This window comes from Sphingomonas sp. 10B4 (assembly GCF_035019905.1).
Classification (GTDB): domain Bacteria; phylum Pseudomonadota; class Alphaproteobacteria; order Sphingomonadales; family Sphingomonadaceae; genus Sphingomonas; species Sphingomonas glacialis.
Genome location: NZ_JASJVC010000021.1, coordinates 1 through 56243, shown reverse-complemented (window position 1 = coordinate 56243; position 56243 = coordinate 1). Strand labels below are relative to the sequence as shown.

General features: G+C 67.1%; 57 protein-coding genes. 36 read left to right on the top strand and 21 right to left on the bottom strand.

Annotated features, from left to right (window positions below; all coding sequences use genetic code 11):
- Positions 1-123 precede the first annotated feature (123 nt).
- Positions 124-849 (top strand): Crp/Fnr family transcriptional regulator, encoded by a 726-nt coding sequence (locus QN347_RS08735; RefSeq protein WP_322163520.1) that lies wholly within the window; start codon positions 124-126, stop codon positions 847-849.
- A gap of 14 nt (positions 850-863) precedes the next feature.
- Here QN347_RS08735 and QN347_RS08730 read toward each other — a convergent pair whose 3' ends face one another.
- From QN347_RS08730 to QN347_RS08700, 7 genes are all read right to left on the bottom strand, one after another.
- Positions 864-1112 (bottom strand): DUF6894 family protein, encoded by a 249-nt coding sequence (locus tag QN347_RS08730; protein WP_322163518.1) that lies wholly within the window; start codon positions 1110-1112, stop codon positions 864-866.
- A 44-nt stretch (positions 1113-1156) separates the two neighbouring features.
- The gene (gene nadA / locus QN347_RS08725) at positions 1157-2167 is read right to left on the bottom strand and encodes a quinolinate synthase NadA (protein WP_322163516.1); all 1011 of its coding nucleotides are present in this window, start codon (positions 2165-2167) and stop codon (positions 1157-1159) included.
- A 51-nt stretch (positions 2168-2218) separates the two neighbouring features.
- A complete protein-coding gene (locus QN347_RS08720) occupies positions 2219-2992 on the bottom strand; it encodes a hypothetical protein (RefSeq protein ID WP_322163514.1) in 774 nt (257 codons plus the stop codon).
- A gap of 104 nt (positions 2993-3096) precedes the next feature.
- Complete coding sequence (locus QN347_RS08715) at positions 3097-3780, bottom strand: DUF4230 domain-containing protein (RefSeq protein WP_322163512.1); 684 nt, start codon at positions 3778-3780, stop codon at positions 3097-3099.
- Positions 3777-4646: an MBL fold metallo-hydrolase gene (locus QN347_RS08710; protein ID WP_322163510.1), complete on the bottom strand. Its 870-nt coding sequence runs from the start codon at positions 4644-4646 to the stop codon at positions 3777-3779. The genes QN347_RS08715 and QN347_RS08710 overlap by 4 nt, the downstream gene beginning before the upstream one ends.
- Before the next feature lie 80 nt (positions 4647-4726).
- A complete protein-coding gene (locus tag QN347_RS08705; RefSeq protein WP_322163508.1) occupies positions 4727-6451 on the bottom strand; it encodes a M56 family metallopeptidase in 1725 nt (574 codons plus the stop codon).
- On the bottom strand, positions 6448-6816 hold the full coding sequence (locus tag QN347_RS08700) for a BlaI/MecI/CopY family transcriptional regulator (protein WP_133188676.1): 369 nt from the start codon (positions 6814-6816) through the stop codon (positions 6448-6450). The genes QN347_RS08705 and QN347_RS08700 overlap by 4 nt, the downstream gene beginning before the upstream one ends.
- Positions 6817-6932: 116 nt before the next feature.
- On the opposite strand from QN347_RS08700, the gene QN347_RS08695 reads away from it, so the two are divergent.
- The 11 genes from QN347_RS08695 to QN347_RS08645 all read left to right on the top strand — a co-directional run bounded on the left by QN347_RS08695 (position 6933) and on the right by QN347_RS08645 (position 16263).
- On the top strand, positions 6933-7847 hold the full coding sequence (locus tag QN347_RS08695) for an SMP-30/gluconolactonase/LRE family protein (RefSeq protein ID WP_189674903.1): 915 nt from the start codon (positions 6933-6935) through the stop codon (positions 7845-7847).
- A 65-nt stretch (positions 7848-7912) separates the two neighbouring features.
- Positions 7913-8614: a CoA transferase subunit A gene (locus tag QN347_RS08690; protein ID WP_322163506.1), complete on the top strand. Its 702-nt coding sequence runs from the start codon at positions 7913-7915 to the stop codon at positions 8612-8614.
- A 143-nt stretch (positions 8615-8757) separates the two neighbouring features.
- Entirely contained in the window at positions 8758-9615 is an 858-nt protein-coding gene (locus QN347_RS08685; protein ID WP_416350862.1) for a 5'-nucleotidase, lipoprotein e(P4) family, read from the top strand.
- Positions 9615-10250, top strand: a complete 636-nt coding sequence (locus QN347_RS08680; RefSeq protein ID WP_133188684.1) for a 3-oxoacid CoA-transferase subunit B — start codon at positions 9615-9617, stop codon at positions 10248-10250. The genes QN347_RS08685 and QN347_RS08680 overlap by 1 nt, the downstream gene beginning before the upstream one ends.
- 4 nt (positions 10251-10254) lie before the next feature.
- Positions 10255-10938: a glutathione S-transferase family protein gene (locus tag QN347_RS08675; protein WP_322163501.1), complete on the top strand. Its 684-nt coding sequence runs from the start codon at positions 10255-10257 to the stop codon at positions 10936-10938.
- Positions 10935-11822, top strand: a complete 888-nt coding sequence (locus tag QN347_RS08670; RefSeq protein ID WP_322163499.1) for an alpha/beta hydrolase — start codon at positions 10935-10937, stop codon at positions 11820-11822. Before QN347_RS08675 ends, QN347_RS08670 begins: the two co-directional genes overlap by 4 nt.
- Positions 11823-12055: 233 nt before the next feature.
- A complete protein-coding gene (locus QN347_RS08665; protein WP_133188688.1) occupies positions 12056-12457 on the top strand; it encodes a hypothetical protein in 402 nt (133 codons plus the stop codon).
- 57 nt (positions 12458-12514) lie between these two features.
- Positions 12515-12991 (top strand): AidA/PixA family protein, encoded by a 477-nt coding sequence (locus QN347_RS08660; protein ID WP_322163497.1) that lies wholly within the window; start codon positions 12515-12517, stop codon positions 12989-12991.
- Between the two features lie 114 nt (positions 12992-13105).
- Positions 13106-14542: a 3-isopropylmalate dehydratase large subunit gene (leuC, locus tag QN347_RS08655; protein WP_322163495.1), complete on the top strand. Its 1437-nt coding sequence runs from the start codon at positions 13106-13108 to the stop codon at positions 14540-14542.
- Positions 14543-14669: 127 nt separating this feature from the next.
- Positions 14670-15299: a 3-isopropylmalate dehydratase small subunit gene (leuD, locus tag QN347_RS08650; RefSeq protein WP_322163494.1), complete on the top strand. Its 630-nt coding sequence runs from the start codon at positions 14670-14672 to the stop codon at positions 15297-15299.
- Positions 15262-16263 carry an NADPH:quinone oxidoreductase family protein gene (locus QN347_RS08645; RefSeq protein WP_322163492.1) on the top strand — a complete coding sequence of 334 codons (1002 nt, stop codon included), beginning with the start codon at positions 15262-15264 and terminating at the stop codon, positions 16261-16263. The genes leuD and QN347_RS08645 overlap by 38 nt, the downstream gene beginning before the upstream one ends.
- A gap of 292 nt (positions 16264-16555) precedes the next feature.
- Here the strand turns inward: QN347_RS08645 and QN347_RS08640 are convergent, their stop codons facing one another.
- A complete protein-coding gene (locus QN347_RS08640) occupies positions 16556-17980 on the bottom strand; it encodes an Nramp family divalent metal transporter (protein ID WP_322163490.1) in 1425 nt (474 codons plus the stop codon).
- A gap of 200 nt (positions 17981-18180) precedes the next feature.
- Here QN347_RS08640 and QN347_RS08635 point away from each other — a divergent pair, with 200 nt between their 5' ends.
- The 4 genes from QN347_RS08635 (at position 18181) to QN347_RS08620 (ending at position 21135) form a co-directional block, all read left to right on the top strand.
- On the top strand, positions 18181-18504 hold the full coding sequence (locus QN347_RS08635) for a DUF1476 domain-containing protein (RefSeq protein ID WP_189674911.1): 324 nt from the start codon (positions 18181-18183) through the stop codon (positions 18502-18504).
- Positions 18504-18743 carry a BolA/IbaG family iron-sulfur metabolism protein gene (locus tag QN347_RS08630; protein ID WP_133188702.1) on the top strand — a complete coding sequence of 80 codons (240 nt, stop codon included), beginning with the start codon at positions 18504-18506 and terminating at the stop codon, positions 18741-18743. The genes QN347_RS08635 and QN347_RS08630 overlap by 1 nt, the downstream gene beginning before the upstream one ends.
- A gap of 4 nt (positions 18744-18747) precedes the next feature.
- Positions 18748-19083 (top strand): Grx4 family monothiol glutaredoxin, encoded by a 336-nt coding sequence (gene grxD / locus QN347_RS08625; RefSeq protein ID WP_133188704.1) that lies wholly within the window; start codon positions 18748-18750, stop codon positions 19081-19083.
- Positions 19084-19461: 378 nt separating this feature from the next.
- Positions 19462-21135, top strand: coding sequence for a thiamine pyrophosphate-binding protein (locus tag QN347_RS08620; protein ID WP_322164195.1), 1674 nt, complete (start codon positions 19462-19464; stop codon positions 21133-21135).
- A gap of 43 nt (positions 21136-21178) precedes the next feature.
- Here QN347_RS08620 and QN347_RS08615 read toward each other — a convergent pair whose 3' ends face one another.
- Complete coding sequence (locus tag QN347_RS08615; RefSeq protein ID WP_133188708.1) at positions 21179-21349, bottom strand: CsbD family protein; 171 nt, start codon at positions 21347-21349, stop codon at positions 21179-21181.
- Between the two features lie 116 nt (positions 21350-21465).
- A complete protein-coding gene (gene thiS / locus QN347_RS08610; protein ID WP_322163486.1) occupies positions 21466-22473 on the bottom strand; it encodes a sulfur carrier protein ThiS in 1008 nt (335 codons plus the stop codon).
- Between the two features lie 156 nt (positions 22474-22629).
- On the opposite strand from thiS, the gene aroQ reads away from it, so the two are divergent.
- From aroQ to QN347_RS08590, 4 genes are all read left to right on the top strand, one after another.
- On the top strand, positions 22630-23064 hold the full coding sequence (aroQ, locus tag QN347_RS08605) for a type II 3-dehydroquinate dehydratase (RefSeq protein ID WP_133188712.1): 435 nt from the start codon (positions 22630-22632) through the stop codon (positions 23062-23064).
- A 34-nt stretch (positions 23065-23098) separates the two neighbouring features.
- The gene (gene accB / locus QN347_RS08600) at positions 23099-23575 is read left to right on the top strand and encodes an acetyl-CoA carboxylase biotin carboxyl carrier protein (protein ID WP_133188714.1); all 477 of its coding nucleotides are present in this window, start codon (positions 23099-23101) and stop codon (positions 23573-23575) included.
- A 4-nt stretch (positions 23576-23579) separates the two neighbouring features.
- The gene (gene accC, locus QN347_RS08595) at positions 23580-24932 is read left to right on the top strand and encodes an acetyl-CoA carboxylase biotin carboxylase subunit (RefSeq protein WP_322163484.1); all 1353 of its coding nucleotides are present in this window, start codon (positions 23580-23582) and stop codon (positions 24930-24932) included.
- Between the two features lie 89 nt (positions 24933-25021).
- Entirely contained in the window at positions 25022-25981 is a 960-nt protein-coding gene (locus QN347_RS08590; protein ID WP_322163483.1) for an alpha/beta hydrolase, read from the top strand.
- A 225-nt stretch (positions 25982-26206) separates the two neighbouring features.
- Here QN347_RS08590 and QN347_RS08585 read toward each other — a convergent pair whose 3' ends face one another.
- The gene (locus QN347_RS08585) at positions 26207-26515 is read right to left on the bottom strand and encodes a hypothetical protein (RefSeq protein ID WP_322163481.1); all 309 of its coding nucleotides are present in this window, start codon (positions 26513-26515) and stop codon (positions 26207-26209) included.
- 112 nt (positions 26516-26627) lie between these two features.
- On the opposite strand from QN347_RS08585, the gene QN347_RS08580 reads away from it, so the two are divergent.
- From QN347_RS08580 to QN347_RS08540, 9 genes are all read left to right on the top strand, one after another.
- Entirely contained in the window at positions 26628-27854 is a 1227-nt protein-coding gene (locus QN347_RS08580) for an MFS transporter (RefSeq protein ID WP_322163479.1), read from the top strand.
- 410 nt (positions 27855-28264) lie between these two features.
- Positions 28265-30505, top strand: a complete 2241-nt coding sequence (gene purL / locus QN347_RS08575) for a phosphoribosylformylglycinamidine synthase subunit PurL (RefSeq protein ID WP_322163477.1) — start codon at positions 28265-28267, stop codon at positions 30503-30505.
- A gap of 108 nt (positions 30506-30613) precedes the next feature.
- Positions 30614-31600 carry an aldo/keto reductase gene (locus QN347_RS08570; protein WP_322163475.1) on the top strand — a complete coding sequence of 329 codons (987 nt, stop codon included), beginning with the start codon at positions 30614-30616 and terminating at the stop codon, positions 31598-31600.
- Entirely contained in the window at positions 31597-32430 is an 834-nt protein-coding gene (locus QN347_RS08565; protein ID WP_322163473.1) for an SDR family NAD(P)-dependent oxidoreductase, read from the top strand. The genes QN347_RS08570 and QN347_RS08565 overlap by 4 nt, the downstream gene beginning before the upstream one ends.
- 96 nt (positions 32431-32526) lie before the next feature.
- Positions 32527-34647 carry a S9 family peptidase gene (locus QN347_RS08560; protein ID WP_322163471.1) on the top strand — a complete coding sequence of 707 codons (2121 nt, stop codon included), beginning with the start codon at positions 32527-32529 and terminating at the stop codon, positions 34645-34647.
- 30 nt (positions 34648-34677) lie between these two features.
- Entirely contained in the window at positions 34678-35748 is a 1071-nt protein-coding gene (locus tag QN347_RS08555; protein WP_322163470.1) for a lactonase family protein, read from the top strand.
- Positions 35749-35819: 71 nt separating this feature from the next.
- On the top strand, positions 35820-36539 hold the full coding sequence (locus QN347_RS08550) for a cell wall hydrolase (RefSeq protein WP_322163469.1): 720 nt from the start codon (positions 35820-35822) through the stop codon (positions 36537-36539).
- A 58-nt stretch (positions 36540-36597) separates the two neighbouring features.
- On the top strand, positions 36598-37605 hold the full coding sequence (locus QN347_RS08545) for an NAD(P)-dependent alcohol dehydrogenase (protein WP_322163468.1): 1008 nt from the start codon (positions 36598-36600) through the stop codon (positions 37603-37605).
- Complete coding sequence (locus QN347_RS08540; RefSeq protein ID WP_322163467.1) at positions 37599-38324, top strand: RibD family protein; 726 nt, start codon at positions 37599-37601, stop codon at positions 38322-38324. The genes QN347_RS08545 and QN347_RS08540 overlap by 7 nt, the downstream gene beginning before the upstream one ends.
- Here the strand turns inward: QN347_RS08540 and QN347_RS08535 are convergent.
- The 6 genes from QN347_RS08535 to QN347_RS08510 all read right to left on the bottom strand — a co-directional run bounded on the left by QN347_RS08535 (position 38303) and on the right by QN347_RS08510 (position 44346).
- Positions 38303-39658, bottom strand: a complete 1356-nt coding sequence (locus QN347_RS08535) for a PepSY domain-containing protein (RefSeq protein ID WP_322163465.1) — start codon at positions 39656-39658, stop codon at positions 38303-38305. The genes QN347_RS08540 and QN347_RS08535 overlap by 22 nt on opposite strands.
- A complete protein-coding gene (locus QN347_RS08530) occupies positions 39658-41964 on the bottom strand; it encodes a TonB-dependent receptor (protein WP_322163464.1) in 2307 nt (768 codons plus the stop codon). Before QN347_RS08530 ends, QN347_RS08535 begins: the two co-directional genes overlap by 1 nt.
- A gap of 291 nt (positions 41965-42255) precedes the next feature.
- A complete protein-coding gene (locus tag QN347_RS08525) occupies positions 42256-42663 on the bottom strand; it encodes a DUF2946 family protein (protein WP_322163463.1) in 408 nt (135 codons plus the stop codon).
- Between the two features lie 79 nt (positions 42664-42742).
- Positions 42743-43066, bottom strand: coding sequence for a Rap1a/Tai family immunity protein (locus QN347_RS08520; RefSeq protein ID WP_189674927.1), 324 nt, complete (start codon positions 43064-43066; stop codon positions 42743-42745).
- Positions 43067-43115: 49 nt separating this feature from the next.
- A complete protein-coding gene (locus tag QN347_RS08515) occupies positions 43116-43940 on the bottom strand; it encodes a hypothetical protein (protein ID WP_322163461.1) in 825 nt (274 codons plus the stop codon).
- Positions 43941-44034: 94 nt separating this feature from the next.
- Positions 44035-44346, bottom strand: coding sequence for a hypothetical protein (locus tag QN347_RS08510; RefSeq protein ID WP_322163460.1), 312 nt, complete (start codon positions 44344-44346; stop codon positions 44035-44037).
- A gap of 251 nt (positions 44347-44597) precedes the next feature.
- Between QN347_RS08510 and QN347_RS08505 the strand changes: the two genes are divergently transcribed.
- From QN347_RS08505 to QN347_RS08495, 3 genes are all read left to right on the top strand, one after another.
- The gene (locus QN347_RS08505; protein WP_322163459.1) at positions 44598-45665 is read left to right on the top strand and encodes a catalase family protein; all 1068 of its coding nucleotides are present in this window, start codon (positions 44598-44600) and stop codon (positions 45663-45665) included.
- A gap of 91 nt (positions 45666-45756) precedes the next feature.
- Complete coding sequence (locus QN347_RS08500; RefSeq protein ID WP_133188746.1) at positions 45757-46743, top strand: aspartate carbamoyltransferase catalytic subunit; 987 nt, start codon at positions 45757-45759, stop codon at positions 46741-46743.
- A complete protein-coding gene (locus tag QN347_RS08495) occupies positions 46740-47975 on the top strand; it encodes a dihydroorotase (protein WP_322163456.1) in 1236 nt (411 codons plus the stop codon). The genes QN347_RS08500 and QN347_RS08495 overlap by 4 nt, the downstream gene beginning before the upstream one ends.
- A gap of 7 nt (positions 47976-47982) precedes the next feature.
- On the opposite strand, the gene QN347_RS08490 is transcribed toward QN347_RS08495, so the two are convergent.
- Genes QN347_RS08490 through QN347_RS08480 form a run of 3 tightly spaced genes read right to left on the bottom strand, consistent with a single transcriptional unit; the run spans position 47983 to position 50694 of the window.
- Positions 47983-49365 (bottom strand): tetratricopeptide repeat protein, encoded by a 1383-nt coding sequence (locus QN347_RS08490; protein ID WP_322163455.1) that lies wholly within the window; start codon positions 49363-49365, stop codon positions 47983-47985.
- A gap of 20 nt (positions 49366-49385) precedes the next feature.
- Positions 49386-49973, bottom strand: coding sequence for a hypothetical protein (locus tag QN347_RS08485; RefSeq protein WP_133188752.1), 588 nt, complete (start codon positions 49971-49973; stop codon positions 49386-49388).
- Position 49974: 1 nt separating this feature from the next.
- The gene (locus QN347_RS08480) at positions 49975-50694 is read right to left on the bottom strand and encodes a ParA family protein (RefSeq protein WP_133188754.1); all 720 of its coding nucleotides are present in this window, start codon (positions 50692-50694) and stop codon (positions 49975-49977) included.
- Between the two features lie 174 nt (positions 50695-50868).
- Here QN347_RS08480 and QN347_RS08475 point away from each other — a divergent pair, with 174 nt between their 5' ends.
- Positions 50869-51876, top strand: a complete 1008-nt coding sequence (locus tag QN347_RS08475; RefSeq protein ID WP_322163451.1) for an SPOR domain-containing protein — start codon at positions 50869-50871, stop codon at positions 51874-51876.
- Positions 51877-51895: 19 nt separating this feature from the next.
- Here QN347_RS08475 and serB read toward each other — a convergent pair whose 3' ends face one another.
- Entirely contained in the window at positions 51896-52777 is an 882-nt protein-coding gene (gene serB, locus QN347_RS08470; protein WP_322163449.1) for a phosphoserine phosphatase SerB, read from the bottom strand.
- Here serB and miaA point away from each other — a divergent pair.
- The 3 genes from miaA (at position 52770) to ilvN (ending at position 56156) form a co-directional block, all read left to right on the top strand.
- Positions 52770-53699: a tRNA (adenosine(37)-N6)-dimethylallyltransferase MiaA gene (miaA, locus tag QN347_RS08465; RefSeq protein ID WP_322163448.1), complete on the top strand. Its 930-nt coding sequence runs from the start codon at positions 52770-52772 to the stop codon at positions 53697-53699. The genes serB and miaA overlap by 8 nt on opposite strands.
- 80 nt (positions 53700-53779) lie before the next feature.
- Positions 53780-55525 carry an acetolactate synthase 3 large subunit gene (locus tag QN347_RS08460; protein WP_322163446.1) on the top strand — a complete coding sequence of 582 codons (1746 nt, stop codon included), beginning with the start codon at positions 53780-53782 and terminating at the stop codon, positions 55523-55525.
- Between the two features lie 115 nt (positions 55526-55640).
- On the top strand, positions 55641-56156 hold the full coding sequence (gene ilvN / locus QN347_RS08455; protein WP_133188762.1) for an acetolactate synthase small subunit: 516 nt from the start codon (positions 55641-55643) through the stop codon (positions 56154-56156).
- The last annotated feature ends 87 nt before the right edge of the window (positions 56157-56243 follow it).

Genomic DNA, 56243 nt, shown 5'->3' with positions numbered 1-56243 from the left:
CTGCCGCCCGCCGCGGTCGTCAAACCGCAAAGCCGGGTCGGCAAAGCCCTGGTACGAAGACTCATGAATAATCCGGGCTAGGCGACTGTGAGATGCTTACGCTCCCGCCCCGGCGGAGGGCCAATGCATTTCGATCCTGTTCTCGAGACGATCGTCACCCGACTCGAATCGCGCGCGACCCTGACCGATGACGACCGTAGCGCGATGCGCGCCCTGGCGTACACGCGACGCGAGGTCGAAACCTCGAGCTATCTCGTGCGCGAGGGCGCGCCGACCCCGCGCTGCACATTCCTGCTGTCGGGTTTCTGCTATCGCCAGAAATTGACGACCGAGGGTGCCCGCCAAATCGTGTCGATCGAGATACCAGGGCATTTCATAGATTTGCAGCATCTCTTCCTCAGCGAGTCTGATCATAACGTCCAGGCTCTGACACGCGGCAGCGTTGCCGAGATCGACTCGGCCGCGCTGCGCAAGCTCGCGCTGACGCGTCCGGCGATCGGCACGGCCTTGTGGACCGAAGCATTGATCAGCGCGTCGATCTCTCGCGAATGGATCGTCAATGTCGGGCGGCGTGACGCGCACAGTCGAGTCGGGCATTTGCTGTGCGAACTGGCGGTCAGGCTCCACATCACCACCGGCGCGAACGAGCGACACTACGATTTGCCGATGACCCAGGAGCAGCTCGGCGACGCCGTCGGCCTCACCCCGGTGCACGTCAATCGCGTGCTGCGCGCGCTGACGCAGCGCGGCCTCATTTCGCGCGACCGGCGCCAGATCAAGATCCTGAACTGGGACGCACTGCGCGATGCGAGCGATTTCAACCCGCGCTATCTGCACCTCTCGTCATAACCGAAGCCGGCGCGTCAGTGCGGCGGCGCTCCAGCCTCGACGGTCGCGACGATGTGGACCGTCAGGAAGCGCGCGCCTTCGTCATCCTCGACGTGCACGTCGAAGACGATGTCGGTCTTTCCCTCGCGCAGTTCCGAGGTCAGGATTTCCCCCGCCGCGTCTGACGCCCGCGCGCGCGCAAGCGTGAGCGACGCCAGCTCGGCACCGACCTCGTCGCGAACGTACGAGGTCTGGTTCAGGACATGAAAGAAATAGCGCTGCATCCCGATGGTTTCGCATAGCATCGGGGGTGCTTCCATAAACTCAATCAGTCGCCGGACACACGTAATGGGCCAAGATCGCCCATCCCCACCGTCCCGCTCGCCATCGCCAGCATCGCGTTGAGGCTCTTCTTGGCGCGCAGCCGGAGCCCTTCCTCGATCTCGACGCGTGGCGTCAGGTCGCGCAGCGCGACGTAGAGCTTTTCCAGCGTGTTGAGCGCCATGTACGGGCAGATGTTGCAGTTGCAATTGCCGTCGGCGCCGGGCGCGCCGATGAAATTCTTGAGCGGCGCGGCCTTCTGCATCTGGTGGATGATGTGCGGCTCGGTCGCGACGATCAGCGTGTCGCCGGGCATCGTGTCGGCGAAGGCGAGGATCCCGCTGGTCGACCCGACATAATCGGCATGATCGAGGATGTACGGCGGGCATTCGGGATGCGCGGCTACCGGCGCGCCGGGATATTGCAGCTGGAGCTTGAGCAGCTCGGTCTCGCTGAACGCCTCGTGGACGATGCACACGCCCGGCCACAGCAGCATCTCGCGCCCCGTCTTGCGCGCGAGATAGCCGCCGAGATTCTTGTCGGGGCCAAAGATGATCTTCTGGTCGAGCGGGATTTGGCTGAGGATCTTCTCGGCCGACGAGCTCGTCACGATGACGTCGCTGAGCGCCTTCACCTCGGTCGAGCAGTTGATATAGGTCAGCGCGATGTGATCGGGATGCGCCGCACGGAACGCCGCGAATTTGTCGGGCGGGCACGAATCCTCGAGGCTGCAGCCCGCGTTCATGTCGGGCAGCACGACGATCTTGTCGGGGCTGAGGATCTTGGCGGTCTCGGCCATGAAGCGCACGCCGCAAAAGGCGATGACATCGGCGTCGGTCGCCGCGGCCTTTTTCGAAAGATCGAGGCTGTCGCCGACGAAATCGGCGAGGTCCTGAATCTCGGGCTTCTGGTAATAATGCGCGAGGATGACGGCGTTGCGCTCGGTCCGCAGCCGGTCGATCTCGGCGCGCAGATCCAATCCCGTCAGGCTCCCGCCGATCCCGTTGCGCGCGTCCATAGTCATTTCCTCGTCGTGGAGGTCGTCAAATGGACGCACGCGCGCGCGGGATCAAGGCATTCCCGGGAATGGCGGGAAAGCATAGCCCGAGACCGCCGCGCCGGGCGTTCCAGCGACGACCGCCGCGTAGAACGCCGCGCCGAGCGGGCTGAAGGTGATCAGCTCGACCAGCACCGTCGACCCAATGATCGCCCCGAGCCCCCACCACCACGCCGGATGGACGCTGCCCGAGCGGCGGATGTCGGCGGCGATGCCGATCAGCGGGAAGATCAGGACCGCGAGGAAATCGACCTCATAGGCATACGGAATGAGCAACGGCAGCGGCAGCAGGCGGCCGAACGCGGGCCCGAGCAGCAGCGCCATCCCGCAATAATGCAGCCGGCGATGCCACTGCGTCGATCGCCGCAGCACGATCGCCGCGGCGGTCAGCCCGGCGAAGGTCAGGATCAGCACCGGATCGAACACGAGGAACTGCGCCGGCAGGAAAACGGGCGGCACGCGCCCGAGCTGCACCAGCCGCGTCGTGACGAGCGTTCCGAGCACCACCATCGCGACGACCCAACCCGCGCCGATCCAGCCCAGCCCCCGATGCAGCGCAATCGCGCCGCTCGACACCAAACTGTTCTGCGCGACGTACAACACCACCCAACCCATGAAGACGAGCGCATGGGCATGGACGATCGGCGGCGAGGCGAAGCTCGACCGACCGCTCGCCAGCGCAAAGGAAAAGCCCGCAAAGACGACCAACGCCATGAGGTAGGACGTAACGAGAAAGAAACGATCGTCGCTTCGCACGATCGTATCCGGCGCTGCGATAGTTGCCATGCCCACCCCCCGATGAAACCGACTCGTGGGCGCGTCTTACCACAGTCGAGCGGCCAAGACACGTCGCACCAGCGGGTGTATCGGGCCTAAGGCACCAACATCCATCAGGAGCGGTTGGCGAGAACCTCGGCGATCGACTTGGTCGTATCCCACACTTCGCTGTCGTCCTTGGCTTCGTCGGCGAAGCGCACCTTGACGCTCGCATCGAGCCCCGCGGCGCGCAGCGGCAGCGCGAAGCTGCGCTCGACCGCACGGCGCGTGGCGTCGCGCGCGAGCCGGATCGGCACCGCGCCGTTGGCCTGGCGCACCAGCTCGCGCTGCCCCGCGGCACGGTTGGCCTTTTCGAGCCGCGCGTCGGCATCGGTAATCGTCGCAAGGATGCCGCCCTCGCCATATTCGCGGATCTGCGTCAGGTCGATCTGCGGCGCCGATGCCTCGACCGGCGGCAGCACGACGCCGAGCGTCCGCGTCTTGGCGTCCCACGTCACGTCGCGCTTGCTGAGGCGGCCCATGTCGACATGATATTCGACGAGTCCGGGCATGATCAGCGTCTTCTTCGCCTGCAGCCCGAATTGCGATTGCGTCGAGGTCGACACCGCGACGAAGCGCGCGGCGAAGGCCGAAAGCCGGTTCTGTTCGCGTAAGCCCTCGAGCGAGCCGCTCGCGATCGTCACCGGGTCGGGGCCGGCGAGCTTGTGCTCGACCAGCGCGCCGATGCCCCACACCAGCCCGAGGATGAACAGCGCAATCAGCGCGAGCGCCGCGGCGAATTTGCCGATGAAGGTCATGACGTTAGGCTCCAGATCCCGCCCTGCTCGGCGACGCGGTCGCGGTCGCGCAAGTCGATCAGATGCGCGAGCACCGATCGCTCGGCGGCGGGGAACAGCCGCGGATCGATCCCGACATACATGCGCGCGACCATCTCGCCGATCGCGGCGGGCGCGTCGCGCAAGCTGCGCAGGATCTGCCCCTCGCGTTGTTTGCGGTGCCCCAACATCCCGCGAACGAGGCGCTGGGGGTTCTCGATCGGGTCGCCGTGCGCGGGATAATAGCGACGCTCGGTGCGCGGGAGCAGCTTCTCAAGACTCGCCATATACGCGGTCATGTTGCCGTCGGGGGGCGAGACGATGCTGGTCGACCAGCCCATCACATGATCGCCGCTGAACAGCGCCCCCGCGCCGTCCTGCGCCTCGGGCAGGACATAGGCGAGATGGTTCGAAGTGTGCCCCGGCGTCGCAAGCGCGGTCAGCGTCCACCCCTCCCCGCATACGCTGTCCCCCTCGGCGAGCACGCGGTCGGGCGCATAGCCGCGGTCGAACGCCGCATCGGCGCGGATCCCTGCGTCATCAAGCGCGAGCGGCGCACAGCCGACGATCGGCGCGCCGATCGCGGCGGCAAGCGGGCGCGAGCCCGGGCTGTGGTCGCGGTGCGTGTGCGTGATGACGATCGCGCGGACCGGCCGCCCGGCGATCGCACGGACGATCGCGTCGATATGCGTTGGGTCGTCGGGTCCCGGGTCGATCACCGCGAGATCGGTCGTCCCGACCAGATGCACTTGCGTGCCGGTGTGCGTGAAAGGCGACGGATTGGGCGCGAGCAGGCGGGCGACGAGAGGCTCGAGCTGCTCGGGCACGCCGGGGATTTGCTCGCTCATCGCATCGAAATGGCGGGTCGCGCCGGCGAAGGCAAGGGCGCGACCCGTCGGAGCTCATGCCCAGCCATTCCCGCCAGGTCTTATCGGGCGTGCGCGAGATCCGCTTCGAGTTCGGCGATCGCGGTATCGATACCGGCGAGCGCTTCCTTGCGCTGCGCGGCAGTCATTGCCGCTGACGCCATGACGTGCGCGCGCGAGCGGTTAAGCCCGTCGAGCGCATGGCTGTACGCGTTGCGCTCCATGTCCTTGCTGTTCGCAGCCATCGCAGCGCCCTTGGCGGCCGCGGCAGCAATCCAATCGGTGCAGATGATGATGCGCTGCCGGATCGCGCTGCGCTCCTTGATCACCATCGTTCCGTCCTTGCCGCGCGGACCGCAATTCCGCGAGGAGACTTGCGGCATCGGCGGGATGGGCGGCATCGATCCGATCGCAGGCCTCGCAAGCATCGCAGGGATCGGCGGCATCGCCCCGATCTCCCCGACCAGCGTCGCGCTGCCATCACGGTTGAGCTTTACGTAGCGGCCATAGCGGACGACCCGTTTGCCGTCCTTGGTCACCGTGACCATCGTCGTCGTCATGCCCGGGCCGGACTTGCCGGTCGCGGGCATCGGCGGTGCAGGCGGCGCGGGCGGAACCGCATCGGCGACGTCCGACGGCGGGAGTGGCGGCTCGGGCGCGGGAGGAAGGCCCGGGCCGGGCATGTCCGAGGCCTCGACGTGTTCGCGCATTCGCGGTGCCGGGCGTGGCGCGGCCGGGACAGACGGGGCCGCAGGGACGGCGGCGGCCGGCGGCGGGGCGGCCACCGCTTGGTCGAGGCTCGCGAGATCGACCCCCGTGGCTGCCTCGACGGTGCTGCGCACCTTGGCGGCGGCGGCGGTGCCCGAGGCGGTGAGGCCAAGCCCACCCGCGGCGAGCAACGTCAGCATCCCGGCGCCCGCCAGCAGCCGGGTGCGCGACGTCCTGGTCGTGGTCAACATCTTCAACCTTCCTTTCAGATCGTCGATCGTGTGCAGATGGCAGGTCGCCGACACCGTGCCGCCGAGGAAGCTCGGATGCGCCGCCTTGAGGATCGCGCAGGCATAAGTGTGGCGGCGCATCGGGTTCATGCCGGCGAGCACACGCGCGTCGTTGGCGATTTCCTGGTCGGCGCGGAACGCGCGGAAGGCACGCCAGGCGATCGGATTGAACCAGTGAAGCCCGAGCACGACCAGCGCGACCCAATTGGCGATCAGATCGCCCCGCGCATGATGGCCAAGCTCGTGCGCGAGCGCGAGATCGCGCTCCTCGGCTTCGAAGCGCTCGGCGAAATCGTGCGGGAAGGCGACGTAGCGGCGCCACACCCCGAAGGCGAGCGGACCGCTCGCGGCGCCGGTTTCGATCACGTACACGCCGCCATGCTCTTCGCTGCTCGCGGCCTGGTCGAGCATCCGCCGGCAGAAGCGGTGATGCGCCAGCGCATGCCACGCGACGAACGCCCCCGCCCCCGCGATCCACAGTGAGGCGAGCACGGGTACGAGCCATTCCTGCGCCGGCGCCGACGCCGCGGTCGCGGCGGCGACGGGCTCGGCGAACAGCACGCTCATCTGCTCGGTGGCGTGCAGCACCGGCGCGACCGCCGCGTCATGCCACGCGCTCGGCAGCGGCGGCAGCGCCAACCGCAGCACCGGGAGCAGCCACAGCGCATAGGCGACATCGGCGCCGAACGCCTTGCGCACCGGGCGCCGCAACAGCAACACCGCGACCATCAATACGCTCGATCCGATCAGCGCTTCGATCAGCCAGCTTGGCGAGATCCAGTCGGTCATGCCTTGAGCTCCTTGAGCAGTGCTTCGATCTCGGCGATATCCTGTGCGGTGAGCGCATCGCGATCGGCGAGGTGCGCGACGAGCGGGCTCAGTCTGCCACCGAACAGCCGATCCATCAACTTGCGAGATTCGCCCGCGACATAGTCTTCCCGCTTCACGAGCGGACGATACAGATAGCGTCGGCCATCCTGTTCATGCGCGATGATGCTCTTGGCGAGCAGACGCCCGAGCAAGGTCTTGACGGTGTTGGCACTCCACTCGCGCGTATCGGGAATGCGCTCGGCCACGTCTTGTGCGGTCAGCGGACTCTCGTCCCACAACACTTCCATCACTGCATGTTCGGCATCGCTGATGCGTTCGGCCACGAGTCGCTCTCCGTAATGACTACGGATGTAATCGTATCGATTACGTCTGTAGTCAAGTGCCTGCTTGCTCGCCCCGGCAGGAGGGATAGGCTGCCCCAAAAAACAGGAGCGGAGCGATGACTTTCACCACCCTGGCGACCGGCCTGCGCTTTCCCGAGGGGCCCGTGGCGATGCCCGACGGCAGCGTCATCCTCGTCGAGATCGAAGCCGGCCGCATCACGCGCGTGCATCCCGACGGCACCAAGACGACCGTGGCCGAACCCGGCGGCGGCCCCAATGGCCTGGCGCTGGGGCCCGACGGCAAGCTCTATTGCTGCAACAATGGCGGCTTCCACTATGTCGAAACCCCGAGCGGGCTGCTCGTCCCGCACGGCCAGCCCGAAGACTATTCGGGCGGGCGGATCGAGCGGATCGACATCGAGACCGGCGAGGTCGAGGTGCTCTACAAGGACGGCGACTTCCACTGCAGCCTGCGCGGCCCCAACGACATCGTGTTCGACGATGCCGGCGGCTTCTGGTTCACCGACCACGGCAAGACGCGCGAGCGGGAGCGTGACGTCACCGGCATCTTCTATTCGCACGCCGACGGCCGCCATCTCGCCGAGGTCATCTTCCCGAGCGAGAACCCCAACGGCATCGGCCTCTCGCCCGACGGCAAGCGGCTCTACGCCGCCGAGACCTATACCTGCCGGCTGATGGCGTTCGACATCACCGCGCCGGGCGAGGTCGATCTCACCGCCGGCCTCGGCGGCCCCGGCATCCCGCTCTATCGCCCCGCAGGCTACAAATTCTTCGATTCGCTCGGGGTCGAGGAATGCGGCAATATCTGCGTCGCGACGATCGGCGAGAGCGGAATTTCGGTCATCTCGCCTGCGGGCGAACTCGTCGATTTCGTCGCCACGCCCGATCCGTTCACCACCAACATCTGCTGGGGCGGACCCGATATGCGCACCGCCTACATCACGCTGTCGGGCACCGGGCAACTCGTGAGCATGGAATGGCCGCGGCCGGGGTTGCGCCTGGCATATTGATCCCCCCTTATTGATCGATGCCGCGGCCCCGCCTATCGCGCTCCAAAACAAGGAGTCGATGCATCATGAAGAAACTCTATCCCGATGCGGCAGCAGCGCTCGACGGGTTGCTCCATGATGGCATGACGATCTGCGCCGGCGGGTTCGGGCTGTGCGGGATCCCCGATCGGCTGATCGACGCGATCCGCGACGCGGGCACCAAGGACCTGACGATCGCCAGCAACAATGCCGGGATCGACGGCGAAGGCCTCGGCAAGCTGCTCCGCACGCGCCAGGTCAAGAAGATGATCAGTTCTTACGTCGGCGAGAACAAGGAATTCGAGCGGCAGTATCTCTCGGGCGAGCTCGAGGTCGAATTCTGCCCGCAGGGCACGCTCGCCGAGCGCTGCCGCGCGGGTGGTGCTGGCATCCCCGGCTTCTACACCAAGACCGGCGTCGGCACGCTCGTCGCCGAGGGCAAGGAAGTGAAGGTGTTCGACGGGGAAGAGTTCATCCTCGAACGCGGCATCCGCGCCGATCTGTCGATCATCAAGGGCTGGAAAGCCGACGAGAGCGGCAACCTCATCTTCCGCAAGACCGCGCGCAACTTCAATGCGCCGATGGCGACCGCGGGCAAGATCTGCGTCGCCGAGGTCGAGGAGATCGTCCCGGTGGGGTCGTTTGATCCCGACTGCATCCATCTGCCGGGAATCTATGTGAAGCGGATGATCATCGGCAGCCCATACGACAAGCGCATCGAATTCCGCACCGTCCGCGAGGCGGCGTGAACCACCTCGCTTCTTCTTCCCCCCTCCCGCTTGCGGGAGGGGCTGGGGGAGGGCCTGTCTCGGGCGTCGCCCAAGCTTCCAGGTCATTCCCTCCCCTAACCCCTCCCGCAAGCGGGAGGGGGATAGCGGCAGCGCTCGCGTTGATGCTGTCCGCGTGTACGACCGTGCCACAGGCACCCGTCGCGCCTGTATCAGCCGCCCCCACCATCCCCCCCGGCATGCAATTCCTCTACGGCTCGGGCGAAGCCGCCGCGCTCGACCACCAGGCCTACAACGTCCTGGTCGACGCCGTCCGCCGCCGCATCGCGAGCGAGAAGGCCGATCCCAAGGCGATGACCGACCGCACCTCGGCGGTCCTCCAGCCCGGCGCCACGCTCGACCAGCCTGCTACCATCCCCTGCGGCGACCGCCCCCGCGCGGTCGTGTTCGACGTCGACGAGACGCTGCTGCTCAACCTCGGCTTCGAATATGACGACGCGCGGCACCCCGGGCGCCCCTACGACGCAGCGCTGTGGCAGCAATGGGAGCAAGCCGGCGTCGACCGCGTCGAGGCCGTCCCCGGCGCGATCGGCGCGGTCACCGAACTCCGCCGCATGGGCGTGACGGTCGTCTTCAACACCAACCGCTCCGCCGCGACCGCCAGCTTCACCGAGCAGGCGATCGCCCACGCCGGCCTCGGCACCGCCAAACACGGCGACACGCTGTGGCTGAAGGGCGATCTCGGCAGCGGCTCGGGCAAGGACACCCGCCGCCAGGCGATTGCCGCGCGTTATTGCGTCGTGGCGATGGGCGGCGACCAGCTCGGCGACTTCTCCGACCTGTTCACCGGCACCCCGCAGCAGCGGCGCGCGGTGGCATCGTCGCCCGCCATCCACGGCATGTGGGGCCGCTTCTGGTTCGTCCTGCCCAACCCCGTTTACGGCACCGCGTTGAAAGGGGGGATCGACGACGTCTTCCCCGCCGACAAGCGCTGGTCGCCCCCTGCATCTGGAGAGAAATAATGGCCTGGACTCGTGACGAAATGGCAGCCCGCGCCGCGCGCGAATTGCAGGACGGCTTCTACGTCAACCTCGGCATCGGCATCCCGACGCTCGTCGCCAACCATATCCCCGCGGGCGTCACCGTCACGCTCCAGTCGGAGAATGGCATGCTCGGCATCGGCCCCTTCCCGCTCGCGGGCGAGGAAGACGCCGACCTGATCAACGCCGGCAAGCAAACGATCAGCGAGCTGCCGCAATCGGCCTATTTCGGCTCGGACCAGAGCTTCGCGATGATCCGCGGCGGGCATATCGACTTGACCGTGCTCGGCGCGATGGAAGTCGCCGAGAATGGCGACATCGCCAACTGGATGATCCCGGGCAAGATGATCAAGGGCATGGGCGGCGCGATGGATCTCGTCGCCGGCGTCAAGAAGATCATCGTCGTGATGGAGCACAGCTCGAAGAACGGCGACCCCAAGTTCATCCCGGCCTGCACGCTGCCGCTGACCGGCAAGAACGTCGTCGACATGGTCATCACCGATCTCGCGGTGTTCCAGCGGCCCGACCACCAGTCGCCGTTCAAGCTGATCGAGATGGCGCCGGGCGTGACCGCCGACGAGATCGCCGCCAAGACCACCGCGCAGTACGCGGTGTAAGGCGATGGGCTACACGCTGATCACCGCGAACCGGAATTATTCGAGCTGGTCGCTGCGGCCGTGGCTGCTGCTGCGCGCGCTCGAGATTCCGTTCGAGGATCGGCTCGAGCCTTTCACGCAAGCGGTCAATTACGACGCCTTCCGGGCGTTTTCGCCGACCGGGCAGGTGCCGGTGCTGCTCGACGGCGACCGCACCGTGTGGGATTCGCTCGGGATTGTCCTCTATCTCGCCGAGCGGCACCCCGACGTCTGGCCGGACGACGCAGCCGCGCGCGGCTGGGCGCAGTGTGCCACCGCCGAAATGCACGGCGGGTTCGGCGCGGTGCGCAACGCCTATACGATGAACGTCGGTGTTCGGGTGAGCCCCCCCGCCCCGATCCCGGCGCTCGCCCGTGAGATCGCGCGGCTGGCCGAGCTGTGGGCCGAGGGGCTCGATCGCTTCGGCGGGCCGTGGCTTGCCGGCCCGACGTTCAGCGCGGTCGATGCCTTTTTCGCGCCGGTCGCCTTCCGCGTGCGCACCTATGGTCTCGATGTCGGCGCCCCCGGTGCGGCGTGGGTCGCGCGCATCCTGGAGCATCCGGCAATGCGCGAATGGGAAAGCGCCGCGCTCACCGAAAGCTGGCGCGAGGCGGCGCATGAGGCCGAGCTCGCCGCAGCGGGTACGATCACCGCAGATCATCGCGCATGATCCGCTGGGCGCTGGCGGGAATCGTGCTGCTCCTTGTCGTCGCCGGAGGAGCGCTTTACGCGCTCGTCTCGCCGCCCGGCCAGCTCAGCTTGCTCGACGCGGCGATGGGCGGCGGCTCGGGCACCGAACGCGCCGGCACCGCGATCCCCTTCGGGAGCGAAGGCCAGACGCTCGACGTGTGGCGCCCCGCCGGCCCGGTGACCAGGCGCCCGGTGCTGATCTTCTGGTACGGCGGCGGCTGGGTCGCCGGCACGCGCCAGGGCTACGCCTTCGCCGCGCGCGCCTTTGCGCGAAACGGCTTCGTCGTGGTGGTCCCCGATTACCGCAAGGTCCCGCAGATCCGCTTCCCCGCGATGCTCCAGGACGGTGCGCAGGCGGTCAAATGGACGCGCGACCATATCGCCGAATATGGCGGCGACCCGACCCGCATCGGCGTCGCCGGCCATTCGGCGGGCGCCTATACCGTCGCGATGCTGACGCTCGACCCGCGCTGGCTCGCGGCCGAGCAAGTCGACCCCAGGATCATCAAGGCCGCGGTCGGCCTGTCGGGCCCGTACGATTTCTACCCGTTCGACAAGAAGCGCTCGATCGACGCGATGCAGGGCGCGAAGGACCCGCTGATGACGCAGCCGATCCACTTCGCGCGCGGTGACGCCGCGCCGATGCTGCTCGTCACCTCGACCGAGGATACCGAGGTCCGCCCGCGCAACGCGATCCATCTGTCGGCTGCGCTGACAGCACAGGGCGGCGCAGTCGAGTTCCGCAACTATCCCGGCATCAACCACGAGAATGTCGCGATGGCGCTGTCGGTGCCGTTCCGCGGCAAGGCGCCGGTGCTCGCCGACAGCGTCGCCTTCCTGAACCGGACGATGCCCGCGCGCTGAGCCGCGCACGCGCGCGACTGGCCTTTGCGAACAATCGCATCCGTTGTGCAGCGGAAATATCCAGGACCGCCCGCCGCCGCCCGCGCGCGCGCCCGTGGTTCGGGTCGTTTCGGAGCCAACATCGCCTGCGCGCCCCTCCTGCGTCGGCTAAGCCCTGCGCGACAGCGATCGGACCCGATTTCCCCGACGCTGCCGCGCACCGCGTTCCCCATCACGCAGCGAAGGAGAGTGGAGTGGCAAGCTCAGCAACCGTGTTCATCCAGATCTGGGTCGATATCAACGCGATCCAGAATGGCTCTACCAGGGGCGTCTATGCCGTCGACAACCGCGTCGGCGCGGGCAGCACCAACGAAGGCACGCCCAACCTGCTGACGCAGGTGACCAATGGCTCGACGATCCAATGGAACGTCTACAACATCGATGCGACCAGCACGGTCGTCCCGACGCTCACCGCGATCGGCAACGCCAACATCTGGGGCGCGGGCGGCCAGCCGCAAGCCGACGGCACCGGCGCCTTTGTCGGCCAGGTCCAGGCGACCGGTCAGGATGCTTACCAAGTCACGATCAACGCCCAGAAGCAGCCGGGCAGCGCGGGCATCACGATCAATTTCGACCCGTCGATGGCGGTGAAATAGGCGCGCGACGCGCGCCCGGTCCGATCTTCTCGAAATCGCAAAGGAATCGTCACAATGATGAGCGCATCCAACCTCGTGCTGGTGCAGACGGCGGTGCTGCAGCCCCAGGCTTTCATTACCATCGCGGTCGACACCGCCTATGTCGCCTCGCAGCAGGGCCAGAACATCAGCCACGGCGTCTATATGATGGACAATCAGGTCTCGAACGGCAGCACCAACGAAGGCCAGATGGAGCTGTCGACCGTCGTCCCGGTCGGCTCGCTGATCGGCTTCAACACCGTGCCGATCAATCCGGGCAGCGGCGATACCGTGATCATCACCGGTTTCACCGTGTCGCAGGGGTCGGTGTTCGGCTCGCAAGGCTATCCACAGCAGCAACCGCCGATCGGTACCGAACCGGTCGGCGCCTATTGGATCGGCCAGGCGATGAATGTCGGCCACCAGACCTATCAGATCCAGATCAAGGTGACGGTCGGCCAGCTCCGCCCGATCTCCTATTACGTCAATTGGGACCCCTTTATCACTGCAAAGTGAGGGAGCGGGGCTGCGCGTACCGACGGGTACGCGCAGTCGCCGCCTTGCGCGCGGCGCAACTTCCGGCATCCAAAGCTTTGCCTCGGCGCATCTTTCGGCTAGGGCGAGCGCCTTATGGCGAACCACCCCCGCACCTTGTACGAAAAAATCTGGGCCGACCACGTCGTCGAACAGCGCGACGACGGCACCTGCCTGATCTATATCGACCGTCACCTCGTCCACGAAGTGACCAGCCCGCAGGCTTTCTCCGGCCTCCGCGCGAACGGCCGCACCGTCCGCCGCCCCGACCTCACGCTCGCGGTGCCCGACCATAACTTGCCGACCACCGCGCGCCGCGACGCGGGGGGGCGTCCGCTGCCGATCGCCGATCCCGAAAGCGCGGCGCAGCTCGACGCGCTGACCCGCAACACCGCCGATTTCGGCATCGATTATATCGACGCGCTCGCGCCGGCGCAGGGCATCGTCCATGTCGTCGGCCCCGAGCAAGGCTTCACCCTCCCCGGCACGACGCTCGTCTGCGGCGACAGCCACACCTCGGCGCACGGCGCACTCGGCGCGCTGGCGTTCGGCATCGGCACGAGCGAGGTCGAGCACGTCCTCGCCACGCAAACGCTGCTGCTCGGCCAGTCGAAGACGATGGAAGTCCGCGTCGACGGCAGGCTCGGCTTCGGCGTGTCCGCCAAGGACGTTGCGCTCGCGATCATCGGCAAGCTCGGTGCCGCCGGCGGGACGGGCTATGTCCTCGAATATACCGGCTCGACGATCCGCGAGATGTCGATCGAGGGCCGCCTGACGATCGCCAACATGTCGATCGAAGCGGGCGCGCGCGCCGGCCTCGTCGCGCCCGACGAGACGACCTTCGCCTATTTGAAAGGCCGCCCGATGGCGCCCAAAGATGCCGATTGGGACGAGGCGCTTGCCTATTGGCGCACGCTGCCAAGCGACCCCGGCGCGGTGTACGACGCGGTCGTCACGATCGACGCCGCCGAGATTGCCCCGCTGCTGACCTGGGGCACCTCGCCCGAGGACGTCGTGCCGATCACCGGCGTCGTCCCCGATCCCGACAGCTTCGCCGATCCCGCCAAGCGCGACGCCGCGCGCAAGTCGCTCGCCTATATGGGCCTCGCTGCGGGCACCGCGATGCAGGACGTCGGCGTCGATTACGTCTTCATCGGCAGCTGCACAAACAGCCGCATCGAGGACCTCCGCGCCGCCGCGAAGGTCGCCGACGGGCGTCACGTCGCCGATGGCGTCACCGCGCTCGTCGTGCCCGGTTCGGGGCTGGTCAAGGCGCAGGCAGAGTCAGAGGGGCTCGACCGCATCTTCCTCGCCGCCGGGTTCGAATGGCGCGAGCCGGGATGCTCGATGTGCCTGGCGATGAACCCCGACAAAGTGCCGCCGGGGCAACGCTGCGCTTCCACTTCGAACCGCAATTTCGTAGGACGACAAGGACCGGGTGCGCGCACGCATCTGGTTTCACCCGCGATGGCGGCTGCGGCCGCCGTCACGGGAAGACTGAGCGATGTTCGTAACCTGGTTACGAGTTCTTGAGGGGCATTGTATGAAGCGCGTTCTGGTTCTGCTCGTGATGGGCACCATTCTCAGCGGGATGGCCGCCTATGTCGCCACCGCCAAGACCAATGCGGCGACCACGCCGACATCAACCGGACGCTAACGCATGCAGCCAGTGACGCAGGTTTCGGGCAAGGCCTATCCCTGGGGCCAGAAGAACGTCGATACCGACGTCATCATCCCCGCGCACTGGCTCAAGACGATCACCCGCGAGGGGCTCGGCAAGGGCGCGTTCGAAACGGTGCGCGCGGTCCCCGGCAACATCTTCGACGATCCGCGCTATGCCGGATCGCCGATGCTGATCGCGGGCGACAATTTCGGCTGCGGGTCGAGCCGCGAGCATGCCGCCTGGGCGCTTGCCGACATGGGCATCCGCGCCGTCCTCGCGCCGAGCTTTTCCGACATCTTTTCGGGCAACGCCTTCAAGAACGGGATCGTCGCGGTCGTGCTGCCGCAGGACGCGATCGACCGCTTGATCGAGGTCGCGCAAGACCAGCCGATCACCGTCGATCTCGAGACGATGACGGTCACCACCCCGTATCAGGATCGCTTCGACTTCGAACTCGACGCGTTTCGTCGCCAGTGCCTGATGGAAGGGCTGGACGAGATCGGTCTTACGCTGGCAAGAGATACCCAGATTTCGAAATACGAAGCCGGGGTAAAAGAACACCGGCCGTGGATGAGCGGAGACCGGGCACATGCGAGCACTTCTGTCGAAAGCGGCGGGCGGACCTGAAACTCTAGGTCTCGACGAGCTGCCCGATCCGGTGGCCGCTGCGGGCCAAGTCGTGGTCGCGGTCAAGGCGTGCGCGATCAACTATCCCGACGTGCTGATCATCGAAGACAAATACCAGTTCAAGCCGCAGCGCCCGTTCGCACCGGGCGGCGAGATCGCCGGCGTGATCGAAAGCATCGGCGAAGGCGTCACCGGCTGGACCGTCGGCGACCGCGTCATCGGCATGACCGGGCATGGCGGTCTGGTCGAGAAGGTCGCGGTGCCGGCCGGATCGCTCTACCCGCTCCCGCCCGAGCGCGATTTCGCCGAGGGTGCGGCGCTGCTGCTCACCTATGCCACCACGATCCACGCCTTGCTCGACCGGGGCCATCTTGCCGAAGGCCAGAGCCTGCTCGTGCTCGGCGCGGCGGGCGGCGTCGGTCTTGCGGCGATCGAACTCGGCAAGGCGTTCGGCGCGCGCGTCGTCGCGGCGGTGTCGTCCGAGGAAAAGGCGCAGGCCGCCCGCGATGCGGGTGCCGACGAGACGCTGATCTACGCCCGCGCGCCGTTCGACAAGGACCAGTCCAAGGCGCTGGCCGAGCAGTTCAAGGCGCTCGGCGGCAAGGCCGGCTACGACGTGATCTACGATCCGGTCGGTGGCGACTATGCCGAGCCCGCGCTGCGCTCGATCGGCTGGGAGGGGCGCTACCTCGTCGTCGGCTTCCCCGCCGGCATCCCCAAGCTCCCGCTCAACCTGACGCTGCTCAAAAGCTGCGACGTCTGCGGCGTCTTCTGGGGCGCCTTCGCCGCACGCGATCCCAAGGCCAACGCCGCACACATCGCGCGGCTCTTCCAGCTGTGGCAGGACGGCAAGATCGCCCCGCGCGTCACCGAGACCTTCGCATTCGAGGATGGCGGCAAGGCGATCGCCAAGATGGCGGCGCGGGCCGCGATCGGGAAGCTGGTGGTCAAGGTAGCGGACTGAGGCCCCCTTCCGTCACCCCGGCCCTGTGCCGGGGTCGACCGTCCCCCATACGCCTCATCGGCAGCGGGTGCGGCACGGTGGACCCCGGGACAAGCCCGGTGTGACGACGGAGGGAGCGTCGGCCCCATGCCATGCAACTTTCTCTTCTTCTGCTCCGCGTCCTCTGCGCCTCTGCGCGAACCATCTTCTTTTTTGCGCGCAGAGGCGCGGAGGACGCAGAGGCGTCGCTCTTCGTGTCTTCGCGCCTTCGCGTGAACCAGCCTTCTTTGAGACGCGAAGACGCGAAAGCGGCTTACGAACTGGCTACGCGTTCCGCCGCAGCCCGGCGCTCGGAAATCCAGACATACAACGCGAACACCACAACCACCGCCGCCATTACCCCAACCCACACCGGCCCGATCGTCTGCCACAGCAGATAGACGTTGAGCGCCGCGATCACGCTGCAAATCGCATACCCGACGACCTTCACCCATGCCGGATTGGCATAGTCCCCCATCCGCGCGCGGCTGCTCGTCACCATCATCAGCGGGAAGATCGCGAACGGCAGCTGCATCGACAGCACGACTTGCGACACCACGAGCAGCGCGACGGTATCCTTGCCGCCACTCGCCGAAATCACCACTAGCGCCGGCACGATCGCGATCCCGCGCGTCACCAGCCGGCGGATCCACGGCGCAATACGGATCCGGAGGAAGCCCTCCATCACGATCTGCCCGGCAAGCGTGCCCGTAATCGTGCTCGACTGCCCCGAGGCGAGCAGCGCCAGCGCAAACGCCGTCGCCGCCACACCGCCCAAGGCCGGGCGCAGCAACTCGAACGCCTGCCGCAGATCATCCACCACGATCCCCGAGCGCCAGAACACCGCCGCCGCCAGCACCAGGATCGCTGCATTGACGAAGAACGCCGCCCCCAGCGCGAGCACGGTATCGAGCGTGTTGAACCACAAGGCCGCCTTGACGTCGCGCGGCGTGCGCCCGAACGCGCGCGTCTGGACGATCGAGCTGTGCAGATAGAGGTTATGCGGCATCACGGTCGCGCCGAGGATGCCGAGCGCCACCAGCAACGCAGCGGTATTCGGAATCGCCGGCGTCACCGCCCCCAAGGCCACCGCGCTCCAGTCGGGCTTGGCGAGAAAGATCGTGTAGACGAAGCACAACGCGATCGTCGCGATCAGCGCCATCACCACCGCCTCGATCTTGCGGAAGCCGAGGTTGATGAGCAGCAGCAACAGCAGCACGTCGAGCCCGGTGACGAGCACGCCCCACACCAGCGGCAGCCCGAGCAGCAAGTTGAGCGCCACCGCCGAGCCGACCACCTCGGCCAGATCGCAGGCGATGATCGCGATCTCGCACAGCAGCCACAGCGCCACCGCGACGGGCCGCGGATAATAATCGTGGCACGACTGCGCGAGGTCGCGCCCCGTCACGATCCCGAGCCGCGCGCAGAGGATCTGCAGGAAGATCGCCATCAGGTTCGACGCGAGGATGACCCACAGCAGACTGTAGCCGAACTGGCTTCCGCCAGCGAGATCGGTCCCCCAATTGCCCGGGTCCATATAGCCGACCGAGACCAGGAACCCCGGCCCGGCAAAGCCCAGCCATTGCCGCCAGCCCGAACGCCGCGCATCGCCCGTCGCCCATACCTTGAGCGTGCGGTGCGCCTCGGGCAACGACGGCGCCAGGTCTTGCGGAGAGGATCGGTCGGGCAATGTGGCCATTGATGGTCGAAATCCCGGCTTTGGACAGTGAAGCGATCGATTGCGTTTAAACCGATGCGGGCTGTCCCGGCTACGACCAAGCAAGCGATTCAGATGCGACAAAGTTGCTTTCGATGCGAAGCCGCGCGGCGGGCGTTGCGCATGCCCTGCAGCACGCTTATCTCGAAGGCGCTATTTCGACAGGCCCAAGGGGACCGACCATGACCACTTTCGACGATCGCGAGCGCGCTTTCGAAACCAAATATGCCCGCGACGAAGAAGTTGCCTTCCGGATCGTGGCGCGCCGAAACCGGTTGCTCGGGCAATGGGCCGCGACGCAGATGAAGCTGACCAAGGAAGAATCGGACGCCTATGCCACCGCCGTGGTGCAGGCCGATTTCGAGGAAGCCGGCGACGAGGACGTAATCCGCAAGCTCGTCAGCGACTTGACCGCCGCAGGTGTCGAGATCGACGAGCCGGCGATTCGCCGCGCGATCGAGGAAAAGACCGTCGAGGCGCGTCGCCAGTTGATGGGGTCGCAATAATGCCGATGGCCGCCGATGAGATCGTCTCGCTGATCGTCGCGGGAATCCCCGACGCGCAGGTCGAGATGACCGATCTTGCGGGCGACAACAACCATTGGGCCGCCCGCGTCGTGTCGGAAAGTTTCCGAGGGCTGCCCCGCCTCAAGCAACAGCGCGCCGTCTACGCCGCGCTCGGTGACAAGATGGGAGGCGTGCTCCACGCGCTCCAGTTGACCACCGCCGTACCAGTCCAGGAGTAAACCTATGAGCACCGATCCAGACCAGATCCGCATCGCCGAACTCGTCCAGAAGGACGACGTCGTCCTGTTCATGAAGGGCAGCCCGCTCTTCCCGCAGTGCGGCTTTTCGAGCCGGGCGGTCGCGATCCTCAACCATCTCGGCGCCGAGTTCGGCAGCGTCGACGTGCTGCAGGACCAGGGCGTCCGCCAGGGGATCAAGCAATTCTCCGACTGGCCGACGATCCCGCAGCTCTATGTGAAGGGCGAATTCGTCGGCGGTTCGGACATCATGATGGAGATGTACGAAAGCGGCGAGCTCGCCGCATTGCTCGAAGAACAGGGCGTTTCGACCGAGAAGTGAGGATGCCGGGTCGGGCGGGCCGCGCTCTGTAGCGCTGGCCCGCCCTGCTGAAGCGATTACCGCTCGGCGTACACAGAGTATTGCACCGCGCGTGCCAGTTTTCAGAAATCCCGGTTTCTCGCGGTTTCAACTAGTTAACGCCGATAGCCGCAAGGTTGCAGCTGTAAGCTTTTTCGACAGAAAGCCGTCCGCTCGCTGCACATCGTTCCCCGGCGAAGGCCGGGGCCTAGTCGCGGCGTCGCCGATCGGGAGCGCGACGGTCCCCCTCACCGCCATCGCACCTGGGCCCTGGCCTCCGCCGGGGAACGCGACGTTTCCCACGCCACTTGCGGCCCTCGAGACCTACCCAAGCCGCCGCGGCCCCGCTACAAAATGGCGATGACCACCTCCCCCTCCCCCCGCACCGGCGGGCGCATCCTTGTCGATCAACTCGTCGCGCAAGGGGTCGATCGAATCTTCACCGTCCCCGGCGAGAGCTTCCTCGCGGTGCTCGACGCGCTCCACGACACGCCACAGATCGACCTGGTGGTGTGCCGGCAGGAAGGCGGCGTCGGCTTCATGGCGTGCGCCGACGGTGCGCTGACCGGGCGGCCCGGCGTCGCCTTCGTCACGCGCGGGCCCGGCGCGACCAATGCCTCGATCGGCGTCCATGTCGCGATGCAGGATTCGCAGCCGATGGTGCTGTTCATCGGCGACGTCGATCGCGGGACGAAGGATCGCGAGGCGTTTCAGGAGATCGACTTTCCCGCGATGTTCGGGCCGATCGCCAAATGGGCGGCGAAGATCGACGATGCGCGGCGCATCCCCGAATATGTCGCGCGCGCGTGGAACGTCGCGATGTCGGGGCGGCCCGGGCCGGTCGTGCTCGCGCTGCCCGAGGACATGCTGCTCGACGACGTCGCAGCGCTCGATCGCCCACGCGTCGAGCGCGTCGTCCAGGCATGCGATCCTGTCCAGATGTGTGACCTCGCAGCCCTGCTCGGCGCGGCCGAGCGTCCGCTCGCGATCATCGGCGGCGCGGGTTGGACGCCAGCCGCCGCGCGCGATTTCGCCGCCTGGGCGGAGCGATCGGGCGTCCCCGTCGCTTCGGCCTTCCGCCGCCAGGATGCGATCGCCAACGAATCGCCCGTATGGGCGGGCAATCTCGGGTACGGCCCCAATCCCGCGCTCGTCGCGCGGATTCGCGAAGCAGACCTGCTGATCGTCGCCGGGCCCCGGCTCGGCGAGGCGACGACCGATGGCTATACGCTGATCACGCCCGACCATCCCGGCCAGCGGATCGTCCATATCCATCCCGATCCGAACGAACTCGGCCAGACCTACCGCGCCGATCTGGCGATTTGTGCCGACATGACGAGCTTCGCCGATGCGCTGCTTGCGATCGACATGCCGAGGCTCGACTCAGGCGCCGACGCGCACGCTGCGTATCTCGCCTGGTCGACCCCCGCCGCGCGCGCAGGCGTTGCACTCGACCTCGGCCCCTGCGTCGCGGCGATGCGCGAGCACCTCCCCGCCGACAGCATCATCTGCAACGGCGCTGGCAATTACAGCGGCTGGTGGCATCGCTACTGGCGCTACGCCGGGCCCGGCACGCAACTTGCGCCGACCGCAGGCGCGATGGGCTACGGCGTCCCCGCCGCGACCGCCGCTGCGCTCCGCCATCCCGACCGCACCGTCGTCGCGCTCGCGGGCGATGGCTGTTTCCTGATGAACGGTCAGGAACTCGCCACTGCGGTCGCGCATGGCGCCGACATGCTCGTGCTGGTAATCGACAATAGCGGCTACGGCACGATCCGCATGCACCAGGAGCGCGAATATCCCGGCCGCGTCACTGGCACGCGATTGCACAATCCCGATTTCGCCGCGCTCGGCCGCGCCTACGGCTGCTGGGCCGAGACGGTCGAGACGACCGCGGCGTTTGCCACGGCGCTCGCCCGCGCGATGGGCGAGACCGGCGTGCGCCTGCTCCATCTCAAGACCGACATCGAAGCGATCACCGCCGGAACGACGCTGACTGCAATGGCGGCAAACACCAAAAAGGCCGCTCCGTAATCGGAGCGGCCTTTCGGTACGCGTTACGCAAATGATCCGAAGATCAGATGTCGTCGCCGAGCGCGCCCTTGACGGTGCCGGCAGCCTGCTGGGCCTTGCCCTTGGCTTCCTGCGCGGCGCCTTCGGCCTTCGTCTCGGGATTATCGCTGTGCTGCTTCACCTTGCCAATGGCTTCATTGACGTTGCCTTTGACCTTGTCGACGAATTCGCCCATGATACTATCCTTTCGGTGTTCGATGTCGCGGGTCGACATCGGCTAGTCCCGAAGTTTAAACGGATTAGTCTCGCGCTGGTTCCATAACTTATGTTTCATACTATGGCTGATTCCGCTCAGATGAGACCGGCGAGCGGGCTCGACGGATCGGCATACATCCGCCGCCCCATCCGCCCGGCACGATAAGCGAGGCGCCCCGCCTCGACCCCGGCTTTCATCGCCGCCGCCATCATCACCGGATCCTTCGCCTCGGCGATGGCGGTGTTCATCAGCACGCCGTCGCAGCCAAGCTCCATCGCCTGCGCCGCCTCGGACGCGGTGCCGACCCCGGCATCGACCAGCACCGGCACCTTCGCGCCCTCGACGATCAGCCGGATCGTGACGCGGTTCTGGATCCCCAGCCCCGATCCGATCGGCGCGCCGAGCGGCATGATCGCGACCGCACCGACATCCTCAAGCCGCTTCGCGGCGATCGGATCGTCGACACAATAGACCATCGGCAGGAAGCCTTCCTTGGCGAGGATCTCGGTCGCGCGCAACGTCTCGACCATGTCGGGATAGAGCGTGCGCGCTTCCCCCAGCACTTCGAGCTTCACCAGGTCCCAGCCGCCCGCCTCGCGCGCGAGCCGCAGCGTGCGGATCGCCGATTCGGCATCGAAGCAGCCCGCAGTATTGGGCAGATAGGTGACTTTCTTGGGATCGATAAAGTCGGTCAGCATCGGTGCGTTGCGGTCCGACACGTTGACGCGGCGCACCGCGACGGTGACGATCTCGGCGCCCGACGCCTCGAGCGCGGCGGCGTTCTGCGCGAAATCCTTGTACTTGCCCGTGCCGACGATCAGCCGCGAGCGGAAGGTACGCCCCGCGACGCTCCAGGTGTCGGCATCGACTGCGGCGGCATGATCCCCCCCGCCGACGAAATGCACGATCTCGAGCTCGTCGCCATCCTCGACCAGCACTTCGCCAAGCGTCGAGCGCGGTACGACCTCGAGATTGCGTTCGATCGCGACCTTCTCGGGCATCAGCCCCAGATCCTGCGCCAGCTCGGCGAGGCTCAGCCCGCTGCGCACGCGGCGATGCTCGCCATTGACCTGGATGCTGACGGTTCCATCGGTATGCGGCACGTTCGTTCCCCGTTCGGGCTGAGCTTGGCGAAACCCTGTCCGTCCCGGCCGGGACGAACAGCCCTTCGACAAGCTTGGGGCGAACGGGCTATGGGTCTGCTCAACTAGGCCGAGGCCTGGCAGCATTCAACCGCCCGCAAACGGAAGTCCCGCGCGATGCCCGAAACGATCTTCGTCCTCAACGGTCCCAACCTCAACCTGCTCGGCACCCGCGAGCCCGAGATCTACGGCCACGAAACGCTCGACGACATCGCCGGCCAGCTAGAGGACCGCTCGCGCGAGCTCGGCCTTTCAATCGACCTGCGCCAGTCGAACCATGAGGGGCATCTGATCGACTGGCTGCACGAGGCACAGGCGCTCCCCGCCAAGGCGGTGCTGCTCAACGCCGGCGCCTATACGCACACCTCGATCGCGCTCTATGATGCGATCAAGGCGATCCGCACGCCAGTGATCGAGGTCCATCTCTCGAACCCGCACGCGCGCGAAGCCTTTCGCCACATCAGCCGTATCTCCCCCGTAGCGCACGGGACGATCTGCGGTTTCGGCGCATTTTCCTATATGCTGGCGCTTGAAGCCGCCGCGCGTCTCTGACAGGACGCGCCGTAACAAGGGAGATAAGGGTCGTATGGCCGAAGATACGAACACGGATGCAATGCGGATCGACGTCGATCTGGTGCGTCAGCTCGCGCAGCTGCTCGATGACACGCAGCTGACCGAGATCGAAGTCGAAGATGGCGGGCGCAAGATTCGCATCGCGCGCAAGGCGGCAGCTGTCGCGAGCGCCGTGCAATATGCCCCGGCCCCCGTTGCCTCCGCCCCCGCTGCGGCAAGCGCGCCGGCAGAGATCGTCGCATCGCCAGCGGCTGCGCTCAACGCGGTCAAATCGCCGATGGTCGGCACGGCCTATCTCTCGCCCAACCCCGAGGCGAAGACCTTCGTCAGCGTCGGCGACAGCGTTGCCGCTGGCGACACGCTGCTGATCGTCGAGGCGATGAAGGTGATGAACCCGATCCTCGCGCCGAGCGCGGGCCGTGTTACCGCGGTGCTGGTGACGAGCGGCCAGCCGGTCGAATTCGACCAGCCGCTCGTGGTGGTCGAGTAAGCACGTGGCCGAGATCAAGAAGCTCCTCATCGCGAACCGCGGCGAGATCGCGCTGCGGATCCACCGCGCTTGCCACGAAATGGGCATCCAGACCGTCGCGGTACATTCGACCGCCGACGCCGATGCGATGCACGTGCGCCTCGCCGACCAGGCGATCTGCATCGGGCCGCCGAGCGCGACCGAGAGCTATCTCAACATCCCCAACATCATCTCGGCCGCCGAAATCTCGGGCGCCGACGCCATCCACCCGGGCTATGGTTTCCTCTCGGAGAACGCCAAGTTCGCCGAGATCATCGAAGCCCACAACATCATCTTCGTGGGCCCCAAGCCCGAGCATATCCGCACGATGGGCGACAAGATCGAGGCCAAGCGCACCGCCGGCGCGCTCGGCCTGCCGCTCGTTCCAGGCTCTGCGGGTCCGATCAGCGATCTCGCCGAAGCCAAGGAAATCGCGGCGCAGGCCGGCTATCCGGTGATCATCAAGGCCGCGTCGGGCGGCGGGGGTCGCGGGATGAAGGTCTGCACCTCCGAGGACCAGCTCGAAACGCTGATGCAGCAGGCCGGCAGCGAGGCGAAAGCCGCGTTCGGCGATGCGACGGTCTATCTCGAGAAATATCTCGGCAACCCGCGCCACATCGAATTCCAGGTGTTCGGCGACGGCGAAGGCAATGCGATCCACTTGGGCGAGCGCGATTGCTCGCTCCAGCGCCGCCACCAGAAGGTGCTCGAAGAGGCCCCCTCCCCCGTGCTCGGCGAAGAAGATCGTGCACGCATGGGCGGCGTCTGTGCAAAAGCGATGGCCGACATGGGCTATCGCGGCGCCGGGACGATCGAATTCCTGTGGGAAAATGGCGAGTTCTATTTCATCGAAATGAACACGCGCCTCCAGGTCGAACATCCCGTCACCGAGGCGATCACCGGGCTCGACCTGGTGCGCGAACAGATCCGCATCGCCGAAGGGCATGGCCTGACGCTCCGCCAGGAAGACGTTCAGTTCCGCGGCCATGCGATCGAATGCCGCATCAACGCCGAGGACCCACGCACCTTCGCGCCGTCGCCGGGGCTGGTGAAGGCGTATCACGCGCCGGGCGGGATGAACGTCCGCGTCGATAGCGGGCTCTATGCCGGCTACCGCGTGCCGCCTTACTACGATTCGATGATCGCCAAGCTGATCGTCTACGGCACCACGCGCGCCGGGGCGATCCGCCGGTTGCGCCGTGCGCTCGAGGAGTTCGTCATCGACGGCCCGACGACGACGATCCCGCTCCACCAGGCCTTGATCGAGGACCCCGACTTCCAGAAGGGTGACTATACGATCAAGTGGCTCGAGGAATGGCTCGCGCGCCAGGACGCCTGATCCCCTTTCCCCTTGTTATTCCTTGCGAACCCGTAATGATGCGGTGATCGGCGCCACGTCACGGCGTCGGGGGTGACAAGGGGAAATCGGTGCGCACACGAATTCTCACTGCAATCGCGGCAGCGATCTTCGCGTCGCTGTTCATCACCTTCCTCTCCTTTCGCAGCCCCGAGACCGATCCGCGCGCGATGCGCGCCAAATACGGCGCGCCGCCGTCGCAGTTCGTCGATCTCGGCGGGGGCCTGCGCGTCCATCTGCGCGATACCGGCCCGCGCGATGCGCCGGTGCTCCTGCTGGTCCACGGCTCGAACGCCTCGCTCCACACCTGGGAACCGTGGGCGCAGCGACTCCAAACGCGCTATCGCCTCATCCGCATGGATTTGCCCGGCCACGGCCTGACCGGCGCGAGCCCGACCCACGACTATCGCCCCGCCGCATATGTCGATGTCGTCGAGCGGATCCGCGCGCGGCTCGCGGTCGATCGGATGGTGGTCGTCGGCAATTCGATGGGCGGCGGGGTCGCGTGGCATTACGCGCTGGCGCATCCCGAGCATGTCCGCGCGCTCGTCCTGGTCGATTCGGTCGGCCAGCCCGAACCGGGCGGATCGCACGACGCCCCGCTCGCCTTCCGCATCGCGCGGATCCCGATCCTGCGCAACATCGCCGCAGTCATCACCCCACGCAGCCTGATCGCCGACAGCCTGCCCCAGGTATTCGGCGATCCGCGCCGCGTCGATGCGGCGATGATCGATCGCTATTGGGAGCTGCTGCGCTATCCCGGCAACCGCGTCGCGACGCTCGACCGCTTTGCGCTGCCGCCCGACATGGCGACACCGGCGCAGCTTGCCGCGCTGAAAATGCCAGTGCTCATCCTGTGGGGCGCGCTCGATCATCTGATCCCGCTCTCGTCCGGCGAATGGCTGCATAGCCATATCCCGACGAGCAGACTGATCGTCTATCCCGGGGTCGGGCACGTGCCGATGGAGGAACACCCCGACCAGAGCGCCGCCGACCTCGACCGCTTCGTGGCGGGGCTGCCGGCCCGCTGATCCCGTCGCCGTCACCCCGGCCTTGTGCCGGGGTCTACCGTCCCGCGAGAGCAACACACGCAGAACGCGCGGCACGGTGGACCCCGGGACGAGCCCGGGGTGACGAAGGGGGGCGTCTCGAGCCTGCACCGTTACCGCTTGGCCTCCCAGCCCTACCCCCTAAGCTCGCCCCCCCGGAGGCGCCATGACCCCACTCAAAAACCTGCGCCCGTCAAATCTCATTGCTTATCGACGGCCAGCGGCAAATGGAGTGGCGAGCAAAGCTCCAAACACGGTGCCCAGAAATGAAACCGCAACCCACAACGCCAACATCACCACTAAAAATCCGACGTTCATTCGATGGTGCGCGGCCAAATCCGCACTTTTGACGGAATAGAAAGCGTAGATGGCCGCGCTGCTCGCGAAGGCCCAACTTACCGCTCCAACCGTAGCGCACCACTCGCGAGAGCGCTTGAAAACACGGTTGAGGCCAAGAGCGGTTAACCAGCAGCCAACCGACCCGATCACCGTCCCACCCAAGAAATAGAGTGTCATCGTGTCCGGCATGATCTGCGAACTACATTTGTCGCAACCATTGCTCTACCCCTAACCGCTTGGCCTCCCCGCCCCGCCCCCCTAAGCTCCCCCCGACCGCCCCGGAGCCGCCATGACGCTGATCGACCAACTGCGCACGCTCAGCCCATCGCAACGCAATGCGATCTGGGCGAGCTATCTCGGCTGGACGCTCGATGCGTTCGACTTCTTCCTGCTCGTCTTCATGCTCTCGGCGATCGCCACCGAATACGGCACCGACGTGAAACACGTCGCCGAGGCGACCTTCCTCACGCTCGCCGCACGGCCGTTCGGCGCGTTCTTCTTCGGCTGGCTCGCCGACCGCGTCGGGCGGCGGCCGATCATGATGATCGTCATCCTGCTCTTTTCGGCGTTCTCGCTCGTCTCGGCCTTCGTCACCTCGCTGACGATGCTGTTCGTCGTCCGCGCGGCGTTCGGCTTTGCGATGGGCGGCGAATGGGGGATCGGCGCGAGCCTCGTGATGGAATCGATCCCGCCCAAGCTGCGCGGGCCGGTGTCGGGGCTGCTCCAGTCGGGCTACCCCTCGGGCTATTTCCTCGCGAGCCTCGTCTATTTCCTGCTGTTCGACCAGATCGGCTGGCGCGGCATGTTCGTCGTCGGGATCGCGCCGGCGATCCTCGTCTTCATCATCCGCTCGCACGTCGACGAAAGCCCCGCGTTCGAGGCGCGCAAGGACGAGGCCAAGCCCAATCCGTTCGTCGAGCTCGCCCGCCACTGGAAGATCGCGCTCTACCTTGTCGTGCTGATGACCGCGTTCAACTTCTTCAGCCACGGTACGCAGGATCTCTACCCGACCTTCCTGCGCGAACAGCACAAGTTCGACACGCACACGATCGGCACGCTCACCGCGATCATGAATATCGGCGCGATCGTCGGCGGGCTGAGTTTCGGCATCTGGTCCGAGACGATCGGTCGCAAGCGCACGATCATCATCGCCAGCCTGCTCATCCTGCCGGTGATCCCGCTCTGGGCGTTCGCGCAGACCCCGTTGCTGCTCGGGCTCGGCGCATTCCTCGTCCAGGTCGCGGTGCAGGGCGCGTGGGGAATCGTGCCGGTGCATCTCAACGAACTGTCGCCGGCGCTGGTGCGCGGGATGTTTCCGGGCTTCGCCTATCAGCTCGGCAATTTGATCGCCTCGCGCAACGGGCCGCTCCAGGCCGGGATCGCCGAGGCACATGGCGGCAATTACGGCTATGCAATGGCGCTCGTCGCCGGGGTGACCGCGCTCGTGCTGGTGGTGTGGACGTGGCTCGGCCCCGAACGCCGCGACGTGGATTTCGTAGCGGAGGCGCAGGCGTAACTTTAAATCCTCCCCGGCACGGGGAGGGGGACCCTGAGCATTCAGCGAAGGGTGGAGGGGGCGCGCCGCGAGCGTAACGGTCGCGGAGGTCCCCCTCCACCATCCGCCCGAGGGGGGCGGACGGTCCCCCTCCCCGTGCCGGGGAGGATGTAAAAGCGCTGTCCTACAGGCCGTGTTTCTGGTATGTTCCGGTCTGCTCTTTCAAATCGTAGAAAGTCTAGGAACAGCGAACCGCAACGCCGGCCCGCCCGCGCGACCACAAACCAGCCAGATCATGCCAAAATCGGAAACGATCGCCGCGCACAATACCCCGTCCGGGGGTCAATCGAGTCAAGCAAACTCGCTTCGTCGCAGATCGACCCGCGCGACAAGGGTGACGGACGCGCAACCGCCCGCTAAAGGCACACTCCATGAGCCAGATCACCCCCGAGATCGTCGCCCAGCACGGGCTGTCCACAGAAGAATATGAGCGCGTGCTCGTCGCAATGGGCCGCGAGCCCAACCTGACCGAGCTCGGCATCTTCTCGGTGATGTGGTCCGAGCATTGCTCGTACAAATCCTCGCGTATCCATCTGAAAAAGCTGCCGACTACCGGCCCGCAGGTCATCTGCGGCCCCGGCGAGAATGCCGGCGTGATCGACATCGGCGACGGCCAGGCCGCCATCTTCAAGATGGAGAGCCACAACCACCCGTCGTACATCGAGCCCTATCAGGGCGCGGCGACCGGCGTCGGCGGCATCCTGCGCGACGTCTTCACAATGGGCGCGCGCCCGATCGCCAACCTCAACGCGCTGCGCTTCGGCCGGCCCGATCATCCCAAGATGCGCCACCTCATCGCGGGCGTCGTCCACGGCATCGGCGGCTACGGCAATTGCGTCGGCGTCCCGACCGTCGGCGGCGAGGTGAACTTCCACCCCGCCTATGACGGCAACATCCTCGTCAACGCGATGACCGTCGGCATCGCGCAGCAGGACAAGATCTTCTACTCGGCGGCGAGCGGGATCGGCAATTCGATCGTCTATGTCGGCTCCAAGACCGGCCGCGACGGCATCCACGGCGCGACGATGGCCTCGGCCGATTTCGGCGAGGATTCGGAATCGAAGCGCCCGACCGTCCAGGTCGGCGATCCCTTCACCGAGAAGCTCTTGATCGAAGCGTGCCTCGAACTGATGGCATCGGACGCGATCGTCGCGATCCAGGACATGGGCGCCGCCGGCCTCACCTCCTCGGCGGTCGAGATGGCGTCGAAGGGCGGCGTCGGCATCGAGCTCGACATGAACGCCGTGCCGCAGCGCGAAACCGGCATGACGCCGTACGAGATGATGCTGAGCGAGAGCCAGGAGCGGATGCTCATGGTGCTCAAGCCCGGCCGCGAGGACTTCGCCGAGGCGATCTTCAAGAAGTGGGAGCTCGATTTCGCGGTGATCGGCAAGGTCACCGAGACCGGCCACATGGTCTTGAAGTTCGACGGCGAGACCGTCTGCGACATCCCGCTCGCCCCGCTCGCCGACGAAGCCCCGCTCTACGACCGCCCCGCCGCGTCGAAGGAAGAGTATCAGGCCTGGGCCAAGGTTCCCCCGCTCGGCGCCACGCCAGAGGCGAGCGACATCGCCGCCGACCTTCTCAAGCTGATGGCCTCGCCCGATATCGCCTCGCGTCGCTGGATCTGGGAGCAATATGACACCCAGGTCGGCGCCGACACCGTCCAGCGCCCCGGCGGCGACGCCGCGGTGGTCCGCGTCCACGGCACGCAAAAGGGGCTCGCGATGAGCACCGACTGCACCCCGCGCTATTGCTATGCCGACCCGTATGAAGGCGGCAAGCAGGCGGTCGCCGAATGCTATCGCAACCTCTCGGCGGTCGGCGCGACCCCGCTCGCCGTCACCAACTGCCTCAACTTCGCCAACCCGCAGCGCCCCGAGATCATGGCGCAGCTCACCGGCTGCCTCGACGGCATGGGCGACGCCTGCCGCGCGCTCGACTTCCCGATCGTCTCGGGCAACGTCTCGCTCTACAATGAGAGCAAGGCGACCGGCGGCGGCTCGGCGATCCTGCCGACGCCCGCGATCGGCGGCGTCGGCCTGCTCGCCGACTGGTCGAAGTCGGCGACGATCGCCTACAAGGGCACCGGCGACGTGATCGTCCTGATCGGCGACCGCCGCGGGCATCTCGGCCAGTCGCTCTGGCTGCGCGAAGTCCATGGCCGAGAGGAAGGCCCGCCCCCGCCCGTCGATCTCGAGGCCGAGCGCCGCAACGGCGAGTTCGTCCGCACGCACATCGCCACCGGCGCGCTCACCGCGGTCCACGACGTGTCCGACGGTGGTGTCGCGGTGACGATCGCCGAGATGGCGCTTGCGGGCAATGTCGGCGCAATGCTCCACGCGCCGCTGCCGTGCGGCGTGGCCTGCTCGTTGTTCGGCGAGGACCAGGGCCTCTACGTCGCGACGATCGCCGACCATCTGCTGCTCGAGACGCTCACTGCCGCCGATGCCGCCGGGGTCGAGATCGAGCGGATCGGCCGGACGATCGCGGGTCGGCTGATTTTCGAACTGCCCGACGACGATCATGTCGTCACGCTCGACGCGCTGCGCACTGCGCATGAAGGTTTCTTCCCCAAGCTGATGGGCGATACCGCGACGCTCGTCGACTGACCCGGCGGGCGGCGGGTTCGCGGCATTCGGGCCGCCGCGAACCCGTTGGAAACAAGCGCCCGCGGCTTCGTTGTGCGCTCGCTTTCCTCATCGACAAGGACGTCCGCAATGCAAATGCGTAAGCTCGGCCAGCAAGGCCTCGAAGTCTCGGCGCTCGGTCTCGGCTGCATGGGCATGTCGGACTTCTACGGCAGCCGCGACGAGGCCGAGTCGGTCGCGACGATCAACCGCGCGCTGGATCTCGGTGTCACCTTTCTCGACACCGCCGACATGTACGGCGTCGGCACGAACGAGGAGCTGGTCGGCCGGGTGGTGCGAACGCGGAGCGAATGGGTTGTCGTCGCGACCAAGTTCGGCGACGTCCGCGGGCCCGACGGCAGCTTCCGCAGCGTGAACGGCCATCCCGATTACGTCCGCCAGGCGTGCGATGCGAGCCTCAAGCGGCTCGGGCTCGACGTGATCGACCTCTATTACCAGCACCGCGTCGATCCGGGCGTGCCGATCGAGGATACCGTCGGCGCGATGAGCGAGCTCGTGGCGGCAGGCAAGGTCCGCTATCTCGGCCTGTCGGAAGCAGCGCCCGAGACGATCCGGCGTGCGCATGCGGTGCACCCGATCTCGGCGCTGCAGACCGAATATTCGCTGTGGAGCCGCGACGTCGAGGCCGAAATCCTGCCGACCGTCCGCGCGCTCGGCATCGGCTTCGTTCCCTACAGCCCGCTCGGCCGCGGCTTCCTGACGGGGCAGTTCACCAAGCCTGAGGATCTGGCGGAAGGCGACAGCCGCCGCGCGCATCCGCGCTTCCAGGGTGCGGCGTTCGCCAAGAACCTCGATCTCGTCGCGGCGATCAAGGAGATGGCGGCGGCCAAGCGTTGCACCCCGGCGCAGCTCGCGCTTGCCTGGGTGCTCGCGCAGGGCGATGACGTGGTGCCGATCCCCGGCACCAAGCGGCGCAGCTACCTCGAGGACAATCTCGGCGCGCTCGAAATCGTGCTCGATGCCGACGCGCTCGCGCGGATCGATGCGGTTCTGCCGCCGGGCAGTGCCGAGGGGATGCGCTACCCCGCGGTCTCGATGGCGACGGTGGACCAATGAGCACGGCCTCGTTTGCGGCGATCGCGCCGGGCAACCTCGCCGTCGTCACCGGCGCGGCAGGCGGGATCGGCCTCGCCGCCGCGCGCGCCTTTGCAGCGGCGGGGATGCGCGTCGTACTGGTCGACCGGTCGGGCGAGGCGCTCGAGGCCGCCGCCGCCTCGATCGATGGCGCGATCGCGCATACCATGGACGTGTCGGACCGCGCGGCGATGCACGCGCTCGCCGGTCGGATCGTCGCGGACCACGGCACTGTTGCGCTGCTGATGAACAATGCCGGGATCGGCGCGGGCGGCGACGTGTTCGCCGATGCCGACATCTGGGACGCAGTGCTCGGCGTCAATCTGCTCGGCGTGCTCAACGGCGTGCAGAGCTTCGTCCCCGCGATGCTCGACCATGGCGGCCCGGCGCTCGTCATCAACACCGGCTCGAAGCAGGGCATCACCCAGCCGCCCGGCAACACCGCGTACAATGTCAGCAAGGCCGGGGTGAAGGCGCTGACCGAAGGCCTCGCGCACACGCTGCGCACTCGCTGCGGCGATCGGGTGAGCGCGCATCTGCTGGTCCCGGGCTTCACCTTCACCGGCATGACGCGCCCCGGCATCACCGAAAAGCCCGAGGGGGCATGGACCCCCGAGCAAGTCGTTGCGCTGATGCTCGAGCGGCTCGCGATGGGCGATTTCTACATCGTCTGCCCCGATAACGAGACGACGTCGGAGCAGGACTCTAAGCGGATCGCCTGGGCGGCCGGCGACGTGACCGAGAACCGCCCTGCCCTGTCACGCTGGCACCCCGACTGGAAGGACCCGTTCGCCGCTTATATGGCGGAGTGACCGCTGCGCCCCGACGCGCGGGTGGCGAAGTCCCCTTGCGCGTCGGGCGGTGGGTCGCCACCCTCCCCGCGAACTCGATCGACAGGGGATGCGACGATGCGGTGGACGATAGTGGCGTGTGGCGCCGTGATGCTGGGGTCGCAGGCCGAGGCGCAGACGCCGCCTCCTGTCCCGCATGTCGCCAAGCGGCCGTTCCAGGTAACCTCGCCCAACGGCGCGCGCGCCGACGACTATTACTGGCTGCGCGACGACACCCGCAAGGATCCGGCGATGCTCGCCTATCTTGCCGCGGAAAATGGCTATGCCGATGCGCGCCTCGCGCCGTTGAAGCCGCTCCAAGCCAAGCTCTATGCCGAGACAGTCGCGCACATCAAACAGGATGACAGCTCGGTCCCCTATGCGAAAAACGGCTATTACTACGCCTCGCGCTTCGCCGCCGGCGCCGACTACCCGCTGATCGAGCGTCGCAAGGGCACCGCCACCGCGCCCACCACGACGATGTTCGACGAGCCGACAATGGCCAAGGGCCACAGCTTCTTCGCGCTGAGCGACTGGGCGGTCAGCCCCGACAATGCGCAGGTCGCCTGGGCCGAGGATACCGTCGGGCGTCGCCAATACGTCCTCAAGATCAAGGATCTCGCGACCGGCGCGGTGCGCAGCGACACGATCGCCAATGCCGAGCCGAGCGTCGTATGGGCCGACGACAATCGTACGATCCTCTACGTCGCGAAGGACCCGGTGACGCTGCGCGGCTACCGCGTGATGGCGCATGTCCTCGGCACCGCGCCCGCCTCGGACACGCTGCTCTACGAAGAGAAGGACGACACCTTCCAGATGGGCATTGCCCGCACCGCCGACGATCGCTTTATCTGCATCACCGTCGGGAGCACGGTCAGCGACGAGCAACGCTGCGCGCCGGCGTCGAACCCGAGCGCATTCACAGTACTGGCGCCGCGCGCCCGCGAGTTCCGCTACACCGCGGATCATCAGGGCGGGCGCTGGATCATCCGCACCAACCGCGCGGCGAAGAACTACAAAGTCGTCACGGTCATCGATGCCGACGTCGCCAAGGGCGTCTCCGCATGGCGCGACCTGACGCCGGCGAGCGACAGCGTGTTCATCGAAAGCTTCAAGCCGTTCGCCGGCTTCGTCGCGATAGACCAGCGCGAGGGCGGCAATCGCATGATCCGCTTGCTCACCGACGCCGGCACATCGATCCCGGTCAAGGCCGACGAGTCCGCCTACCGGATGGCGCTCGACGTCAACGAGGAGACCGCGACACCGTGGGTGCGCTACACCTACGGCTCACTCGTCACGCCGACGACGACCTATGAGGTCAATGTGAAGACCGGCGCGCGGCGCGTGCTCAAGGTCGCGCCGGTGCCGGGCTACGACCCCGCCAATTACGTCACCGAGCGCGTCTGGGCGACCGCGCGCGACGGCACGCGCGTGCCGGTTTCGATCGTCTATCGCAAGGGGGTGAAGCGCGACGGCACCGCGCCGTTATTCCAATATGCCTATGGCAGCTACGGCATCTCGACCGATCCCGGCGTCGATCCCGGCCGGATCGGGATGCTCGATCGCGGCGTGGTCTATGCGATCGCGCATATCCGCGGCGGGCAGGAAATGGGGCGCGGCTGGTATGACGACGGCCATCTGCTCAAAAAGCGCAACAGCTTCACCGATTTCATCGACGTCACGCGCTTCCTCGTCGCGCAGAAATACGTTGCGAAGGACCGCGTCGCGGCGATGGGCGGCAGCGCGGGCGGGCTGCTGATGGGCGCAGTCGCCAACATGGCGCCGCAGGATTACAAGGCGATCGTGGCGCAGGTGCCGTTCGTCGATGTCGTGACGACGATGCTCGATGCCTCGATCCCACTCACCACCTTCGAATATGACGAATGGGGCAACCCCGCGCAAAAGGCGTATTACGACTATATGCTGAGCTACTCGCCTTACGACAATGTCGCGGCGAAGGCGTATCCGGCGCTGTATGTCGGCACCGGCCTGTGGGACAGCCAGGTGCAATATTACGAGCCGACCAAATGGGTCGCCAAGCTGCGCGAGCTCAAGACCGACGCCAATCCGCTGGTGTTTCGCGTCAACATGGAGGCGGGGCATGGTGGCAAGTCGGGCCGCTTCGAACGCTTCCGCCAGAATGCCGAGTGGCAGGCGTTCGTGCTCGATCAGCTCGGCGTCGCGGGCGCTGCGTCGTAACGCCGTAGCCGCCGCCGAGCAGGATTTCCGATGACCGAAACTCCCTTTGCCCTCTGCGTCGGCATCGGCACCTATCGTGGCGGCGGTGGCGCCGGGATCCAGCCGCTGTGCCGCGACGAGGCGGGAGCGTGGCGGCTCGGCGCGCCCTACGCCGACGCCCCCAACGCCTCGTTCAGCGTCTATGCGCCGCGACGCGGGCTGCATTATATCGTCGATGAGGCCGAGGCGGGCAGCGTCGGCGTCCACCGCTACGCCAACCAGCGGTGGGAGCGGCTCGCGTCGATCGCGGTCGATGGCGCGGCGCCGTGCCATATCGCGCTCGATCCGACCGAGACCCTGCTGGCGGTCGCCAACTATATGAGCGGAAGCGTGACGCTGCTGCGGCTCGATCCGCTTAGCGGGCTGCCGAAGGGCGCGGTGCAGGTCAGCGCCAATCGGGGATTGGGGCCAAACCCGGCGCGGCAGGATGCGCCGCACGCACATTGGGTCGGGTTCAGCTCCGACGGGCGCCGGCTCTACCAAACCGATCTCGGCACCGACGAAATCCTTGCCTTTCCGATTGCTAGTGATGGAACGCTGCACGCCTCGCAACGCGCCTATCGCGCCGTCCCCGGATCTGGACCGCGGCATCTTCTTCTCCACCCGCGGCTCGACCAGCGCGCCTACGTGATCGGCGAACTCGACAATACGCTGAGCGTGCTCGATCGCGGCGATGGCAGCTTCACGCATCGTGCCACGCTTTCGACCCTGCCCGACGGCTGGCATGGCGATTCGATCGTCGCGCACCTGGCGATCAATCGCGCGGGCGATCGCCTTTACGTCTCCAATCGCGGGCATGACAGCATCGCGGTATTCGCGCTCGATGATGCCGGCGTTCCGACGCTGCTTGGTCATGCCGCCACCGGCGGCGCCTCGCCGCGCCACTTCCTGCTGCTCGAGGATGCGGGGCTGGTGATCGTCGCGCACGAGAAGGCGCAGACTGTGACGACGCTGACGATCGACGCCGACGGGCGTCTCCACCCGACAGGTATGTCGGTGGCGGTTCCGGGAGCCGCCTATGTCGTGCTCCCCGATCCCACGGACCGTCAAACCGCGCGCTAAAACCCGCGCCGACAGGCATCTACACACGAGCGGTTGCGCCCGGGCTGGAAGCTTTGAATAAGCGCGCGGCCATGGCGCGCAAACCACCCCCTCCAAAGCGACGCTCGGAATCGCGCAGCGTCGCGCGCGACGCCGCTTCGGAGACCTGGCTGCTGCTGCTCGGCAGCGTCGCCGCGATCCTGCTGATCGCGACGTTCCTCTATCCAATGGTGCCCGCAGAACGGAACCCGGAGCGCGCCAAGCCGCTGACAATGGCGCAAGCCCGCGCATCGAACCGCGCCGTCCCGGTCGAGCCGCGCTTCCGCGTCCCCGCCGCGCGCTACCGCTTCGACGGTGGTCCCGCCGCGCGCTTGCAAGCCACCGAATGCCTCGCCACCGCCGCGCTCTACGAAGCGGGCGACGATGCGCGCGGACAGAAAGCGGTGATCCAGGTCATCCTCAACCGCGTCCGCGCGCACGGCTTTCCGCGGACGATCTGCGGCGTGGTCTATCAAGGCTATACGCGCACGATCGGATGCCAATTCTCGTTCACCTGCGATGGATCGTTCGTGCGGCGGCCGGTGCATGACGGCTGGGCCGCCGCACGCCAGGCCGCCCGCCGCGCGCTCGCGGGGCGGGTGTTCGCCGACGTCGGGCGCGCGACGCATTATCACGCCGACTGGATGGTCCCCTATTGGCGCGACTCGCTGGTCAAGATCGCGCAAGTCGGCTCGCATCTGTTCTACGTCCGGCAGTCGATGCGCGAGCGGGTTCGCTCCGACGGAGACAACGCCCGCCGCAATATCGGGTGATCGCGGGAAAACTAACGCCCCCCAAGCGTTGCGCCCGCACACAGCAAGGATTTCCGGCATGAAGGCGATGGTTCTCAAGGCCCCGATTGGGCTCGATCATCTGACACTTGAAGACCGCCCCGATCCGGGTGCGCCGGGCGCGGGCGAAATCCGCGTCGCGCTGCACGGCAGTTCGCTCAACTTCCACGATCTCGGCGTCGCGACGGGGCGGATGCCGACCGCAGACGGCCGTATCCCGCTCGCCGATGGTGGCGGGATCGTCGAGGCGGTCGGCGAAGGCGTCACCGAATTCGCGCCCGGCGACAGCGTCGTCTCGTGCTTCTTCCCCGACTGGCAGGACGGCAGCGCGACGATTGGCGACTTCAGCCGCACGCCCGGCGACGGGATCGATGGCTTCGCCTGCGAATTCGTCGTGCTGCCCGCCAGCGCCTTCACGCATGCGCCAAAGGGTTATGACGCGGTCGAGGCGGCGGCGATCACCACCGCTGGCCTCACCGCGTGGCGCGCGCTGGTCGTCGACGGCAAGCTCAAGGCGGGCGACAGCGTGCTGCTGCTCGGCACGGGCGGCGTGTCGATCTGGGCTTTGCAGATCGCCAAGGCGATGGGCGCGACCGTCGCGATTACCTCGTCGTCGGACGAGAAGCTCGAGCGCGCCAAGCGCATCGGCGCAGACTTCACGCTCAATTACCGCGAGCACTCGGAGTGGGGCATAGCGGTGCGCGACTGGAGCGACGGCCGCGGTGTCGACCATGTCGTCGAAGTCGGCGGTCCCGGCACGCTCGCGCAATCGATCGAAGCGGTGCGCGTCGGCGGGCATATCTCGCTGATCGGCGTGCTGACCGGCGGCGCTGGCCAAGTTCCCACCGCGGCGCTGATGGCGAAGCAAGCGCGGCTGCAAGGCCTGATCGTCGGGAGCCGGCGCGAACAGCAGGAGTTCGTCCGCGCGCTCGACGCGACCGGAATCCGCCCGGTGGTCGATCGCCGCTTTCCGCTCGAGGCGCTCGGCGATGCCTTTCGCTACGAGATGGGCGCGGGGCATTTCGGCAAGATCGGTGTCGAATGGTAACCCCGAGCGACGCGGGTGCGGCGTCGAAGCCGTATGTGATTTGCCTGATGCAGTCGTCGATCGACGGGCGACTGCATCCCAGCCGCTATACCGAAAGCCCCGACGGGAGCCGCAAGGATTGGGCCGCCGCGTATGAAAGCGCGCACGACGCGCTCGGCGGCAACGCCTGGCTCGTCGGCCGCGTGACGATGGCGGAGATGTCGAAGGCCGCGCCGCATCCGCCCGCATCGCTGGGCGCGGTCGAACGACCGCTCCACGTCGCGACCCGCGCCGACAGCTATGCGATCGCGCTCGATCGTTCGGGCAAGCTGCATTTCGACGGTGGCACCGTGGGGGGTGATGCCGTCATCGTGCTGCTCGGTCCGGATGTGGCGGACAGCCATCTCGCAGAGCTGGCCGCCGACGGCGTTTCCTATATCGTCTCGCCGGATCACGAATTCGATTTCGCCGAGATCCTCGAGACGCTGGGGCGCGACTTCGGCATCGCCAAGCTGCTGCTCGAGGGCGGCGGCGGGATCAACGGGTCACTGCTCGCGGCGGGAGTGGTCGACGAACTCCACATCCTCGTCGCGCCCGCGCTCGATGGCGGCGAGGCGGTGGACGGGATCGTGACCTACGGCACCGAGGGCTTGAACGGCAAAGTCCGCCTGAGCTTGCTCGGCGCCGAGACGCAAGCGCATGGCATCGTCGCGCTGCGCTATGCCGTCACCTCTGTCTGACGCCGCGCACGGATCGACATGGCGATCCGATCGACCAAGGCGAGGACCAGCGCCGACGCGCCGAACAGCGGGAGCAGCACCCCGAGCACGATGACGAGCGCGAACATCCACACCGGCGCCGCTGCGCCGCTCCGGGGTGGCGCCTCTACCTGCCCCCGCGGTCGGCGTTTGAGCCACAGCAGCGTGCCGAGTACGCTGATAGCGATCAGCGAGATCGCGGTCGCCACCCCGATCAGCTGGTTCGCGAGGCCGAACAGTTGCCCCTCGTGCCAGGCGACCCCGGTGTTGACGATCCGGTCGATCACATGCTGGTCGGCAAAGCCCGATCGCCCGATCTCGATCCCGCTCGCGGGGTCATAGGTCACGCGCCGATCCAGCCAGCGGTTCTGCGCCTCGGACTTCACCGTCCACACCTTGCCGGTCGGTGGTCCGAACTTTTGGACGGTGTGCGGCGGAAGCACCAGCACGGGAAACGCCATCCGCTCCGCCGCTGCCTTGGCGACGAAGACCGAGAGCGGCAGGCCCTTCGGCTCGGGCGCCCGGGCCGTCGGCATATCGGTCATCGCGCCGTGGTGACCGGCGTGGCCTCCATCGACGCCGATCTTCCAATCCTGCCGCCCCTTCACCAGCCCAAGCTCGGCTCGCACCCATTTGAACGTCCCGCCCCACGCGCCCGCCCAGGGCAGGCCGCTCGCGAGCATCACCAGGACCAGCCCCGCCACCCAGAATCCAGTGACGCGGTGCAGATCCTTGAGCAACGGCCGCCCACGCAGCCAGAATCGCGGCCAGAGTGTTCCCGCCAGCCGGAACGGCCGCGGCCACCACAGGTACAGGCCCGACAGGATCAGCACGATCGTCCAGCTCGCGGCGAGCTCGACCAGCCGATCGCCGAGCGTGCCGATCAGCAGCGACCCGTGGATCCGCGCAACGACCGCCTCGATCCGCGCCGCAGGGTCGAGGCTGCCGAGCACGCGCCCTTGCGGCGAGACGTAGACCTCGCGCGGTTTGCCGTCCGCATTTACCAACTGCAGCATCGCGGCGTCGCCAGCCTCGCGCGGCAGGCGATAGTGGTTGAACCGCATCGCCGGATTGGCCGCCAGCGCCGCCGACAGCTGTGCCTCGGGAGCCACTGCGCCCTCAGTCCCGAGACCGCGAAACGCCCGTTCTTCCCACCGCTCGACCTGCGGCTTGAACAGATAGATCGATCCGGTGACCGCCAGGATTAGGATGAAGGGCAGGACGAACAGCCCGGCATAGAAGTGCCAGCGCCACACCCAGCGGTACAGCGCCTGCCCGGCCGGAACCGTGCTTGCTGAGGTCGCGATCGCCGGCATCAGAACGTCACCTTCACGTCGGCGGCGAAACTGCGTTGCGGGAAGGGGTGGAAGAGGAAGTAGCGGTCGTTGTTGACGTTATCGACCCCGATCCCGAATTCGATATGCTGCGCGACGCGAAACTGCGCGCGCAGATCGACGACGAAATACCTGTAAAAGCCCTGATAGGTGTTGCCGACCACGTCGCTGTTATCGAGCGCACCGTAATTGCGGCTGGCGTAGCGCGCAGCAGCCGTCAGCGCGACGCCCTCGACGGGTCGCCAGGTCGCCACCGCCGTCGCCTTCCAGCGCGGCACGCTCGGGAGCAGCTTGCCGACTGCGCCGGGCAGGACCGCATTCTTGCTGGTGATCGCGTCGGCATAGGTCACGCTGCCCGAGACATCGACCCGCCCGACGACGTTCGTCCGGGCGACCGAGAGTTCGGCCCCCCGCGCCCGCGTCTCGTCGACATTCTGGACATAGGTGCCGACTTGAACCGGGGTCACCGCCAGCGGGCCGGTCTGCGAAATCAGCGCGTCCCTGATCACTTCGTTGAACAAAGCGAACCGCAAGCTTTCCCGGCTGTCCTGCCGCTCGAGCGCCAGTTCGAGCGAGCGCGCGCGTTCGGGGCGCAGGTTCGGGTTTGGGACCGACGCGACCGGTGTCGTGACGATCTGATAGAGCTCGCCGACGGTCGGGAAGCGCCACGCCTGGCCGAACGACAGCCGCGCGGTCAGGTGCGGGTCGATCGCATAAGCGAGCGCTGCCTTGGGCGAAAATCGATTGCTGCTCAACGCCGGCTGACGGACCGGCCCGATCGCTGGCGACTGCGCGAAATTCACACCGTCATACGCGCGCCACCATTCGTAGCGCCCGCCGAGCGTCAGCGTCAGCGGCGGCAGGATCCGCCAGGCATCCTGCGCCCACAGCGCGTACGTCCGCGTCTTGCCGCTGCCTTGCAGGTTGAGCGCACCCTTCGATCCGCCGACCCAGTCGCTGGTATTGTAGCGATTGCTGTCGAGTTCGTACCAATCGGCGTGCGCCCCGAAACTCACCGTATGCGTCGCCGCCGCATCCGATCGCCACGCGCCCTTAGCGTCGAGCGTTTTCCAGCCGGTTCCCGCCAGGTCGGTGATGAAACCCGCCCCGCCCGTTTGCACAGCCGGCAGCGCGGTGTTCGAAATGCGCTGCTGATCATTGTCGACATCGTAAAGCGTTCCGATCACTTGGCAATCGAACCGCGCGCCGCTGCCGTTGAGCGACAGATTGTGCGACCATTGCCGCTGCTCGGTGCGATAGACGCTGCCGGCAAAGGCGCTGGCGGCCAGCGTGTAGATTCGGCCGTTGTTGATCGTCGTGCCGGCATAGAATGGCAGGCCGCTCGCCGGGTTGGTGAGATAGCTCTCGACCGTCGAATCGGTGGTGCTGAGGAACAGGCTGCCGACATAGGTCAGCCGCAGCGCGGCGGAGAGATCGAGCGCGGCCTTGAGCTTGAGCCGATCCTGCACTTGATGCTCGAACGCGGTCGCGCCGACGACCCGGATCGCACCGCCGGTGCGATTGACGTCGTCATAGCCACCCGTCGTCGGCGTGCTGGTCGCGCTTTTCGTGGCGGTGGCGCTGGCAAAGCCGATCGGCTGACCGCGACTGTCGACATGATCGACGCTTCCAAAGACCGCGAGTGGCCCGAACCGATCGCCGAACGTGCCGCCGAGCTGATAGGCCGGCAAGGTGCGGTGCGTGCCGTACAGGTCGAACTGCTGCACCGTGGTTCCCGCGACCAGCGTGCCTTCGAAGCTATCGGGCAAGCGCGTCGTGATATTGACGACGGCGCCGATCGCGTTGCCGGGGTACGCCGCCGAGAACGGCCCGTAGAGCACATCGACGCGGGCGATCTCCTCGGTCGATACCAGGCTCCAGCGCGGGCTGGCCGAGGTGTTGTTGTTGCCGATCAGCGCCGAGAGGATCGCGCCATCGGCGTAGATCAAGCTGCGCGCGCTGGCGCCGAGCCCCGAGGTGCGTGTTGCGAGCGGCGCCTGGCTGTCGCCGATATGGCGTTTGCGCACGACGAGGCTCGGCAGATATTTGAGCGTATCCTCTACATTGCGCGCGTTGATCGTCGTCGCGATCGTCGCGGCGTCGATCGACGCCTTGGACGAAGGCGCGTTCTCGATCGTCGCGGCGCGGCGCTGTGCGGTGACGAGAATATCGTCGAGGCTTGAATCGGGCGCTGGCGATGCGCGCTCGTCGGCAAAGGCCGGAACGGTGGGGCTTGCGAGCATGGCGCAAAACGACGTGACGCCGAGCACGGATGTGCGGCTGACCATGAGAAGGTCCCTGTTCGATAGGGTAATGGGACGAAGCCCATCGCGCGCAGCCCGTTCGGGTGCCTCGCGCACGGGTTCGTGCTGCTGGCGGTCGATCATCGTACGATACGATCGAGCGCTGCTCGCCACACAGACTGTCGACGGGGATCGGGAAGCGGGCGCAACACCCGCCAGTGACGCGACGCCAGCCGCCCGGTCGGACCGACCCGGCGCCTGTCAGCGATCGCGATTGCTATCCCGTGCGCCCGGACCTGATCCGCGCGCACCGTCGCTCAGCCTTGCGGCGAGGAATCAGGCCGCTACCGGGGGTCCGCGCAACGGCGGTCGCAGCGCATGGCGATACGGCAGCACGACCCGACGCTCGGCCAGCCGGCCGAGCGCAAGGATGAACAGCACGGCAATCGCGAGCAATGCGGGGTCGGCACCGGCGATGACGGGAGCCGTCAGGCCGGCAAAGCTGCACGGGCTTTCGGCCTTGTCGCCCTTCTGGTCGTGATGGTCGCCCGCCATGCCCGGCATTGCCATCGCCATCGGCGCTTGCGTGCGTTCCATGCCGGAGCACAGTTCGAGCACGAGGCCGTTGCTGGTGACGACGGGCATGAAGCCGCCGGGAATCATGATCTTGGCCAATAGCGCGAGCGCCAGCAGCAGGCCGGCCAGCCGCCGATGCGCTCGGAACAGGATGCGAAGGGCGGCCATCGCCCGCGGAACTAGGAGCGTTTCGCGATCCTGTCATCCCCGTTTGGCTGCACGGACCGAGCAGCCGCGCGAGCGGCGTTCAGGGGCCCTTGCACGCGAAGGCCGTTTTCAGCGCGGTGCGGATCACGAAGATCGGCGCGCTGCTCCAGCTCTTCTTGTGGCTGCGAAGATATTTGCGCGCGACGCTCACCACCTTGATCGTCGACGCATTGGCCGCCGAGGGGCAGATCTGGTGCGACAACGACAAGGCGTCGAACGCCCCGAGGATATAGCCCGTACAGAAACTCGCGGTCGTGTCGGCATCCTTGCCGCTGCACGCCTCGGCGAGTTGCGAAGTCTGGAGCGGGCTCACCACCACCGGCGGTGCTTCGGGTGCGGCGATCGCGAGGGCAAGCAAGATCATGGCACTTCCTTTGATCCGGGCACGCGGCGGCCCGGAGAGCCGACAGCCCCTAGCCCGAGACCTGCTCGGCCGGCGCCGTCGGCGCGAGATACGGCAGCAAGCGTACCCGCGGGAAGACGGTATCGAGCGGCTTGGTGTCGGGGAGGATATAGACCACCCCGCCCGTCTTGAGGAACAATGGCCGAATTTGCTTGGTGTAGAAGCTCGTCCCGACATTGATGCAGCCGAAGCTGATGCGATTGTCGTCGGGCGTTGGGGACAGCAGGCGCTGGACGCGCTGTTCCTTCTTGTGCGTCGTGATCACGGCATGGAGCGCCACCGAATTGGCGTAATCGACCCAGAGCACGCGCTGGCGCCCGAACGCGCGGCCGAACTTGGCGACGAACCGCCCGGCTGGCGTCGTGCGTTCGGCCGGCCCGATCTCGGACAGGTCTTTGGCGCCCACCCCGGGGGTGGAATCGTCGCCGATGCCGATGCCGAGCAGCACCGGGGTCTCGCCGAGAAAGGTGCCCTTCGCATCGAACAGCGAAAGCGAGGCCGCCTGCTTGTCGATGACGATATAGGGCAGCGTACCATTGTCGTGCGCCGATCCGACCCAGGCGATCACACGGCTCGCCGCCTCGGACCGCACCGGTTCGGGCAGCGGCGGCGTGTCGGTGGCCTTGGCCTTGGCCGCCGCTCGGCGCGCAGCGGCGGTTTTGGCCCCACCCTTGGACAGGGATTTGGCCGGGGCGTTACCCCTGGCCTTTACGGGCTTGCGACTGGACGGCGTCGCCACCGAAGGCGACGCCGCCTTGTCGGACAGCGGGGCACGGCCGAGCCCTGCCGTGGGTCCGATCGCGCCTGCGATCAGACCCAGCAGTGCTGCGGCCATGCCCACACCATGACGCAGAGAGAACGGCCTGTTTGGCATCTCGACTTGGCTCAGCAATGCGTCCGGTCACAATAAGAGGAATGCGGGAGTGCGATCAGCCGCGCGGGCGGCGCTGTGCGCGCTGTGCCTGCTGCTGGACCTGCTGGTCGAGCCCATCGACGCGGCCGCTGATCTGGTCGATCCGCTGTGCGTTCTGCTGTGCCTGGCCGGCAGCAGCCTGTGCCTGGGTGAGCGCCTGGCCCGACACGCCTTCGACGGTGCGGACGCGGCCATCGATGCCGTCGATGCGCGTGTTCACGGTGGCAATCTGGCGGTTGACATAACCCTTGGTCGCGCAGCCGCTGACGCCGATCGATCCGGCGAGGATCATGGCTACCGTTGCGGACTTCACAAGATTGGAACGCATATACTTACCTTTTTGAAATGGCGTGGTGCGGTTCACAAGCGCAGCCGTGCCCGGCTTGGCAACCGCTATCCGGCAGGACGTGCGGCTTCCACGGCAGGGAGAAACCACGCTATCCCGCGGAAAACCGCCAAATCGGCAATTCTGAACGCTTGCTGAAAGGCAGCAGGAAACCCGACAGGCAGCGTTTGTCGCGCTGGCGCGTTGGGCTCGCGTGTTCCTTAAGATGCAGCCCCCCAAGTAAAGGCGTCTCTATGCTACAGTCCCCGATCCGCTACCGTCCCGACGTCGAGCAACCCCAGCCAGATGAGCAAGCAACCGTTACAGATCTCAACGAAACCTTCGATACAATCCTCGAACGGACGGCCGAGGACTATGGTCATGCCGTGCGATCGGTCCACGCCAAGTCGCACGGGCTGCTCGAAGGCGAACTGACGATCGATTCGGACTTGCCGGCCGAGCTCGCGCAGGGCCTGTTCGCGCAGGGCGGACGCCACAAGGTGCTGATCCGGCTGTCGACCAATGCCGGCGATATCCTGCCCGATGCGATCGGCCTGCCGCGCGGCCTCGCCATGAAGGTGTTCGATGTCGCTGGAGACCGTTTGCCAGGCTCCGAGGGCACCGCGCAGGACTTCGTGATGGTCAACGGCCCGGTGTTCCAGGCGAAGACCGCCGAGAAGTTCCTCGGCAACCTCAAGCTGCTCGCCAAGACCACCGATCGGCTCGAGGGCACCAAGAAGGTGGTCTCGGCCGCCTTGCGCGGCGTACGGCATGCCTTCGAAGCGGTCGGGGCCGAGGCTCCCGCGGCGATCAATTCGCTTGGCGGCGCACCCAATGTCGAGCCGCTCGGCGAGACCTATTACAGCGCGACAGCCTTCCGCTTCGGCGACTATATCGCCAAGTTCAGCATCGCACCCGTGGCGCCGGCAATGATCGCGCTGAGCGGCAAGGAAATCGCGATCGGGGGTCGTCAGGACGCGATCCGCGAAGACGTCCGCACCGAAATGCGCACGCTCGACGCAGAATGGGAATTCCGCGTTCAATTATGCCGCGATCTCGAAGCGCAGCCGGTCGAGGATGCGACGGTGCTGTGGACGAGCCCGTTCATGCGCGTCGGCACGATCCGCGCCGCGGCGCAGGACAGCTGGAGCGACGCCCACGTCCAGCAGATCAACGAGGAAACGCGCTTCAGCGTGTGGACCGGGATCGCCGCGCACCAACCGCTCGGCAACATCAACCGCGCCCGGCGCGATACCTATCGTCACTCGGCGGACTTCCGCGCGCGGGTGAATGGCTGCCCGTATCACGAGCCGTCGAACTGATCATACGATGTCGGGAGAGGGTCGCTCGCGGCCCTCTCCCGCCCTATCCGGCCTTGCCAGCAACCCGCGGCACGGCTACCCGACGGCCTCGATGCAACCCTCCGATCACCGCCCCGCCTCGCTCATCCCGGGCCGCGCCGTGTTTCCGCACCGGCACCTCACCGGCATCGAGGGATTGCAGCCCCACGAAATCGTCTTCCTGCTCGACGAAGCCGATGGCTGGGTCGCCGCCAACCGGACGCGCGCGATCAGTGACAAGCGGCTGGGCGGGCTCACGCTGATCAATGCCTTCTTCGAAAATTCGACGCGCACGCTGCTGTCGTTCGAGATCGCGGGCAAGCGGCTCGGCGCCGATGTCGTCAACATGCATGCGGCGCAAAGCTCGGTGAAGAAGGGCGAAACGCTGATCGACACCGCGATGACGCTCAACGCAATGCGCGCGGACGTCATCGTCATCCGCCACATGAGCTCGGGCGCGGTCCGGCTGATCGCGGGCAAGGTCGATTGCCCGGTGCTCAACGCTGGCGACGGGCAGCACGAGCATCCGACGCAAGCTTTGCTCGACGCGCTGACGATCCGTCGCCGCCGCGGCACGATCGCCGGGCAGCGCGTCGTGATCTGCGGCGACATCCTCCACAGCCGCGTCGCCCGTTCGAACATTCTCGCGCTGACCGCGCTCGCCGCCGAAGTCCGCGTCTGTGCACCGGCGACGCTCATGCCCGAGGGGATCGAGCGGATGGGGGTCACCCCCTTCACCGATTTCGACACCGCGCTCGAGGGCGCCGACGTCGTGATGATGCTCCGCGTTCAGAACGAGCGAATGGCGGGCGGTTTCATCCCGTCGAACCGCGAGTTCCATTTGCGCTACGGGCTGACGCTCAAGCGGCTCGAGCGCGCCGCGCCCGATGCGCTGGTGATGCACCCGGGGCCGATGAACCGCGGCGTCGAGATCGATTCGGCTGTTGCCGACCATGCGCGCTCGGCGATCACCGAACAGGTCGAAATGGGAGTCGCCGTCCGCATGGCGTGCCTCGATGTGCTGACGCGGCGCTCGCGCGGCGTGGCGGGCTGGGCATGAGCCGGATGCTCGCCTTGCTCAACGCGACCTTGGTCTGCCCGCTCGGCGGCGTGTCGCAGGGCGGCGTGCTCGTCGAGAACGACCGGATCGTCGCGACCGGGTTGATCGACGTACCGGCAGGGGCCGAGACGATCGATTGCGGCGGCGCGACGCTTGCGCCCGCGATCGTCGATCTCGGCGTGTTCGCGATCGACCTGCCCGCCTTCCATGCCGGCGGCATCGTTCGCGTCGGGCTGATGCCCGATCAGTCGCCGGTGCTCGATGATCCCGGCATCGTCCAGCGCGCAGCGCTGATCGGCCGCCCTGGCCTATGGATCCATCCGATCGCCGCGGCGACGCGTGGCCTCGCCGGCACCGATCTCGCCGAGATGGCGATCAACCGCGATGCCGGTGCGCGCGCGGTCGGGACCGGCGCTCGCTGGATCGCCGATTCGGGGGTGATGCGCAAAGTCCTCGCTTATGCCGGCGATCTTGGTCTGAGCGTCATCACCCATGCCGAAGACGGCGGCGTCACCGCAGGCGCCGTCGCCACCGCAGGCGAGACCGCGACGCGGATGGGCCTCCCCTCCGCCCCGTCGATCGGCGAGGCACTCGCGATTGCGCGCGACCTGATGCTCACCGAGGAGACCGGCGCGACGCTTCACATCCGCCAGGTCACGACCGCCGCCGGATTCGAGCTGGTGCGTGCGGCCAAGCGGCGCGGTGTCCGCGTGACGTGCGGGATTACCCCCGCGCATCTGCTGCTGTCGGACATCGCGATGACCGATTTCCGCACTTTCGCACACCTCTCGCCGCCGCTGCGCAGTGAGAGCGACCGCCAGGCCGCGGTCGCTGCCTTGGCCGACGGGACGATCGACGTTTTGTGCTCGGGCCATGATCCACGTGGGCCCGAGGAAAAGCGCCTGCCCTTCGCCGACTCGGCATCGGGAATGGCGGGCGCCGAAACGCTGCTCGCGCTTGGCCTTGGTCTGGTGCGCGACGAGACGATCTCGCTCCAGCGCCTGTTCGCGCTGCTCGCGGCCAATCCGGCGAAGGTGCTCGGCGTGGAAGCGGGGTCGCTTGGCGTCGGCGCGCCCGCGGATCTGTTGCTGCTGGCGCCCGAAGCACCGTGGCAGATCGCGGGCGACCGGCTTCACGCCAAGGCCGGCAATACGCCGTTCGACGGGCTGCCGGTACAGGGCAAGGTGCTGCGGCTGTTCAAGGGCGGTACAGCCCTTCCCGTCCCCGCCTGACGCCGCCTCAGCGCGACGCCAGTTCGCGCCCCTTGGCCCACATCGCGACTTGATCGCCCGCGCCGGCGCGGACGAAGCACGCGCCGCCACGGCTGCGATACTGCTGGCACATCGACACCGCATCGGCGCGCGCGAAGCCGCCGACCGACAAGCGGTAGAATTGCTTGCCGCCGCGCGACACAGTCATGCCCTGCGGCGTGTGGCTCGCGAAACCGGCGTACCGGCGCGTCACACGCGTCCACGCATCATGCGCGACGCCTGCGGTATCATAGGCGCCGAGCTGAACGACGAAGCCGCCGCGCATCGGCGCACGCGGTTCGGGGAATGCCGACGCAGCGCGTGGCGCAGCGCCGCTGTTCGCGACCGCGATCCGCGCCGCCACGCTGCCGCGCTTGGTCGGGGCCTTGGCATAGGCGACCGGCAACGCCTGAACGACTTCCTTGCGTTCGGCGAACACCACGCCGGCAATCGTCGGACCGACCGCGGCGACTTGCTGCGTCGGCGCCGCAGCGACTTCGGCCACTGCGACGGGGGCCGACGGGGCTGCAGGCTCGGCCCCGACCTGGCCGGGCATATAGCTGTCGATCGGCTGCTCGGCCTTCGCCAGCGCGGTCGTGCCGCCGCGCGCCGCGCCGTTGAGTGCAAGCGCGACCGGCAGGCCGGGATCGACCGCTGGCGTTACGCCGAGCAAGGTCGCGACCTGATCCGATGCCGAGCTGGGCCGCGAGAAGGTCGACCAATCGAGGATGCGCCGCGAGACATCGGCCGGGGCGACATCCATTGCCACCACCGCCTGCGCCTCGCGCCAGCGTCCGGCAAGCGCCAGGCTGAGCGCGTAATTCTGGCGGACCTTGGCGTCGGCTTCAGGGCCGCGCGCCGCAGCGCCGAGCATTTCGACCGCGGTTGCGGGGTCACCCGCGAGCGCGATCGCAAGGCCGCGGTCGCTGACCGGGATCGTCGCCGCGTTGGCGTCGAGCGTCGTGCGCGCGCCGGCCCAGTCGCCCGTCGCGATCTGCGCGAGCGCGAGGTTCAATGCCGCCTTGCCGTTGCCCTGGGCAAGCGTCAGCGTGTCGGCAAAGGCATCGCGCGCCGAAGCGAAGCGCCCGGCCTTGAGATAGCTCTGGCCAAGAATCATGCGGTATTCGGCTGCGTCGGGCTGGTCGCCGACGGCGCGCTCGGCATGGCCGATCGCCTCGGCGAAACGGCCTGCGCGCAACGCCTGCTGCGCCGCGGCGGCCTCGGTCCGCGCTTCCTTCTCGGCGCGCGATTGCGCGCGGGCGCTGGCAGCGGCGATCGTCGACACTGCGGTCGCCGCGATCGTGCCCCCGAGCATGAGGAGCGAAAGCCCCACGGTAAGCGGGCCGAAAGTGATGGCGGACCGGGTCTTCATCGTAACGCCCTCCTCGGGGTTTATCGCTGCGCCCGTGTCGGCAACTGGCGCACCAGATTTTCGACTTCGGGCAAGGTTTGCAGGAATTGATCGAGCGCCTCGGTGACCAGCGACTGGGCCGAGGCATTGTGCAGCGCGCTGGCCAGACGCAGGCGGAGATGCCGGTCTTCGTCGAGCCGCAGCGTGAACGCCGACTTGGGGCGCTTCTTGTTGTGCTTCTTGCTCGTCTCGCGGCCGATCCGCGTCGCGGTTGCGACCGAAACGGGCTTCGACACGAGGCGCGCAGGCTCGGGCTCCAACGCTGCAGCTGGCTCGGGCTCGGCAGCGACCGGAATGGGTTCAGGCATCACGACCGGCTCGGGCGCTGCGACGGGTTGCGCAAATTCCTCGCGCAGCACTTCGCGCTGGACGAGCACCGGCGGAACCGGCGGCGTGTCGCCCATGTCGTTCCAGCCAAGATCGTCGTGCGCGCCCGGCATCGCGCCGAACCCGCCAAAGCCCTGCGGGCGCATCGCGGGCTTCGCCATGCCCTTGCGCGCAAGCAACGTCGAGGACAGCGACGCCGTCGCCTTGGGGGCGGTCGGCTTGGGGTTTCCGAACATGCTCATCTCAGCTCACCACGCGGCGGCCGAAACCACCTCCCGCGGCGGGACGCGGCGCGCCAAAGCCGTTGATCGAGGTCGGCGTCGCGAACACCGTGCGGCGGAAATTCTTCTCGAGCCGGTCGGAGATATAGGTCCACAGGTCGCGCACTTCCTGCGCCGAGCGGCCCTTCGCGTCGACTTCCATCACCGTCCGCCCGTCGATCATCGACGCTGCGAAATCGGTGCGGTGGTGGATCGTGATCGGGGCGACCGTGCCATGCTGCGACAGCGCGACCGCGGCTTCGGAGGTGATCCGCGCCTTGGGCGTGGCGCCGTTGACGACGAATAGCAGCGGCTTGCCCGCGCGCTCGCACAGATCGACCGTCGCGCCGACGGCGCGCAGATCGTGCGGGCTCGGCCGCGTCGGGATGACGATCAGTTCGGCCACCGCGATCACGCTCTGGATCGCCATGGTGATGGCGGGCGGGGTATCGATCATCGCCAGCTTGAAGCCCTGCTGGCGCAGCACTTCGAGATCGGCGGCGAGCCGCGCGACGGTGGTCTGCGCGAAAGCGGGAAACTCGCTCTGCCGCTCGTTCCACCAATCCGACAAGGACCCCTGCGGATCGATGTCGATCAGCACCACCGGCCCCGCCCCTGCGAGCTGCGCCTGTACTGCCAGGTGGCCGGACAAGGTAGTCTTGCCCGATCCGCCCTTTTGAGATGCCATCGCAAGAACGCGCATGAGCCCCTTTCGCCCCTTTAATCGAGGCCAACGAATGCCATAGGATCGGTCAAGGAAGGGTTAACGCGCTCGGTGCTGCCGGCGCGCGGCGCAAAACGGCTAACGAAATCTTTGCCAAGCCGGCGCTAGTCGGCATGGTCAGGTGGTACAGACGCACGGGACAGGACGACGATCATGCGCAAACGAGTATGGATGGCGCTGGCGGGAACGCTGCTTTCGGCAAGCCCCGCGCTGGCGGATGTGCGCGAGGGCGTCGAGGCGTGGGGCCGCGCCGACTATAAGAAAGCCATTGCCGAATGGCGCCCGGCGGCGAATGCCGGCGATGCCGACGCGCAGTTCAACCTCGCGCAGGCCTATACGCTCGGGCGCGGCGTACCCACCGATATTCCCGTCGCCGAAAGCTGGTTCCGCAAGGCGGCGCTCCAGGGCCATGTCGCCGCCCAGGCGAAATACGGGCTGATCCTGTTCGATCAGCACAAGCCGAACGACGCCGCGCCGTGGCTCGAGAAAGCAGCGCTGCGCGGCGAGCCACGCGCGCAGCTGGTCTATGGCACGATGCTGTTCAACGGTGATGGCGGCGCGAAGGACTGGCCGCGCGCCTATGCATGGATCGTCCGCGCCGCCGCCGCCAACACGCCGAAGGCGTCCGAAGTCCAAGCGCAGATGGACAAGGCGATCCCGACCGACCAGCGCCAGCAAGGCCTCGAGCTCGCGCGCCGCTACGAGGCCGAGGCGCAACGCCCCGAACTGCCGCCTGCACTCGCCAGCAAGCCGGGCGGCGCTGGCGTGCGTAGCACCGACTTGCCGCCGTCCGCGTACGACCCCAACGTCCCGCGCAAACCCGAGGTGCTGGCTCTAGCGCCCGAGCGGCAGCCGAAGCGTCCTCAGCCGCAACGGCCACGCCCGCCCGCGCCGAGCCCCACCCCCGAACCAGCACGCGGGCCAGCGCCGACGGCGGTCGCGACCAGCCGCGGCGGCTGGAAGGTGCAGCTCGGCTCGTTCGGAGACCCCGCCAATGCGCGCAAGCTGTGGAGCCAGGTCGGTCGGCGGTTCGGCGGTGCAGACGTATCCTATGTAAAAAGCGGCGCGATGACGCGCGTGCTCGTCGGGCCCTTCGCGTCGAAAGGCGCCGCGCAATCGGCGTGCGGATCGATCAAGCCGTGCGTGCCCGTCGCGCCATAAGCGCGGCGCACGCCATGCGTCAGGCGGTCACCCAATCGTCGCGCGCGATGCCCTGGGCGTAGAGCAGCGCAGAGAGATCACCGTGATCGATCCGTGCCGCCGCCGCTGCGGCGACGATCGGCTTGGCGTGATAGGCGACGCCGAGCCCCGCTTCCTGCACCATCGCCAGATCGTTCGCGCCGTCGCCCACCGCGAGCGTTTGCTCGGGCAGTAAGCCAAACTCGGCCCGCGCCGCGAGCAACGTCTGCAATTTCGTGTCGGAGCCAACGACGGGTTTCGCGACCGTGCCCGTCAGCACGCCGTCGCCGAGCTCGAGCCGATTGGCGATCGCGCGGTGGAAGCCGATCCGCTCGGCGACCGGCTCGGCAAAGCGCGTGAAGCCGCCCGACACCAGGATCGCGGTCGCGCCACGCGCCCGCATCGTCCGCACCAGCGCCACGGCGCCCGGCATGATCGTCACGCGCTCGGCGAGACAGCGCTCGATCACCGCCTCGTCGAGCCCCTTGAGCAATGCGACCCGCGCATCGAGCGCTCCCTCGAAATCGAGTTCGCCGCGCATCGCCGCTTCGGTGATCGCCGCGATCTGTGGCTTGATGCCCGCATAATCGGCGAGCTCGTCGATGCATTCGACGGTGATCATCGTCGAATCCATGTCGGCGACGAGCAGCTTCTTCTCGCGCCCGTCGACCGATTGCACGACGACATCGACGCCTTCGAACACACCCTCGAGCGCTTTGCGCGCGGCGTCGGGCGAAACACCGAACAGGATATCGACCGCCTTCTCGGGCTCGATCCACGCCGAGGTCGCCGGTGCGCAGCCCACAGCCGCAATCCGGTCGATCGCTGCAGAAAGATCGCCTGCGCTGAGCGTTTCCGATGCTATCAAGGTGGCAATGAACACAGTCAATCTCCCGCAGGTCGCGCTCATCGCAGGGCCGACCGCGAGCGGCAAGTCCGCACTCGGCATCGCGGTCGCCGAACGTCACGACGGAATCGTCATCAATGCCGATTCCGCGCAAGTCTATCGCGACCTGCGCGTCCTGACCGCGCGCCCGACCGAGGCGGACGAAGCGCGCGTGCCGCACCGGCTGTTCGGCCATGTCGATGGCGCCGAAAGCTATTCCGCCGCGCGTTGGGCCGACGAGGCGCGCGCCGAGATCGACCGTGCGCACGCGCTCGGCAAGCTGCCCGTGTTGGTCGGCGGTACCGGCCTATACCTGCGTACGCTGCTCGACGGAATCGCGCCGGTACCCGAGATCGACCCGGCCGTCCGCGCGGAGGTCCGCGCGCTGCCGGTTGCGCAGGCGCATGCGGCACTCGCCGCGCTCGATCCCCCCGCCGCCGCGCGCCTCGCCCCCGCCGACACGACGCGCGTGGCGCGCGCGCTCGAAGTGGTGCGCTCGACCGGGCGGACGCTGACACGCTGGCAAGAAGAGCGGATCGGTGGGATCGGTGAGCGGATCGCGCTCGCCGCGATCGTCCTGCTGCCCGATCGTGACTGGCTGTGGGCGCGCTGCGATAGCCGCGCGGAGACGATGCTCGCGGGCGGTGCGCGCGCGGAAGTGAGCGCGCTGCTCGCGCGCAGCGAAATCGCCCCCGAAGCCCCGATCCGGCGCGCCATTGGCGTCAGGGAGGTTGCGTCTACGTTGTTGGGAGAAATATCGCAAAAACAAGCGGTTGATGCGGTCGCACTCGCAACGCGGCAATATGCAAAACGCCAATATACTTGGTTCCGCAATCAGCCTCCGGCGAGCTGGCATCGGACTGCCGCGTTAGAAAGCGGCGAAAGAAGCGGTAGTTTCGACATATTATTACGTAGATAGCCGTTGACACGCACATTTCGTTTCTCTAGCAGCACCGCTCGAAGGCTGCTAATCGTTGGCGGCGCGACGGGAGACGAGACGTGACCGAGAAAAGCGGAGCAGACATCCTGATCGAGGCGCTGTGCGATCTCGGCGTGGAGGTCGTCTTCGGCTATCCGGGCGGTGCCGTCCTACCGATCTACGACGCCCTGTTCCGCTCCGGGCGGATCAAGCACATCCTGGTGCGCCACGAGCAAGCCGCGACGCATGCCGCCGAAGGCTATGCCCGCTCGACCGGCAAGCCCGGCGTGGTGCTCGTCACCTCGGGCCCCGGCGCGACCAATGCCGTCACCGGGATCACCGACGCGCTGATGGATTCGATCCCGATGGTGGTGATCACCGGCCAGGTGCCGACCGCGCTGATCGGCACCGACGCGTTCCAGGAAGCCGACACGGTGGGCATCACGCGCCACTGTTCGAAGCACAATTATCTGGTGAAGGACCCGGCCAAGCTCGGCGACACGATCCACGAGGCGTTCTACATCGCCACATCGGGCCGCCCCGGTCCAGTGGTGATCGACATCCCCAAGGACGTCCAGGTCGCGACCGCGCGCTACACCAAGCCAGGTCCCATTCGCCACAAGACCTATCGCCCACAGATCAAGGCCGACCAGACCTCGATCGAGCAAGCGGTCGACATGCTCGCGGCCGCCGAGCGCCCGATCCTCTACACCGGCGGCGGCATCATCAATGCCGGCCCGGCGGCGAGCCAGTTGCTGCGCGAACTCGCGCGGGTCAGCGGCGCGCCCGTCACGTCGACGCTGATGGGCCTCGGCGCCTATCCGGCGAGCGGCGAGCAGTGGCTCGGCATGCTCGGCATGCACGGCACCTACGAAGCCAATCTGGCGATGAACAAGGCCGACCTGATCGTCTGCCTCGGCGCGCGCTTCGATGACCGGGTGACTGGGCGGCTCGACGCGTTCAGCCCGTTCAGCCGCAAAATCCACGTCGATATCGATCGCTCGTCGATCAACAAGAACGTGCGCGTCGATCTCGCGATCGTCGCCGATGTCGGCCACGCGCTCGAGGACATGGTCCGCGTGTTCAAGGCGCGACGCCATCCCAAGCCCGATCTCGCCGCCTGGTGGCAGATGATCGGCGAGTGGCGCGCCAAGAAAAGCCTCGATTTTCCAGAGGTTGATAACGACATCATGCCACAGCGGGCGGTCCGCGCGCTGTGGGAGGCAACGCACAAGCGCGCGCCGATCATCACTACCGAGGTCGGCCAGCACCAGATGTGGGCGGCGCAGCATTTCGGCTTCGACGCGCCGAACAAATGGCTGACCAGCGGCGGCCTCGGCACGATGGGTTACGGCCTGCCCGCCGCGATCGGTGCGCAGCTCGGCAATCCCAAGGCGCTGGTGATCGACATTGCCGGCGAAGCCTCGATCCAGATGAACATCCAGGAGCTGGCGACGGCGTCGCAATACCGGCTGCCGGTCAAGATCTTCATCCTCAACAACGAATATATGGGGATGGTCCGCCAGTGGCAGGAGTTGACCTATTCGAGCCGCTATTCCGAGAGTTACAGCGATTCCCTCCCGGACTTCGTGAAGCTAGGCGAGGCCTATGGCTGGAAGGGCATCCGCATCGAAGGGCTCGGCCAGCTCGACGACGGGATCGCCGCGATGCTCGACCATGACGGTCCGGTGATCGTCGATTGCCGCGTCGCCAAGCTGGCAAACTGCTTCCCGATGATCCCGAGCGGAGCGGCGCATACCGAGATGCTGCTCCAGGCGAGCGAAGTGTCGGGAGAAATGGACGACGAAGCGAAGGCGCTGGTGTGATGGGTGCAATTTCCGTCGCCCTAGCCCAGGCCGGGGCCGCTACGCTATCGCGCGCATCCACCGTTTCACTCCCCAACGGAGCGGCCCCGGCCTGCGCCGGGGCGACGAGGTAATCATGCACATCACCAAGGAAAAAGCCTCGCGCCACACTCTGGCGGTGATGGTCGACAACGAGCCCGGCATTCTCGCGCGGATCGCCGGCCTGTTCACCGCCCGCGGCTATAATATCGAGAGCCTGACGGTGTCCGACGTCACCGCCGACAAGGCGGTCAGCCGGATCACGATCGTGACCTCCGCGAGCGATGCGACGATGGAGCAGATCCTTGCGCAGCTCGACCGGCTGATCCCGGTGCATTCGGTGACCGACCTCACCGCGCTCGGCCCGCATGTCGAGCGCGAGCTTGCCTTGCTAAAGGTGTCGGGCACGGGCGATCACCGGATCGAAGCGCTCCGCCTCGCCGATGTCTATCGCGCGCGCGTCGTCGATGCGACCACCACCAGCTTCGTGTTCGAAGTGACCGGTGGGCGCGAGAAGATCGACACGTTCATCACGCTGATGCGCGAAGTCGGGCTGTGCGAGGTCGCGCGCACCGGGATCGTCGCAATGGCCCGCGGGAACGCGTCGATCTAATTTTCTCGCGTCGCCCCCGACGAGCATCAGGCGGCGATCTACGCCGACGATCTCCATGCGAACCTCAAGCAGGGCGCGCCGATCGCG

Bases quoted from the DNA above. Each gene is read 5' to 3' on its own strand.
- QN347_RS08695 (WP_189674903.1), top strand. From the start codon at position 6,933: ATGACTTTCACCACCCTGGCGACCGGCCTGCGCTTTCCCGAGGGGCCC.
- QN347_RS08670 (WP_322163499.1), top strand. From the start codon at position 10,935: ATGATCCGCTGGGCGCTGGCGGGAATCGTGCTGCTCCTTGTCGTCGCC.
- QN347_RS08620 (WP_322164195.1), top strand. From the start codon at position 19,462: ATGACCACCTCCCCCTCCCCCCGCACCGGCGGGCGCATCCTTGTCGAT.
- QN347_RS08660 (WP_322163497.1), top strand. From the start codon at position 12,515: ATGAGCGCATCCAACCTCGTGCTGGTGCAGACGGCGGTGCTGCAGCCC.
- QN347_RS08585 (WP_322163481.1), bottom strand. From the start codon at position 26,515: ATGACACTCTATTTCTTGGGTGGGACGGTGATCGGGTCGGTTGGCTGC.
- QN347_RS08715 (WP_322163512.1), bottom strand. From the start codon at position 3,780: ATGACCTTCATCGGCAAATTCGCCGCGGCGCTCGCGCTGATTGCGCTG.
- ilvN (WP_133188762.1), top strand. From the start codon at position 55,641: ATGCACATCACCAAGGAAAAAGCCTCGCGCCACACTCTGGCGGTGATG.
- leuC (WP_322163495.1), top strand. From the start codon at position 13,106: ATGGCGAACCACCCCCGCACCTTGTACGAAAAAATCTGGGCCGACCAC.
- QN347_RS08520 (WP_189674927.1), bottom strand. From the start codon at position 43,066: ATGATCTTGCTTGCCCTCGCGATCGCCGCACCCGAAGCACCGCCGGTG.
- QN347_RS08640 (WP_322163490.1), bottom strand. From the start codon at position 17,980: ATGGCCACATTGCCCGACCGATCCTCTCCGCAAGACCTGGCGCCGTCG.
- QN347_RS08645 (WP_322163492.1), top strand. From the start codon at position 15,262: ATGCGAGCACTTCTGTCGAAAGCGGCGGGCGGACCTGAAACTCTAGGT.
- QN347_RS08550 (WP_322163469.1), top strand. From the start codon at position 35,820: ATGGCGCGCAAACCACCCCCTCCAAAGCGACGCTCGGAATCGCGCAGC.
- QN347_RS08490 (WP_322163455.1), bottom strand. From the start codon at position 49,365: ATGAAGACCCGGTCCGCCATCACTTTCGGCCCGCTTACCGTGGGGCTT.
- QN347_RS08685 (WP_416350862.1), top strand. From the start codon at position 8,758: ATGCTGTCCGCGTGTACGACCGTGCCACAGGCACCCGTCGCGCCTGTA.
- miaA (WP_322163448.1), top strand. From the start codon at position 52,770: ATGAACACAGTCAATCTCCCGCAGGTCGCGCTCATCGCAGGGCCGACC.
- leuD (WP_322163494.1), top strand. From the start codon at position 14,670: ATGCAGCCAGTGACGCAGGTTTCGGGCAAGGCCTATCCCTGGGGCCAG.
- QN347_RS08510 (WP_322163460.1), bottom strand. From the start codon at position 44,346: ATGCGTTCCAATCTTGTGAAGTCCGCAACGGTAGCCATGATCCTCGCC.
- purL (WP_322163477.1), top strand. From the start codon at position 28,265: ATGAGCCAGATCACCCCCGAGATCGTCGCCCAGCACGGGCTGTCCACA.
- QN347_RS08475 (WP_322163451.1), top strand. From the start codon at position 50,869: ATGCGCAAACGAGTATGGATGGCGCTGGCGGGAACGCTGCTTTCGGCA.
- QN347_RS08560 (WP_322163471.1), top strand. From the start codon at position 32,527: ATGCGGTGGACGATAGTGGCGTGTGGCGCCGTGATGCTGGGGTCGCAG.
- QN347_RS08580 (WP_322163479.1), top strand. From the start codon at position 26,628: ATGACGCTGATCGACCAACTGCGCACGCTCAGCCCATCGCAACGCAAT.
- QN347_RS08485 (WP_133188752.1), bottom strand. From the start codon at position 49,973: ATGAGCATGTTCGGAAACCCCAAGCCGACCGCCCCCAAGGCGACGGCG.
- QN347_RS08515 (WP_322163461.1), bottom strand. From the start codon at position 43,940: ATGGCCGCAGCACTGCTGGGTCTGATCGCAGGCGCGATCGGACCCACG.
- QN347_RS08690 (WP_322163506.1), top strand. From the start codon at position 7,913: ATGAAGAAACTCTATCCCGATGCGGCAGCAGCGCTCGACGGGTTGCTC.
- QN347_RS08735 (WP_322163520.1), top strand. From the start codon at position 124: ATGCATTTCGATCCTGTTCTCGAGACGATCGTCACCCGACTCGAATCG.
- QN347_RS08495 (WP_322163456.1), top strand. From the start codon at position 46,740: ATGAGCCGGATGCTCGCCTTGCTCAACGCGACCTTGGTCTGCCCGCTC.
- QN347_RS08540 (WP_322163467.1), top strand. From the start codon at position 37,599: ATGGTAACCCCGAGCGACGCGGGTGCGGCGTCGAAGCCGTATGTGATT.
- QN347_RS08525 (WP_322163463.1), bottom strand. From the start codon at position 42,663: ATGGCCGCCCTTCGCATCCTGTTCCGAGCGCATCGGCGGCTGGCCGGC.
- QN347_RS08570 (WP_322163475.1), top strand. From the start codon at position 30,614: ATGCAAATGCGTAAGCTCGGCCAGCAAGGCCTCGAAGTCTCGGCGCTC.
- QN347_RS08565 (WP_322163473.1), top strand. From the start codon at position 31,597: ATGAGCACGGCCTCGTTTGCGGCGATCGCGCCGGGCAACCTCGCCGTC.
- QN347_RS08555 (WP_322163470.1), top strand. From the start codon at position 34,678: ATGACCGAAACTCCCTTTGCCCTCTGCGTCGGCATCGGCACCTATCGT.
- QN347_RS08500 (WP_133188746.1), top strand. From the start codon at position 45,757: ATGCAACCCTCCGATCACCGCCCCGCCTCGCTCATCCCGGGCCGCGCC.
- QN347_RS08730 (WP_322163518.1), bottom strand. From the start codon at position 1,112: ATGCAGCGCTATTTCTTTCATGTCCTGAACCAGACCTCGTACGTTCGC.
- QN347_RS08615 (WP_133188708.1), bottom strand. From the start codon at position 21,349: ATGGGCGAATTCGTCGACAAGGTCAAAGGCAACGTCAATGAAGCCATT.
- QN347_RS08505 (WP_322163459.1), top strand. From the start codon at position 44,598: ATGCTACAGTCCCCGATCCGCTACCGTCCCGACGTCGAGCAACCCCAG.
- aroQ (WP_133188712.1), top strand. From the start codon at position 22,630: ATGCCCGAAACGATCTTCGTCCTCAACGGTCCCAACCTCAACCTGCTC.
- accB (WP_133188714.1), top strand. From the start codon at position 23,099: ATGGCCGAAGATACGAACACGGATGCAATGCGGATCGACGTCGATCTG.
- QN347_RS08630 (WP_133188702.1), top strand. From the start codon at position 18,504: ATGCCGATGGCCGCCGATGAGATCGTCTCGCTGATCGTCGCGGGAATC.
- QN347_RS08705 (WP_322163508.1), bottom strand. From the start codon at position 6,451: ATGACCGACTGGATCTCGCCAAGCTGGCTGATCGAAGCGCTGATCGGA.
- QN347_RS08535 (WP_322163465.1), bottom strand. From the start codon at position 39,658: ATGCCGGCGATCGCGACCTCAGCAAGCACGGTTCCGGCCGGGCAGGCG.
- QN347_RS08680 (WP_133188684.1), top strand. From the start codon at position 9,615: ATGGCCTGGACTCGTGACGAAATGGCAGCCCGCGCCGCGCGCGAATTG.
- QN347_RS08480 (WP_133188754.1), bottom strand. From the start codon at position 50,694: ATGCGCGTTCTTGCGATGGCATCTCAAAAGGGCGGATCGGGCAAGACT.
- QN347_RS08545 (WP_322163468.1), top strand. From the start codon at position 36,598: ATGAAGGCGATGGTTCTCAAGGCCCCGATTGGGCTCGATCATCTGACA.
- QN347_RS08720 (WP_322163514.1), bottom strand. From the start codon at position 2,992: ATGGCAACTATCGCAGCGCCGGATACGATCGTGCGAAGCGACGATCGT.
- grxD (WP_133188704.1), top strand. From the start codon at position 18,748: ATGAGCACCGATCCAGACCAGATCCGCATCGCCGAACTCGTCCAGAAG.
- QN347_RS08635 (WP_189674911.1), top strand. From the start codon at position 18,181: ATGACCACTTTCGACGATCGCGAGCGCGCTTTCGAAACCAAATATGCC.
- QN347_RS08530 (WP_322163464.1), bottom strand. From the start codon at position 41,964: ATGGTCAGCCGCACATCCGTGCTCGGCGTCACGTCGTTTTGCGCCATG.
- QN347_RS08710 (WP_322163510.1), bottom strand. From the start codon at position 4,646: ATGAGCGAGCAAATCCCCGGCGTGCCCGAGCAGCTCGAGCCTCTCGTC.
- nadA (WP_322163516.1), bottom strand. From the start codon at position 2,167: ATGGACGCGCGCAACGGGATCGGCGGGAGCCTGACGGGATTGGATCTG.
- QN347_RS08675 (WP_322163501.1), top strand. From the start codon at position 10,255: ATGGGCTACACGCTGATCACCGCGAACCGGAATTATTCGAGCTGGTCG.